Annotated in this window: 45 protein-coding genes and 1 tRNA gene; 28 read left to right on the plus strand and 18 right to left on the minus strand. The window is 45.3% G+C overall.

What is annotated here, in order from left to right; translation table 11 throughout:
• Positions 1-307 precede the first annotated feature (307 nt).
• Positions 308-1,360, plus strand: coding sequence for a glycosyltransferase (locus tag QUA13_RS13530; RefSeq protein WP_333199158.1), 1,053 nt, complete (start codon positions 308-310; stop codon positions 1,358-1,360).
• Between the two features lie 123 nt (positions 1,361-1,483).
• Here the strand turns inward: QUA13_RS13530 and QUA13_RS13535 are convergent, their stop codons facing one another.
• From QUA13_RS13535 to QUA13_RS13545, 3 genes are all read right to left on the minus strand, one after another.
• Complete coding sequence (locus QUA13_RS13535) at positions 1,484-3,409, minus strand: alpha-amylase family glycosyl hydrolase (RefSeq protein WP_333199161.1); 1,926 nt, start codon at positions 3,407-3,409, stop codon at positions 1,484-1,486.
• A 191-nt stretch (positions 3,410-3,600) separates the two neighbouring features.
• The gene (locus QUA13_RS13540) at positions 3,601-3,813 is read right to left on the minus strand and encodes a hypothetical protein (RefSeq protein ID WP_333199164.1); all 213 of its coding nucleotides are present in this window, start codon (positions 3,811-3,813) and stop codon (positions 3,601-3,603) included.
• A gap of 270 nt (positions 3,814-4,083) precedes the next feature.
• A complete protein-coding gene (locus tag QUA13_RS13545) occupies positions 4,084-4,302 on the minus strand; it encodes a hypothetical protein (protein WP_333199167.1) in 219 nt (72 codons plus the stop codon).
• Positions 4,303-4,305: 3 nt separating this feature from the next.
• Between QUA13_RS13545 and QUA13_RS13550 the strand changes: the two genes are divergently transcribed.
• Positions 4,306-4,587 carry a hypothetical protein gene (locus QUA13_RS13550; protein WP_333199169.1) on the plus strand — a complete coding sequence of 94 codons (282 nt, stop codon included), beginning with the start codon at positions 4,306-4,308 and terminating at the stop codon, positions 4,585-4,587.
• Between the two features lie 51 nt (positions 4,588-4,638).
• Here QUA13_RS13550 and QUA13_RS13555 read toward each other — a convergent pair whose 3' ends face one another.
• On the minus strand, positions 4,639-5,502 hold the full coding sequence (locus tag QUA13_RS13555) for an Npun_R2479 family HD domain-containing metalloprotein (protein WP_333199171.1): 864 nt from the start codon (positions 5,500-5,502) through the stop codon (positions 4,639-4,641).
• A 234-nt stretch (positions 5,503-5,736) separates the two neighbouring features.
• Positions 5,737-6,051, minus strand: coding sequence for a Mo-dependent nitrogenase C-terminal domain-containing protein (locus QUA13_RS13560; RefSeq protein WP_172186305.1), 315 nt, complete (start codon positions 6,049-6,051; stop codon positions 5,737-5,739).
• Between the two features lie 323 nt (positions 6,052-6,374).
• Here QUA13_RS13560 and QUA13_RS13565 point away from each other — a divergent pair, with 323 nt between their 5' ends.
• Positions 6,375-7,190, plus strand: a complete 816-nt coding sequence (locus tag QUA13_RS13565; protein WP_333199173.1) for a cobyrinic acid a,c-diamide synthase — start codon at positions 6,375-6,377, stop codon at positions 7,188-7,190.
• Between the two features lie 171 nt (positions 7,191-7,361).
• On the opposite strand, the gene QUA13_RS13570 is transcribed toward QUA13_RS13565, so the two are convergent.
• Positions 7,362-8,405, minus strand: coding sequence for an AI-2E family transporter (locus tag QUA13_RS13570; protein WP_333188826.1), 1,044 nt, complete (start codon positions 8,403-8,405; stop codon positions 7,362-7,364).
• 485 nt (positions 8,406-8,890) lie between these two features.
• On the opposite strand from QUA13_RS13570, the gene gshA reads away from it, so the two are divergent.
• The 8 genes from gshA (at position 8,891) to QUA13_RS13610 (ending at position 20,331) form a co-directional block, all read left to right on the plus strand.
• Entirely contained in the window at positions 8,891-10,042 is a 1,152-nt protein-coding gene (gene gshA, locus QUA13_RS13575) for a glutamate--cysteine ligase (RefSeq protein ID WP_333199176.1), read from the plus strand.
• 237 nt (positions 10,043-10,279) lie between these two features.
• Positions 10,280-10,741 (plus strand): tRNA (cytidine(34)-2'-O)-methyltransferase, encoded by a 462-nt coding sequence (locus tag QUA13_RS13580; RefSeq protein WP_172186301.1) that lies wholly within the window; start codon positions 10,280-10,282, stop codon positions 10,739-10,741.
• Between the two features lie 582 nt (positions 10,742-11,323).
• Positions 11,324-13,795, plus strand: a complete 2,472-nt coding sequence (locus tag QUA13_RS13585) for a peptidoglycan DD-metalloendopeptidase family protein (protein WP_333199179.1) — start codon at positions 11,324-11,326, stop codon at positions 13,793-13,795.
• 138 nt (positions 13,796-13,933) lie between these two features.
• A tRNA-Met gene (locus tag QUA13_RS13590) sits at positions 13,934-14,006 on the plus strand.
• A gap of 126 nt (positions 14,007-14,132) precedes the next feature.
• On the plus strand, positions 14,133-14,732 hold the full coding sequence (locus QUA13_RS13595) for a peroxiredoxin (protein WP_333199181.1): 600 nt from the start codon (positions 14,133-14,135) through the stop codon (positions 14,730-14,732).
• A 112-nt stretch (positions 14,733-14,844) separates the two neighbouring features.
• Positions 14,845-15,384, plus strand: coding sequence for a peroxiredoxin family protein (locus QUA13_RS13600; RefSeq protein WP_172186298.1), 540 nt, complete (start codon positions 14,845-14,847; stop codon positions 15,382-15,384).
• A gap of 214 nt (positions 15,385-15,598) precedes the next feature.
• Entirely contained in the window at positions 15,599-19,648 is a 4,050-nt protein-coding gene (locus QUA13_RS13605) for a hypothetical protein (protein ID WP_333199183.1), read from the plus strand.
• A 122-nt stretch (positions 19,649-19,770) separates the two neighbouring features.
• The gene (locus tag QUA13_RS13610) at positions 19,771-20,331 is read left to right on the plus strand and encodes a Uma2 family endonuclease (RefSeq protein WP_333199244.1); all 561 of its coding nucleotides are present in this window, start codon (positions 19,771-19,773) and stop codon (positions 20,329-20,331) included.
• 194 nt (positions 20,332-20,525) lie between these two features.
• Here QUA13_RS13610 and QUA13_RS13615 read toward each other — a convergent pair whose 3' ends face one another.
• Positions 20,526-22,994: an ATP-dependent Clp protease ATP-binding subunit gene (locus QUA13_RS13615; protein WP_333199185.1), complete on the minus strand. Its 2,469-nt coding sequence runs from the start codon at positions 22,992-22,994 to the stop codon at positions 20,526-20,528.
• A 467-nt stretch (positions 22,995-23,461) separates the two neighbouring features.
• Between QUA13_RS13615 and QUA13_RS13620 the strand changes: the two genes are divergently transcribed.
• Positions 23,462-28,804, plus strand: a complete 5,343-nt coding sequence (locus QUA13_RS13620; RefSeq protein ID WP_333199188.1) for an AAA family ATPase — start codon at positions 23,462-23,464, stop codon at positions 28,802-28,804.
• Positions 28,805-28,808: 4 nt separating this feature from the next.
• Here QUA13_RS13620 and QUA13_RS13625 read toward each other — a convergent pair whose 3' ends face one another.
• Positions 28,809-29,375: a hypothetical protein gene (locus QUA13_RS13625; protein WP_333199191.1), complete on the minus strand. Its 567-nt coding sequence runs from the start codon at positions 29,373-29,375 to the stop codon at positions 28,809-28,811.
• A 122-nt stretch (positions 29,376-29,497) separates the two neighbouring features.
• Here QUA13_RS13625 and QUA13_RS13630 point away from each other — a divergent pair, with 122 nt between their 5' ends.
• From QUA13_RS13630 to QUA13_RS13640, 3 genes are all read left to right on the plus strand, one after another.
• Positions 29,498-30,511, plus strand: a complete 1,014-nt coding sequence (locus QUA13_RS13630; RefSeq protein WP_172186293.1) for a hypothetical protein — start codon at positions 29,498-29,500, stop codon at positions 30,509-30,511.
• Positions 30,512-30,912: 401 nt separating this feature from the next.
• The gene (locus QUA13_RS13635; protein WP_333199195.1) at positions 30,913-32,013 is read left to right on the plus strand and encodes a glycosyl transferase; all 1,101 of its coding nucleotides are present in this window, start codon (positions 30,913-30,915) and stop codon (positions 32,011-32,013) included.
• A 240-nt stretch (positions 32,014-32,253) separates the two neighbouring features.
• Positions 32,254-32,670, plus strand: a complete 417-nt coding sequence (locus QUA13_RS13640) for a secondary thiamine-phosphate synthase enzyme YjbQ (protein WP_172186291.1) — start codon at positions 32,254-32,256, stop codon at positions 32,668-32,670.
• Here QUA13_RS13640 and QUA13_RS13645 read toward each other — a convergent pair.
• Entirely contained in the window at positions 32,657-33,172 is a 516-nt protein-coding gene (locus QUA13_RS13645; protein WP_333199201.1) for a heme-binding protein, read from the minus strand. The genes QUA13_RS13640 and QUA13_RS13645 overlap by 14 nt on opposite strands.
• Before the next feature lie 422 nt (positions 33,173-33,594).
• Here QUA13_RS13645 and QUA13_RS13650 point away from each other — a divergent pair, with 422 nt between their 5' ends.
• Positions 33,595-34,794: an EAL domain-containing response regulator gene (locus QUA13_RS13650; RefSeq protein ID WP_333199204.1), complete on the plus strand. Its 1,200-nt coding sequence runs from the start codon at positions 33,595-33,597 to the stop codon at positions 34,792-34,794.
• A gap of 167 nt (positions 34,795-34,961) precedes the next feature.
• Positions 34,962-35,696: a prohibitin family protein gene (locus QUA13_RS13655; protein WP_333199206.1), complete on the plus strand. Its 735-nt coding sequence runs from the start codon at positions 34,962-34,964 to the stop codon at positions 35,694-35,696.
• Positions 35,697-35,815: 119 nt separating this feature from the next.
• On the opposite strand, the gene QUA13_RS13660 is transcribed toward QUA13_RS13655, so the two are convergent.
• Positions 35,816-36,748: a LysR family transcriptional regulator gene (locus tag QUA13_RS13660; RefSeq protein ID WP_333199209.1), complete on the minus strand. Its 933-nt coding sequence runs from the start codon at positions 36,746-36,748 to the stop codon at positions 35,816-35,818.
• 392 nt (positions 36,749-37,140) lie between these two features.
• Between QUA13_RS13660 and QUA13_RS13665 the strand changes: the two genes are divergently transcribed.
• The 9 genes from QUA13_RS13665 (at position 37,141) to QUA13_RS13705 (ending at position 44,530) form a co-directional block, all read left to right on the plus strand.
• Positions 37,141-38,583, plus strand: coding sequence for an APC family permease (locus tag QUA13_RS13665; RefSeq protein WP_333199211.1), 1,443 nt, complete (start codon positions 37,141-37,143; stop codon positions 38,581-38,583).
• A 287-nt stretch (positions 38,584-38,870) separates the two neighbouring features.
• Positions 38,871-39,575: a cadmium resistance transporter gene (locus QUA13_RS13670; protein ID WP_333199213.1), complete on the plus strand. Its 705-nt coding sequence runs from the start codon at positions 38,871-38,873 to the stop codon at positions 39,573-39,575.
• A 20-nt stretch (positions 39,576-39,595) separates the two neighbouring features.
• Positions 39,596-40,258, plus strand: coding sequence for a cadmium resistance transporter (locus QUA13_RS13675; protein ID WP_333199216.1), 663 nt, complete (start codon positions 39,596-39,598; stop codon positions 40,256-40,258).
• A gap of 539 nt (positions 40,259-40,797) precedes the next feature.
• Positions 40,798-41,469 carry a hypothetical protein gene (locus QUA13_RS13680; RefSeq protein ID WP_333199246.1) on the plus strand — a complete coding sequence of 224 codons (672 nt, stop codon included), beginning with the start codon at positions 40,798-40,800 and terminating at the stop codon, positions 41,467-41,469.
• A 145-nt stretch (positions 41,470-41,614) separates the two neighbouring features.
• Positions 41,615-42,037: a DUF202 domain-containing protein gene (locus QUA13_RS13685; RefSeq protein WP_333199219.1), complete on the plus strand. Its 423-nt coding sequence runs from the start codon at positions 41,615-41,617 to the stop codon at positions 42,035-42,037.
• Between the two features lie 39 nt (positions 42,038-42,076).
• Positions 42,077-42,499: a DUF202 domain-containing protein gene (locus QUA13_RS13690; RefSeq protein WP_333199221.1), complete on the plus strand. Its 423-nt coding sequence runs from the start codon at positions 42,077-42,079 to the stop codon at positions 42,497-42,499.
• A gap of 21 nt (positions 42,500-42,520) precedes the next feature.
• Positions 42,521-42,757, plus strand: a complete 237-nt coding sequence (locus tag QUA13_RS13695) for a hypothetical protein (protein WP_172186281.1) — start codon at positions 42,521-42,523, stop codon at positions 42,755-42,757.
• A 172-nt stretch (positions 42,758-42,929) separates the two neighbouring features.
• Positions 42,930-43,433 carry a hypothetical protein gene (locus QUA13_RS13700; RefSeq protein WP_333199223.1) on the plus strand — a complete coding sequence of 168 codons (504 nt, stop codon included), beginning with the start codon at positions 42,930-42,932 and terminating at the stop codon, positions 43,431-43,433.
• Between the two features lie 302 nt (positions 43,434-43,735).
• Positions 43,736-44,530 carry a TSUP family transporter gene (locus tag QUA13_RS13705; protein ID WP_172186279.1) on the plus strand — a complete coding sequence of 265 codons (795 nt, stop codon included), beginning with the start codon at positions 43,736-43,738 and terminating at the stop codon, positions 44,528-44,530.
• A 228-nt stretch (positions 44,531-44,758) separates the two neighbouring features.
• Here the strand turns inward: QUA13_RS13705 and cysK are convergent, their stop codons facing one another.
• Entirely contained in the window at positions 44,759-45,739 is a 981-nt protein-coding gene (gene cysK / locus QUA13_RS13710; RefSeq protein ID WP_333188864.1) for a cysteine synthase A, read from the minus strand.
• Positions 45,740-45,757: 18 nt separating this feature from the next.
• Complete coding sequence (locus QUA13_RS13715) at positions 45,758-46,195, minus strand: Rrf2 family transcriptional regulator (protein WP_333199225.1); 438 nt, start codon at positions 46,193-46,195, stop codon at positions 45,758-45,760.
• A gap of 110 nt (positions 46,196-46,305) precedes the next feature.
• Between QUA13_RS13715 and QUA13_RS13720 the strand changes: the two genes are divergently transcribed.
• On the plus strand, positions 46,306-46,542 hold the full coding sequence (locus tag QUA13_RS13720) for a hypothetical protein (protein WP_333199227.1): 237 nt from the start codon (positions 46,306-46,308) through the stop codon (positions 46,540-46,542).
• A gap of 345 nt (positions 46,543-46,887) precedes the next feature.
• On the opposite strand, the gene QUA13_RS13725 is transcribed toward QUA13_RS13720, so the two are convergent.
• The 4 genes from QUA13_RS13725 to QUA13_RS13740 form a co-directional block, all read right to left on the minus strand.
• A complete protein-coding gene (locus QUA13_RS13725; RefSeq protein WP_333199229.1) occupies positions 46,888-47,472 on the minus strand; it encodes a Crp/Fnr family transcriptional regulator in 585 nt (194 codons plus the stop codon).
• Positions 47,473-47,558: 86 nt separating this feature from the next.
• Positions 47,559-48,290: a serine O-acetyltransferase gene (cysE, locus tag QUA13_RS13730; RefSeq protein ID WP_445242712.1), complete on the minus strand. Its 732-nt coding sequence runs from the start codon at positions 48,288-48,290 to the stop codon at positions 47,559-47,561.
• A 156-nt stretch (positions 48,291-48,446) separates the two neighbouring features.
• Positions 48,447-50,390 carry an ATP-binding protein gene (locus QUA13_RS13735; RefSeq protein WP_333199233.1) on the minus strand — a complete coding sequence of 648 codons (1,944 nt, stop codon included), beginning with the start codon at positions 50,388-50,390 and terminating at the stop codon, positions 48,447-48,449.
• Between the two features lie 215 nt (positions 50,391-50,605).
• The gene (locus QUA13_RS13740) at positions 50,606-51,637 is read right to left on the minus strand and encodes a sulfate/molybdate ABC transporter ATP-binding protein (RefSeq protein ID WP_333199236.1); all 1,032 of its coding nucleotides are present in this window, start codon (positions 51,635-51,637) and stop codon (positions 50,606-50,608) included.
• A 513-nt stretch (positions 51,638-52,150) separates the two neighbouring features.
• On the opposite strand from QUA13_RS13740, the gene gltD reads away from it, so the two are divergent.
• The gene (gltD, locus tag QUA13_RS13745; protein ID WP_333167206.1) at positions 52,151-53,635 is read left to right on the plus strand and encodes a glutamate synthase small subunit; all 1,485 of its coding nucleotides are present in this window, start codon (positions 52,151-52,153) and stop codon (positions 53,633-53,635) included.
• A gap of 442 nt (positions 53,636-54,077) precedes the next feature.
• Here the strand turns inward: gltD and QUA13_RS13750 are convergent, their stop codons facing one another.
• Together QUA13_RS13750 and QUA13_RS13755 are read right to left on the minus strand one after the other, a co-directional pair.
• Positions 54,078-54,398: a transposase gene (locus tag QUA13_RS13750; protein WP_333199238.1), complete on the minus strand. Its 321-nt coding sequence runs from the start codon at positions 54,396-54,398 to the stop codon at positions 54,078-54,080.
• Positions 54,399-54,482: 84 nt separating this feature from the next.
• Positions 54,483-54,605: a hypothetical protein gene (locus QUA13_RS13755; protein ID WP_333199241.1), complete on the minus strand. Its 123-nt coding sequence runs from the start codon at positions 54,603-54,605 to the stop codon at positions 54,483-54,485.
• Positions 54,606-54,757 lie beyond the last annotated feature (152 nt).

Here is a 54,757-nt window from a genome sequence, read left to right on the forward strand (position 1 = left end):
AATTTAGACATTAGCGACAACCCCCCAGATTCATCTGTAGAGTCAAATCTAAAATCTAAAATCTAAAATCTAAAATCGACCAGCGCCGTTGCGATACAAGCCCCAGAAAGGATTGGTGGAACTCACAAAAATTTAGACATTAGCGACAACCCCCCAGATTCATCTGTAGAGTCAAATCTAAAATCTAAAATCTAAAATCTAAAATCTAAAATTGATCGATCGCACCAGCACTTTCAACAGCAGAGGATAGAATCTTCTGAGGTTAGATAATTTGTGCCAGCACCAGCATAAATATAAGGAGAATAGTTTGAAATACCATTTGGCATTAGGTCGCAAAATAGACCTAGATGGAATTGACCGCGATGCACAACTCGGCAAATGCCCTCGCCACGTCCTGCGGGCCCTCAGAGAGAGCTTAAATGCCACCGTTCACGCCCCGGATGGCGAAGCGATATCGTTGAGTGACAAGCTGCGATCGAAAATTTCTTCTAAACCCGAACATTGGGCCGCCGCGCGCAAATTGTCCGAGCAAGTCAGCAGCGACGACGTGATATTTTGTAACGGCGAGGACATTGGGATTCCAATGGCGGCGGTTTGCGGTCAATTGCCCGATCGCCCGAAAATTGTTGTACATTTCCACAATATCGATCGGCTGCGCGGCCGCGTCGCCCTGAAACTATTTGGTTTGGCTGACAAAATTGACGTGTTCATGGCTTGCGCCAGCCCTCAAACTGACTTCCTCCGCAGTTATTTAGCTTTACCTGAATCCCGGATTTTAGTGCATCTAGACCAGACAGACACCCAGTTTTTCACACCCGGCCCCGTTTCTGGCGAGAAAAAGCGGCAAACGGTTGTTAGTGTCGGATTAGAAAAGCGCGACTACCGACTCTTAGCAGCAGCAACTGCTGACTTAGATGTTGACGTAAAAATTAGCGGTTTTTCTAAAGATGCCAAAGCTTTATCGCAAGCTTTCCCCGATACTATGCCAGAAAATATGTCCCGCAAGTTCTACGAATGGCCGGATTTAGTGCAGCTTTACCGCGATGCAGACGTAATAGCAGTTTGTTTGGTCGACAATAAATATGCTGCTGGAGTGCAGGGTTTGCTGGAAGCAATGGCCTGCAAGCGGCCCGTTGTCATTACTCGGACTCAAGGTATGGTCGATTATTTAGCGGCCCCGGATATTGCCAAAGTTGTAGATGTGGGAGATGCAGCAGGTTTGCGCGAGGCGATGGTCCATTTGCTAAAAAATCCTCAAGAAGCTGAATCTCAAGCGCAGCGGGGCTACGAAATGGTTGTGAACCAGCACAGCAGCGAACCTTATGTCGATGTTTTGGCCCAGAAGCTGCGATCGCTCTAAACTCGTAATATCAGCAACGGGCATCCTGCCCGTTCCACAAAACAGAAACTTGGTTGTGGAACAGGCATCTTGCCTGTTCATTAAAAACTGGTAAAACAGGCCGGAAAGCCTGTTGATTAAAAATCACGACTCGCGTCCACTCGCCCACTTATCCCGCCATTTCACAGTCCCTTCCGAAACTAAAACCCAGCGGCGACAAACCAGATTTTCTCGCAGCGGCGACAGTCCTTCCCGTAGCAGGACGTACTTATAAGAAATCAACTTTCCCGCACTTTCATTAAAAGGAATTTCCCCAAACCAAGTATTAGTATTGATATACTCCAACGGGTAAGCCTTACTAATATCCCAATTCCCCAATTCAGGACAATCTCCAATCACCACAATTCTTTCCCCAGGCTGAGTTTTAACGCTGTTAAGCTGCGCCCGCACAATCGTTGTCGCCTTAACTCGCTCTCCGACGCGGCTAAAAATCATTACTTCCCGCGCACCCAACTCTAAATTGTACAGCATCCCGTCTTTAACTTCAAACTTGCGGCGCGATAAAACCTCCGTATGCTCTCCATCAGGCAGCTCAGTATCAACCTCTTCAAGTGTAACAGCATTGCCGCGATTCATCGCTACAAACACCACAGAATCGCGATAGCGGCGCACGTAACAATAAACATCAGGAGTTAGATATTTTTGCCAGTGGCTCCCCATCGAAATAGCTGGATTCAGCCGCCGCAATCCAGACAGCAACCGCACATCTCGGTAAATCGGCGAATCAATATCCCACTTTTCCATCATCGGGCGGTTGTAAGGGTCATTTCCCCCTTCGGTATCATCGTGCAGATACTGTTCGGTGCCGTAATAAATGCAGGGAATGCCGCGAGTAGTCATAATGAAACCTATGGCTAACCGCAGCATTTCTGGATCGGGATTCAACGACTGAAACCTCGGCATATCGTGGTTGTCAATAAAAGTAATCAACTCCGTCGCCCCGTAGTAGCGGTGATCCAGATCCAGTACATCTTGGACTAAGCTAAATCCCGCTTCAGCACCCTTTCCCAATACTTCTCGAATTGCCACGCACAGACCAAAATCTAAAATAGTCATCCCCGACTCGTTGACAAATTCCACAGAACGATCGTTTCTAGGGTCGCTATAAATCCATTCGCCAAAAATGAAAACATCAGGTCTGTGTGTTAAAATGTCAGCATTAAATTCCTGCCAAAACCAAATAGGCATATGCTTGACTGTATCAACCCGCAAAGCATCAACACCTCTGTCTAGCCATTGTTTAATTGCTGATTTAATGTAATTGCGGTAGGCAATATTGTTTTCGTTGAAAGTTGCTAAACCGGACAGTTCGCAGTTTTGGACTTGCCATTCATCTTCCCAGTTTCTGACTTCGCCGTAGTGGTGATACCAGTTATCTGCATCGTCATTAAAATCAGCTATTTTTACGCCGTCGTCGTAGAGTTCCCCTTTTTTGCCACTAAAATCTGGGTTGCTGTGATTGCAGACAATATCGAGCACGAGTTTCATGTTTCGCTGGTGCAACTCGTATACTAATTTGTCAAATACGGTATCTTTGGTTTCTTGTGTTTGGTTGACAGAAGGATTGTCGCCTTTGGCAATAAAACGGGGATTTAGTCGCTTGAAATCTTTAGTCCAGTAGCCGTGAATCGCAGCTTGTTCGACAAATAATGCTTCTACTTGCTCGAACAGCGGAGTCAGCCAAACTGCGGTAACACCCATATCTTTTAAGTAGTCGAGTTTGTCGATAACTCCCTGCAAGTCGCCGCCCCAATATTTGCCCCAATCTTTGCCTTCTGGATCGTAAAGTTCTGGGTTTGGGCCTTCGTTATTTGTGGGGTCCCCGTCGTAAAAGCGATCGACTACAAGGAAATAAATTGTTTCTTGTCGGAATTCAATGTCTCTGGTGTAGAGGAATTCTAAATCGAGTTCGCTTTCTGGCTTAACTTCTTCTACCAGAGACTCAATTTTTTTGTCTGGTTCGCTAACTTCGTATTGAGAGGAAGTTTGATTGGGACTGACTGGTGTCATGAGATGTATTTTTTTATATTGTAAGATTGGTCAGTTATTCGGAGCTAGAGTCGGAGATTGCTTTCTCCTCTGACTGACTTTTACAGCATCATACGGAATTTACTCGTTTAATGGAATCTTCCTTTAGAGAGAGGGCAGACCCATCCTTAAGCATTAGTTGGATGAGAGTTAATATTTAGCGTAATTCTCAATCAAAGAGCCAGAGCGTCAAAAACCTGCGCTACCAGTCTCAGCCTGTTAAAGAGAAAAGGTAGAGTAATTTTGCGATCGTACTTTTTACCTTCCTTTAATTCCTCTGGCAAATTTGGGATATCTTCAACTATCAAACCGTTAGTTTGACTGATTGTTTGATTGTCGAGTATATGGAGAAGCTGCCTAGGAATTTCCAGAGCCTTTTCTCTCATTCCCCGTTCCTTTCTTGCTGTATTCCTTGCTGTATTCCTTTACCCTTGCTATGCAGTAGTATATAAAATTGGTTTGTAGTGAGGACTTTAGTCTTCATAATCTGAAGGCTAAAGTCCTCACTACAAAGACTGTTTATTACGAGTAATTGAGCGGAATCATATCAGAGGTTGACATGGACATCGCACAGCCTACCGACTACTTATATTCTCTTCTGTCAAATCGACTTGTCGAATCTCTTCTAGCGTCATATCCAAGCATTGCGCGATTTGCTAATCGCTCAATCCTATTGCTTGCAAGCGAGTAATCGCCTCTATTTTAGCCTGCTGCTTTCCCCGCAAAAATTCAGGCGACTCTTGAGGTGACTCACAGATTTCACTGAGCCGAATACCAATGATGCAGATGTGACTTTGGATGGGCGCGTTACCGAACCGGAAAAACTCGTTTACGTTCTCGACAAATGGTCGATCGACTGCCTCAACAAACTTCATCAAATGTTTGACAAGTTTGGTTTAAATTTTGGTGCATTCGATATCATTCGCGACGAGGATGACACCCTCTACTTTATCGAACTCAATCCTAACGGACAGTGGTATTGGAGCGAAATTATCACTAAAATGCCTGTGGTTCGCGCCATGGTCGAACTCATCGAAGATTTAGCACTGCAATATCAACAGGATTTAAGTGAGCAACGGCTAAAAAAACAGGATACGCAGAACCCCGGCTTCTTTAAGAGGTGCAGGGATCTAAAAGAAGAACATTTTACATTTAGCTAGAGCGACCTACGTATCCCAAAAAAGATCGATCGCCCTACATCTGCCCAAACCCTAGCTAACTACAGCCACCGCAGACTCTCGCACATCCGAATGCTCCACCCGGAAAACATTTGCGCTCAGATTAGCAACAATTTGTTTCCCGTGCTGCGTCAGTTCCAAATAGCCGATCGCATCCTTTACATACCGATAAACCACATTCCAATAAAACTTTGGATAACCATCCCGCAACTCCCCCGGATTCTGATAGCCCAAAACCCGATTCTGCCCAGTCTCTTCAAACTCGTAAAACAGCGCAGCAATCTTTTGCAAATATCGCGGATCGCTCAACTGACCAATTAAATCAGCAGCGCGAACTAAACCCGGATAATTCGCAGTATCTTGATAATCTTCATCCGCAGGAACCGGGAAACGAGTCAGCTCAATATTACGCTTAACCAGCTCAGCATCAATCAGTTTGTGACCGCCAAAACGCTCGTCAATAAACATTTTTGCCCGATCGACATGATAACGAGTCAAACTCGCATCCGTCGCACCCGGAGGTAGCTTCACTTGCAAATCCTCTATCCCCGTTGCATACAGTCTCAAATCAGTTCTATCTTGCCGACAAACCCCCTTCACATACCCGATATCGTGACACAGCAAAGCAATGTGGAAATGCAGCCAATGTTCACATAAAACACCTCCCTCGCGGATGTGTTTGCCGCGCAGAATCTCCTGTCCCACCAAGGTCACTAAAATAGTGTGTTCCACATTGTGGTAAAGAGCATCGCTATTAGCAATATTTTCCAAAGCCATACTTGCTACCCAAGCAATAATCTCGGCATAGTCATATTTGAACCCGCCGTAGGTATGGCGGTAGCCTTCAATCAGCCGATTTACAAAAGCCTTAATTAGCAGTTCATTTGCGTTAAACATATTCATTTCCCTGTGCCAAAGTAGCTTGTTAAATTATTTTTATAATAATTGTTTTTTCTGTTACCGTTTGATATTATTTTGGCTTAACCGCGACGATGGATGCCTGCTCCTATTGAGAGGCATCCAGTGCTATTATCAACGATAATGACTTAAATTACCGATCGCACAACTAGCAGTTTCACGCACCCCGTACACAATTCACATCAATGGCGATCGAGGTATGACACCCCTCAATCAGCAGTACGGCGTTACATCTTCCCCGCATACGTCAGCTAAAAAGGAGAGCGACCGAAAACGCAACCCCACTAATTCTTCATACACAGGATTCAGCTTGCACATAGGCGGTATGTGGAAAAGATGATGTCCCAATAGCTGGATATCTCTCTCAAAAGGACACTGTGCTGGTATAAGTTGGCACAACCACCGAGCTACTTGCGGATCTCCCACTGCAATGCGATCGAGCCACTGTCGCACTGGTTGGACGAGGCGATCGCCAAAACTTAAGTGTTGGCATTGATTTTTAGGAAAAATACTTGTAGTCGAGTTCATAATTAACCTCAGTAATCATTACTAACAAAGAGTTATGAATCACCCTTCTTAATCATCAGCGAAACCCGCCGTTGCTCGCGTGACGTGAATTAGTTTTATGCGTGACACTCGTTGACCCAAAATGTGATGCGAAGAATTACCATTTGTGATTTAAAATTTGCCAAAGTGTGAGACAGATCACGCCCCCTGTTCCCTACAGAATGTATATTTAGATAGATGGCAATAAAATATGACAGAATAACTTGTAACCCTCGGTCGCAGCTTCCCCCTCCCATCATCTGCGATATAGTACTCTGTCTACTTACTGATAAAGGTATCAGGCAATGATTCAAGACAAAAATAGATGTGCCGACCTTGCTCAACGCCGACACACAGATATCATGCTGGAAAAACTTCCTCTAGAAGTTAAAGAGTGGGCCCAAAGCTTGCCTTGGAACCAGCGGCGCTATGTCTTGTCCCTCTGCTACATATTGTGCGCCTCTACTCCAGACTTGCAAGCAGAATTTTTAGATGATTACACAGCAGACGGTTTAGTCTCAAAAATGTTTGAAGATGTAGATACTCTACACCGAGTAAAAGAGTATTTAATCAGATTTAGAGTCAAAAAAGAATTAAACGAATCAGATTTAAGAAGCTACATCAAACAATTTTATATTCACTCAGCTCAACAAGCGTGCCGAAAAACTGACCAATATTTAGAATCTGCACTCCGCTTCGTCTTGAGTACAGAAGAACGCAATAATGTTTTTAACTACATTTTGGGCTTTGAATTTATTAAAATTGTGTTTCAAATGACTTGGTTGCAACACGAAAGATTAGCGAGACTGCAAAAAAATCAGTCGCAGTTTATTGAAACCTATATCAAGCCGATTCAACACGCACACAAAATTAATGCCATAATTGTACCTAAAGATGAGAGAATATTTTTTGCCAGACGTGCCTATTACGTTCAACAGCCTAACATTTCTTACAAAAAACTGATTGAGTTGGTCATGGCCACTTTTTCTACAGAAATGGTTACTTACTGCGGATTTTCCATCAGCCTCCACGCTCAATCTCTGCGTTTTGACTGCGATTACATTTACGATCCAGAACCAGAAGAAGAAAGATTTCCTACTGACTTGCAATTTATTCATTGAATTTACGCAGTAAGGTGCGCAGGGAGCTGTGCATCCTACGTTGCTTTTTTCTCTTTACTTTTACTTGGGCGTTACGCAAAGGATAGTTTTTCAAGCATTGGGGTTCTAGCCTGCTGCTTAAAACCTGGCTTTTCAGCCGGATTTGATATAAAAAGGATTGCTATATATCAATTAAGCTTCCGCTTGCATTTCTTCAATTTCAAACCAGCTAACTATCACTCCCGCTAGCGGAATAGCCAGAAATATGCCTAAAAGTCCTGCCGATCTTGCGCCTACTAACAGTGCAAAAAACACCACTACCGGATTGAGGTTAAGCGAATTTTGCATGAGTCTCGGATGAATAAAGTTGTCTTGAATTTGCTGCAAAACAATGCAAGCTGCCAAGACTTTTAAAGCTAGCCACACATTTTGAGACAATACAATAAAACACACTAAGCTAATTCCCAGCGTGGCTCCGATCCCCGGAACTAAATCAAACAATCCGATAATAAATGCTAAAATTAAAGGAAATCTCACATCTAATAGCAGGAAAATTAAAAAGCTTGCTGTTGTCAAAAATAACATTAACAGAATTTGTGCCTGAAAAAATCCTAAAAAGTTTCGCTCTATTGTTAAACTTAAACGCCTGTGCAGGTGTCTGGGTATAAATTTGAGAACCAACAGCCAGAGCCTCTCTCCATCAAGTAACATGAAAGAAGCCACCACCATAATTAATATTAAATTCAATAAATTGGTTAAAAATACTTGTAAAAAAGCAATACTCGATACAACTCCAGCCAAAGCTTGATTTCGCAGTTGTTCCTCAATAACTCGCAGATTAACTTGTAGGTTTCTCGCCCGCAGGAATGCTTCGATGCGCTCGGACAGAGGCGCCAGAGCATTCACAAATTCAGTCATGCTGTCAATTAATTGCTGCCCTTGAGATAAAAGAGTGACGCCTACGGTGACGGTGAGACCGCCAAAAACTAAAATGGTGAGCAAGACAACGAAGGCGACAGCTAAACTTCGCGGTAAAAATCTCTGGAGAGTTCGCACCGGATAGTTGAGTAAAAAAGCCACGAGTGCAGCAATCGTGAAAACCGCGACTGCAGTTTCAAAGTAAGCTAAAAGTTGCAGTCCAGCCCAACCTGTAGCAAATAAAAGCAAAAACCGGACTAAGACTAAATTGCTTAGCATATTCCAAAAATTGGGAGGAGTTCTTTCTGGCTCTTTCACAGGGATTTCTAGGGGTTAATAATAGCTCAAAAATATTGCAGAGTGATCTTTTAGAATCGCACTAAAGATATATATGCGGCTATCCCCCTCAAGGCAGAAAACAGATGTCGAAGGAAGAAGGAAGAGGGCAGAAGGAAGAAGCTAGAAGGAAGGCAGTAGGCAGTGCTTTCTAACTTCTGTCTGAGGCAGGGGTGGCTTCTCTTCACCATACGTGGGATCGTAACGAATGCTGAATGAAACACGCCCGCGATCGCACAAAAACTCTTTCTGACTCTAAAACCGCCTCGTAAACTCTTTGCGGTGGCAGTATTTGTCGCGGCAGCCCGATCGCAACTAACACACAAACGCTCAAATTTGCTGGCGTCGAAAAACCCGGTTTCGGTGTCAGCCGCGAAAAATTTCAACTCTGCCTCGTGGAAGATAGTATGAACAGGTCAATTTTTGGGATACTAGAAACTAGCACTCAACTTAGCTGAGGAACAAACGTGCTGCTATCAAAAGGCTTTGAAGTAGAAATGTATACCGGCACTCCCGAAGGTGAGGTGGTCGGTCTCTCCGATCGCATAGTTGCCGATCTAGAGGGATTTGTGCGGGAGCCTGATAGCCGCAATGTGGAGTACACGACCGCCCCGCTGTGCAGCTACGATCGCCTGCTGTGCGCCTTAGTCAAGCCGCGAGTCCGGCTGCGCGAGTATCTCAAACAATTGGGCGACTATACCTTGCTGCCGGGAAGTACCTTGTCTCTCGGGGGGAGCGATCGATTTTACAGATCCGATCCCAACAACCCCTACCACACCTACATCGAGCAAACCTACGGCACCAAAGTCGTCACCGCAAGCATTCACATTAACATCGGCATCTCCCAACCAGAAATGCTGATGCGCGCCATCCGCCTCGCCCGGGTCGAAGCACCCCTGTACCTTGCCATGAGCGCCTCTTCCCCCTTCCTAGACGGCGAAGTCACGGGCTATCATTCCACTAGGTGGGGTTTGTTTCCCAAAACTCCTGCCATCGTCCCCCTGTTTGAAAGTCACAGACATTACATCCAGTGGACTGAAGAACAGCTAGAACTCGGTACCATGCAAAACGTCCGCCATTTGTGGTCTGCCGTGCGACCCAATGGCGATCGCCGACCCTACTGTCTCAACCGCCTGGAACTGAGAATTTGCGACCTCGAAGTAAATCCTCTGGCTTTGTTGGCCATCACTGCCTTACTAGAAGCTCGCATTTGGCAGATGATGGAAGACCCCAGCTTAGACCCCTTAGAACTCAGCACCTTACCCGCGGCCACCCGCAACCAAGACTTAGTTGCCCTCACAGACGCCAACGAAATTGCTGCATCCCGGCAAAGTTTGGATGCCGAACTCACCCACTGGCAAGACGGCAGAACTATTCTGGCACGAGATTGGATTGAGGAAATTTACCGAGAAGTCTGGCCGATCGCCAAAAAACGAGGCTTTAGCTGCTTTCTCTCGCCGCTCAAAAAGATTCTCCGGGAAGGTAATACCGCCCAGCAGTGGTTGAAGCTGCACGAGGGCGGTTCGGACACCCGCAGTATTATTCTGCAAGGGATTAATGGCATGGCTCACCAAGAATGGGAGCTCGAAGACAACTTGTGCGCCCAGTTAGTTGCCTGAAGTACCCGCCGTTATTATAAGGGGGGCTTTCACTAGCCCCCTGGCTATGCGTACTCAGCCAATAATAGAAATAGCCGGAACCTCGCAAAAAAGTTGCAGATCGTTGCCCAAAAAGCAATCAGAATATTTAATCAATGGAGCTCGACAAAGGTTATAAATAAAAGCTATAGGTAGATCTACCTTTGGATAGTTCTATAAATTTCCCACTTCCTGTATTTACTGCTTTTAATTAGCTTCATGCCCCAACTTGTCTTGATTCACCCGCAAATCCCCCCGAACACTGGCAATATCGCCCGCACTTGCGCTGCCACAGGCACGGAACTGCATTTAGTTGGCCCCCTGGGGTTTGAAATTAGCGATCGCTACCTGAAACGGGCCGGCTTAGATTACTGGCCCTACGTCAATCTCCACTGCCACGAAGACTTAGCGGCTTTTCTGGCCTGTCGGCAGCAGCGCGGGGGGCGATCGATCGGATTCAGCACTGGCGGGCGATACAGTTACGCGCAATTCCAATTTCAGGTCAGCGACTGGCTGATGTTTGGCTCGGAAACTGTAGGCATTCCCCAATTCGTCTTAGATGCCTGTGACGCCACAGTTTTTATTCCTATGAGCCAGCCTGGAGTCAGGAGTTTGAACCTCTCCGTCAGCGCCGCTGTAGGTTTATTTGAGGCTAAACGACAGTTGGGCGAGCTGGGATAAATCATTATCAACACATAAATATATAGATATTTAATAGCTGCCGGAGGCTGCCAAATCTCATTTTTTATATAAGAAATTTGTATCAAAGCAGTGAAAATCTAGATAGCTGAGATTAATATATTTTATTCATTCAAAAACAGATTGTTATCAGCAACACCAAATTACTCGCAAGAGGATTCAGCAACAAAAACAGAGGATTTTAGCGATTTAGGGCGTCAGCGAGCACCAGCTTGGGTCTGAACACTATATCTAGTAAATATACGGTTGTAGCCTGTCCGGAAATTAGCATAAAGTCGGATAATAGGTAAGAGTTCAGAGCCTTACCGGAACGAAGATTTTATGTATTCGTTCCAGCTATTGCAGTGTAAGGGTTTTGGGGTTAATTGCAGCAGGTTTGACCGAGAATTTCAAAATTTCTGACGGTTTGAGCTTGTCTAAATTAAAAAAGCAAGGTAATCTGGCCTAAGCATGATAGCTGTCAACAATCAGAATATTTTTGCTTGTTGATTTAAATTCAGCGTCATGCGATCCCCTTGAGTGTTTCCAAGGACAGTTAGCGCTTCTCAGTAGGAGGTCGTTTTTTTGAAACGAACATATCCCCAAATCAAGCCTGTTCAGGCTAGTGAAATCGACAAAGACGGTTCTGCGGAACCGTCCAAACAGACAACGCTCAGCACAGGCAGAGTTCGCTCTCTCGCCACGATCGGGCTGGCAATATCGGTAGGTGCTTCTGGCATCCTGCTACCGAGAAATGGAGACAGCGCTCGCGCGTCTGAACTCGCACCGACATCTGAATCCACCGCTGAAGTACAGCCAGTCTCGGCCAACGGGCCCGCTACCTCCGCACAAGTTGATGGTTCCAGGGCCGAACAGCCCGGACCGCCTTCTGACCCAGTGACGGTTAATGTGCAGCAGGGGCAAAGCCTTTGGGAGCTGTCTCGGGATTATGAAGTTGAACCGTTGGCACTAGCAACTGCTAACGACATCAAACCCGATACCCTACTCCAAGTTGGTCAAGAACTGACAATTCCTATGGCTCCGGGAGCCGCGCCACAACAGAACGCCGCCGACTCCGCCGTGGCTTCGCTAGAGCGCGCAGCGGCGGTCAATCCCGAAGAAAAGTTAAATCTGGCTGGCTCCGAGCCGTTGGATAGTGCTGCCCTGACAGCGCAGCCATCAACCGCAGCGACCCCGCTGGTCACGGCGGTACCGGAACAAAGTTCGATCGACATCCCGAACGCAGACGGGGCGATCGACAGTTTGAAAAAACAGGAAAACCGCACCACAGAATCTGGTCGGGCGCTGTTAGGGTATGAAGGGGGAGCAAATTTATCTACACCTGCGGCATCTTTGCCGGAGTCAGCACCGACGCTGGCATCCCCCGGCTCTGCAACTCAGACAACTATTCCCGATCTCGGGACGACACCTGTAATTCCCAATGCCGGGGTCGGTCAAGCAACATCGCCCGATCGAGCATTCGAGTCAATTGAACAGTCTCTGGCAACACCGAGTTTGCCTTCGGCTGTGCTCGTCACCCCTGCAGGAAGTACCGCCGCGCCGGCTGGGGTACTCTACAGCGTGCGTCCGGGAGATACGCTAGATGCGATCGCCAAAGGTCACGGCGTATCACCCAAAGAGCTGATCTCTGCCAACAAGCTCGGCAACCCCAACTTGCTGAACGTCAATCAACGGCTGAAAATTCCCCAAGTTGGGTTAAATAATCCAGCGGTGCAGGCGGCAGCCTCTTATTCTGCCTCCAACTCTACATCTGTATGGTCTGCGGCTTCGGTTCCCGCATCTTTGAACCCCAGCTCGTCTACCCCGGAAATAGCCAGTGCTGGCGTTGGATCGCCCGCGTCCACAGTGCCGGTTGTCTCTCCCCTGGCGAACTTGGAAGGTCTGAACAATATTTCAGCGCCGATGGTTCCCCAAATTAATAGCATTCCGCTAACTCAAGTTTCCCAAACCATTAGCGACCCCGGGAAGCTGGATCTTCAAGGCGAACCAACCTTTACAGGTGCAGTTGATACCAGTGCCCTGCCAATGCCAGCCAGTGCAACTGCTACCGCTATCGCTACGGGAGAATACCCGCAGGCGATCGGCTTCGTGCCAAATACTAGCGCTCAGGCTTCAAATGCCTATCCAACTAGCGCTTTACCAGAGTCGAATTCGGAGGCTCTCCCTACCGCAGAAGCTCTCAACCCTTATTCCGAACGCTTGAGGGCAGAAGTTGTCAGGCTGCGAGAGGAATATCGTGCCTCGCGCAATTCGATCGGCGCCAATGCGGTGTCCCTGACTCCAACGGACGGGCCCTCGGTCAACCCGTCTGAGGATATGCCAAGTGTAAATCCATATCTCTACACCCCCGACTATACTGAGGCGGTGCAGAATGAAATCAGCAGACCGCCATCGAGAGCCTGGTCTGAGCAGGTTCAGAAGCAGCAGCAAGAGCGTTTAGACCCCGCTCGCGCAGCTGAACTGCAACCGATCAACCTGACGCCGACCTCTGCTCAGCAGCGGCCTGTGGTAGCAACTGCTCCTATGGGGGCCGACGGTTACGATCCCCTAAGCAACCCGTCTTTGGGACGCATGGTTTCTCCAGAACTGCCTCCGCTTTCGAGCCCTGAGACTTATCTGCCTAACGGCAAACAGTCGGCTAACGGGTTTATTTGGCCGTCTAAGGGCGTTCTGACTTCTGGCTACGGTTGGCGCTGGGGACGGATGCACAAGGGAATTGATATTGCAGGGCCGATCGGCACGCCAATTGTGGCAGCATCTGACGGGGTGGTTACCTATGCTCAGTGGAATGACGGCGGCTACGGGTATCTGGTGGAAATTACCCATGCAGACGGCACTGAGACTGTCTATGCCCACAACAGCCGGATTTTGGTGCAAAAGGGTCAGAAAGTCGCTCAAGGGGAACAGATTTCCGAAATGGGCAGCACGGGCTTTAGTACCGGGCCGCACTTGCACTTTGAAGTCCATCCCGCCGGACAGGGTGCTATCAATCCAATGGCTTTTCTGCCCGACGATGCGTCCAGCGCTTCTCGGTAACGACTGGTCGGAAGTTATGGGTTTTGAATGATTACCAAAACTCATAACTTTTACTAGAAGTTATTAGAAATAGTGTTGTTTTAAAACAAGACATAGCTCGCCTTAGCGTGCTACGATAGTAAATCGTGAACTAGATTTGGCTCAGTGGCGCAGTGGTTAGCGCAGGGGACTCATAAGCCCAAGGTCGCAGGTTCAAATCCCGCCTGAGCCATTCTTTAATCAAAAAAACCGCGCTCTCAATTTTGAGAGCGTGTTTTTTTGATTTCTCTACAACATACTTGTAGTCGTTATGAGTATGATATATTTGTAACAGTTCGTAAAAAAGGAAACAAAATCTATGACCAGTGAATGCCTCCGGGTTGGTCAAGCTGCACCCGATTTCGCAGCAACAGCCGTAGTGGATCAGGAGTTCAAGACAGTTAAGCTGTCAGACTATAAAGGCAAAAAGTATGTAGTCCTCTTCTTCTACCCCTTGGACTTCACCTTTGTGTGCCCGACTGAGATTACAGCATTTAGCGATCGCTTCGAGGACTTCAAGAAAATCGATACCGAAATGCTCGGCGTATCCGTTGACAGCGAATTCTCTCACCTCGCTTGGATACAAACAGACCGCAAATCAGGCGGTGTCGGCGACCTCAACTATCCCTTAGTTGCTGACCTCAAAAAAACAATTAGTTCTGACTACAACGTCCTCGACCCAGAAGCAGGGATTGCCCTCAGAGGTCTGTTCATCATCGACAAAGAAGGCATCATCCAACACTCTACTATCAACAATCTTGCCTTCGGCCGCAACGTGGACGAAACTCTCCGCACTCTGCAAGCTATCCAATACGTCCAGTCTCACCCCGATGAAGTTTGTCCCGCCGGCTGGCAGCCCGGTGACAAGACTATGACTCCCGATCCGGTCAAGTCTAAGGTATTCTTTGCTGCGGTTTAAGCACATTCTATTTGTACGGGCACGGCCCTGCCGTGTCCGTACCTGCAGAGTCATTCATTTAACCGGATTTTTAATTACCAATTAGCAATGAGCAATTACGCAATTAGGAAATATGCTGACTTCTACTAATTTTAGCGGCTTGTTAAATCAGCGGTTTTTCCAAAATTTATTGCCTGTTCCGGCGACTAATGTTCTGAAGCTTGGACATAGGACGCCAGATTTTGAATTGCCGGATATTAATAATGGCAAGTTGGTACGGCTGTCGAATTATCGGGGCGATAAGCCAGTAATTCTGGCTTTTACGCGGATTTTTACTGAAAAGCAATATTGCCCTTTCTGTTTTCCTCACATTAAAGCTTTGAATGAAAACTGGGAAAAATTTGCCGATCGCAATATAGAATTATTGATGATTGCCAGTACCGACGATCGCCAAAGCCAAATAGTTGTTAGAGATTTAGGCTTGAAAATGCCTCTGCTGTCCGATCCCGGCTGTCAAGTGTTTCGGGCTTATCAAGTCGGTCAGGCTTTAGGTGCTCCTTTGCCCGCTCAGTTTGTTTTGGATGCAGAGGGAAAACTCCTCTTCAAACATTTGTTTTCTTTCATAGACCACAATGCTAGTGTGGACACTTTGCTGCAATATGTCGATCGGTAAGAAGATGGGTGCTGTGTCCTAATTGGGAGTTTCTAACCGCTGATGCACGCTGGTGTAGGCGCATCAGCGGGATTTTTTCATGGGTTGACACTGGCTGCTACAGCTTTTTAGTTATAAATACTTATTGTGCCAATTGGGATGGCGGAATGTTGTCATGTTCGCTCGACATTAATCTAGGCTATAGCTTGAAGGTACCTAGTACAAGTTTAAGCCGATGTCGTCTCCCAAAGGTCGATCGAGCAAAATTGAATTGAGCGTCTTAGCGTCGCATCCTGAGTTGTTAACAGGTTTAGAAGCGTGGCTGCGGCTGGGTTTGCTTTCGCCCGCCGAGGTTGAGCAGTTGTGCCGGCAGTATTTAGTCTGCCCGCTCAGAGATCCCGCTGTAGATATTTCTGAAATTGAGGGCCCGATTACTCCTGTGAACGAGCCAAAAGTACCTGCCTTATCAACGCCTCAAGCATTACCTAGCAGCAGAGAAAGCGTTGCTACGCCTACAGAAACTACTCAAACCCCTAATTTGATCGCTCAAATTTTGCACTCGCTAATGGCAGAAATTAGCGTGGTGTGGCTGTTGTTTTTAGGAGTGTTCATGGTAGTTGTCTCCTCAGGAGTCTTAGCTGCCAGTCAGTGGGAAAGATTTCCTGCTGCCGGACAATATGGAGTTTTGTTAGCTTATACTTTAACTTTTTGGGCGATTAGCAGTTGGGCAAACAGACAGCAGAATTTGCACTTGACTGCTCAAACTTTGCAAGAAGTGACGCTGTTGCTAGTGCCGATCAATTTTTGGGCAATGGATACTTTTGGATTGTGGCGGTATCCTTGGGACTGGGCGGTAGCAATCGCAGCGGCACTTATTTTGAGTTGGATAACTGCCCGGATTATAAAAGATCAATACCAAAGCTTTTCAGGAAAAAACATCGCTCGATCGATCGCCCTAAATCACTTGGGATTGAGTTATTTGCACTGGGGGTGGGGAAGTGCTGGCTTTTCCCTAGCTGCGGTCTATTTAGGTACAGTGGGAACTGCTGCTGCTACAGTTTATCAAGTTCAGCAACAACGATTGCAATCTATCCAACGCGCGGGAAATACTGAAACATTCGCTGCTGCTTTCAGTTTGAGCAGAGATTTTCTGACTTACAAAAAAGCTGCTTTAGTAGCTTATTCCTTAGGGATTTTACTGGGTCGGGCGATATTTGTCAAGGATGTAAATATCGCTGAAATGGGTTTAGCTTTGGGAATCTGCGGCGTGCTTTTAGCATGGCTGGATTGGCAGCACCCCCTCGCATCTGGGACTATCAAAAACAATATATCCGACCAGCCCAATCCCAGCAACTTTTTTAACTGGCAATTAGCGGGAATGGGTTTGGTGGGTTTGGGATACCTGGTTTGTTTTCGCGACATTCCGCTAGAGGCGATCGCAGTTAGCGGATTGGCTCTTTGGTTTTTTTATAATCGTTTAGTGCGGTTTTGGCAAGAGTTTGATTTGCTAATGCTTGAGGCGGTGGGACTTCAGAGTATTTGGCTGTTTTGGCGAGTGCTTCCTTTAGGGATTAAAACACAATTTGTTGCATTTTTAACTCAGCTTACAAACTCTCAGCAAACTCCTTGGGCTTTTTGGGGTGTTCTGCTGTTGCCTTATTTAATTTTAATGGTAAGTGCAGCGCAGTGGCTCTACCGCCAGCGAAAGTTCCAACTTGCCCGTTTTGGCGAAAACCTTGCTCTCGGTTTAGGGAGTGTTTTAACTGTTATTAGTTTAGTCAATCCGTTTTGGCGATCGCTCAATTTATTAATCTCTACTTTAATTTTAGGTTGGATAACTTGGAAATACGTAATTCCCGACAATTACCGGCGAGTTTCGACGCCTGCTTCTGCGGCTGAACAACAGGGAAATCCGGCAATTTTGGTTCCCATAACTCACATTATGGGTTTAGGCGCGATCGCTTCGGCAATTGACTTATTTTTCCCAAACCTGACACCCAATATTTGGTCAGCAATATTATTAATATTCATGGCGAGTGAATGGGTATTTTTTGTCTGGATGAAAGCGGCAAATTCCCGAGAAAACTCTGCATTTTTCCGCTGGCACACAGCATGGTTCCAAAGTTCCTGGTATTTGGGCTTAGTATTAGCAGGATTCAGCTTTATCTTGTTGCAAAATTATGTGCTTCCGGGTACTGCAACTCATCGTGCTCAGTGGAGTTTGCTCTGGCTGGCGACTCCTTTGGCTTTGACTGCTGTTGCTAAATATACTGAGGTTCCTCACAAACAAGTTGCCAGTACCTTTAGTACGATCGCCCTAATATTCGCACAAGTTCTAATTTTTATTTTTCCGGGATATCGGTTAATTGGTCTGGGTTTGGCAGCCGGATTAATGTTGGTCAATACTTACTATTTAGTCGAGATACCAGCGGCTGTGATTGGAGTGGGGTTTGGCTTGAGTTTCGTAGCTGCGGCGATCGATCAATTAGGTTTTGTGTCGGGTTGGGATTGGGGAATTGCCGGGGCGATCGCTATTTTGTGTCTGTGGTTGCTTCGCAGCATGATTGTTCGTTTTTCCAGGAGTTTACCTGAGCCTTTTCCATTAGCTGAAATTTACGATCGAGCTTTAGATGGGTGGGCAATCTTACTTGCAGGCTTACTGTTAACAACTATTACTTTTTATTCCTATGAACTATACGCAGACAGTACCTTGAATTTGCCGCCCTCTACTGAAGTTTTGGCTGCTATTTTGGTGATAATGGCTGCGATAATTTTCCGAAGTTTACGCCAACTTTCGCCTCTGGCAATTTATGCTGTGGCTTGGAGTTTGGAGTTGTTGACAGCAGTCGGTTTGAGTTTTGTCGATCGCACTACGATTAATTTGGCAGTTGCTAATATTGCTCTCGGATTGTTTACTCAATTGTTGGGGGATTGGTGGCGGCGGCGCCACCCGGATCGAACAAATTTACCTAGCATTCATTTTATACCTTTGGTTTACGGGGTATTGGGTTTAACTTTCCGATCGCACACTTTTGCGAATTGGACTGGTTTAACTGTGTTGGGTGCGTCTTTAATTGCGATCGGCATTGGTAGGCGGGAGCCAGAATTCAAACCTTTGGTTTATTTGGGGTTAATTGGTGTGTCCGTTGCTGCTTACGAATCGCTACTGTATCAACTTTTTCAAACACCGGGAGGAGCTTTTGGCGACGGTTTAATTGTCCTGGCAACTCTCGGCACAGCTTTAACATATATCTATCGCATTTTATCTCCTTGGCTGAGCAATTATTTACATTTAACTAATGCAGAGTTAAAAATATTTGCTCACCTTCACTGGGTTTTGAGCAGTTTGCTGCTAATTTGGGCTTCTGCCGATGATATTAAGTCCGGCCTAAATTTAGGATTAGTCACTGGTGCTTTATTAGTTCAATATGCTTTCTTGCAAGGGCGAAATAATCTCGATCGCCAATGGGGAGAAATTTGGATTTACTTGGGCTGGCTAGAAGCCTTTGGCATCCGGCTTTATTGGATCAATACGCCTTTAGTTAAGTATATTTCCGGGCCGCTGGGGCCTTGGAAAGTTGCCCTCGCTTCTCTATTAGCTTATTTCATTTACATTTTGCCTTGGGACAACTGGGGTTGGTCAAAAAAACCTTGGCAGGTAATTGCTTCGCTGATTCCAATAGTTACTATTTTGGAAAGTCCGGCTAAGTTTTATCCGATTAGCTTGCTGATAGCTGCTACCTTCTATTTTTTCCTGGCTTGGGAAAGGGAGGAAGTTCGTTTTACCTATGTCAGTGTGGCGATAATTGACTGGATAATGCTGCGGTGGTTCTGGCAAATAGGATTGACTCAGCCAGAGTTTTATGTTACTCCTTTAGGATTTTCTTTACTTTACATTACTCAGTTCGATCGCACTCTCAAATTACCAGCAGAAAAACCGCTGCGCCACACTCTGCGAATGGTTGCAACTGCGCTGATTTGCGGGATACCTCTTTTGACTCAGCAAAGCCACGGTTTAGTTGCAGGAGCTTTTAGTTTGGCTGCTATTGCAGCGGGTTTGGCGCTGCGAGTTCGGGCGTTTTTGTTTGTGGGAACGGCTGTATTTTTAATCAATGTTTTCTATCAGTTGGTGGTTATAATCTTCGATTTTCCGCTGATTAAATGGGCGATTGGTTTGGCTTTTGGGATTGTGTTTATCTGGATTGCTGCTACTTTTGAAACTCGGCGCGATCGCATTTCTGCTTTTGTGCAGCATTGGGTTGTGCAATTACAATCGTGGGATTAGATTCGTCGATTGTAAGGCGGGCAATGCCTGTCCTACAGAACGACTACTGCTCGATGTAGTATAATCACATTATTAAACATGGGTCGCAGACAAAAACTTCAATATTCCTGTAAGAAACAATGATGACAACTCAGTTAATCAAGCGGTTATTTACAGTAAAAGAATATCATCACATGATAGAAGCTGGCATCTTGACCAAAGATGATAAAGTTGAATTAATTCGAGGAGAAATTGTTCAAATGGCCGCCGTCGGTAGAAGGCATACATCTCATGTCAAGCGTCTGACAGAGTTATTCTATATCCGCTTATTATCGAGAGTAACCATTGGAGTTCAAGATCCGGTAGAATTGGACGATCACTCGGAACCTGAACCGGATATTTCTTTACTGCGGCGGCGCGATGATTTTTACGAATCGGGACATCCTCAGTCTGAGGATATTTTACTAATTGTGGAAGTAGCGGATGCAACCGCTGAAACTGACAGAAATATCAAAATTCCTCTTTATGCCGAAGACAATATTTTAGAAGTTTGGCTGGTAGATATTAACGAGCAATGTGTAGTAGTTTATCGCGAACCTTCTCCCTCGGGATACCAAAATATTCAAAGATTTCAGCGGGGTCAGGTTTTATCTATTCTAGCTTTTCCAGATGTAGAAATTGCTGTAGATAATGTGTTGGGATAACAGAGTCATAACTCATACCATTTTAGATTTTAGATTTTAGATTTTAGATTTTAGAATTGGAAATGACTTATTATATAAGGATTTGGAGCTTGGCTAAAATTGCTTTTTTTAAACTGGTTTCATTTAATTAAAAACCCGGTTTCTCGGAGAAACCGGGTTTTTAATTAACAGTATTTATCCGTTTGTAGAGTGCATTAATGGCTCAATGCGAATTCTGGCAATTTCGGCTCAGATGAACCATCGGGCACTACCTTAACCTGACCGTTTTCATCCACATCAACGATCGCCTTTTGGCCTTCTTTCAGCTTCCCAGACAGCATTTCCTCAGCCAGTACATCTTCCAACAACCGCATGATTGCGCGGCGCAAAGGTCGAGCACCGTAGCTGGGATTGTAGCCTTCTGTAACTAACAGATCCTTGAACCGTTCCGTCACCGACAAAGTAATACCCTGTTCGGTTAAGCGGCTGAAGACTTGCTGCAACATAATGTCCGCAATCTGCTTCACTTCTTCCCTGTTCAACTGGCGGAAGACGATAATCTCATCCAAGCGGTTGATAAATTCGGGACGGAAAAACTGTTTCATTTCTTCGTTTACCAAGCTGCGAACGCGGTTGTACTGCGCGTCTGCGGCACTTTCAGTAAACTCGAAACCGAGACCGCCGCCGCCTTTTTCAATCACTCGCGAACCGATGTTTGATGTCATCACCAGCAGCGTATTCTTAAAGTCTACTGTCCGACCTTTCGCATCGGTCAAGCGGCCGTCTTCCAAGATTTGCAGCATCATGTTGAAGACATCCGGGTGAGCTTTTTCGATTTCGTCGAACAAGATGACCGTGTAAGGACGGCGCCGGACTGCTTCTGTTAGTTGGCCGCCTTCATCGTAGCCAACGTAACCCGGAGGCGAACCGATGAGTTTAGAAACCGTGTGGCGTTCCATGAATTCGGACATATCTAACCGAATCATGGCTTCTTCCGAACCGAAGAAATAAGTTGCCAGGGCTTTTGTAAGTTCCGTTTTGCCGACGCCTGTGGGGCCGGAAAAGATGAAACTGGCGATCGGGCGATTGGGATTTTTCAAGCCTACCCGCGCGCGGCGGATAGCCCGAGAAACTGCGGTGACAGCTTCTTCTTGACCGATCAAGCGCTGGTGCAAAGTATCTTCCATGTGCAGCAGCAATTCCGATTCGGATTCTGTCAGCTTGCTGACCGGTACTCCCGTCCAATTAGCCACGATGTGAGCGATGTCTTCTTCGGTGACGATCGGAGAAGTTTTGAGTTGGCTTTTGTTGATCGTAGCTTCGGCGATTTCGGCTTCAATTTCTAATTCGCGATCGCGCAATTTTCCAGCTTTGTCGAAGTCTTGCTCGCGCACTGCTGCATCTTTTTCTTTTGTTACTGCAGGCAGTTGCTTTTTGAGCTCTTTAACTTCGGGCGGGGTTTGTGAATTCATCACGCGGACGCGGGAACCTGCTTCGTCAATTAAGTCGATCGCCTTGTCTGGCAAAAACCGATCGTTAATGTACCGGTCAGACAGTGTGGCCGCTGCTTCTAAAGCTGCGTCGGAAATTGTCAGTCTGTGATGCTGTTCGTAAGCCGATCGCAAGCCGTACAATATTTCTATTGTTTCAGCCACGCTCGGTTCGCCGACTTTGATCGGTTGGAAGCGGCGTTCTAAGGCAGCGTCGCGCTCGATGTGCTTGCGATATTCGTCCAAGGTAGTTGCGCCGACACACTGCAATTCGCCTCTGGCAAGGGCGGGCTTGAGCATATTGGAGGCGTCCATGCTGCCTTGAATTGCGCCTGCACCGACTAAGGTGTGAATTTCATCGATTACCAGAATGATGTTGCCGGCAGCGCGAATTTCGGCCATGATTTTCGTCAGCCGTTCTTCAAATTCGCCTCGGAACTTGGTACCAGCAATCAGCGAACCCATATCGAGGCTGATTACTTGTTTGTCTTCTAAAATTTCCGGGACGTTTCTATTAACAATCCGCTGGGCTAAGCCTTCGGCGAGGGCTGTTTTGCCGACTCCCGGTTCGCCTACTAAGACTGGATTGTTCTTCGTGCGGCGGCCGAGCACTTGGATCACGCGCTCGATTTCATTTTCGCGGCCCACCACGGGATCGAGTTTGCCGGCTGCGGCTAACTTGGTCAGGTTTGTGCCGAATTCTTCTAAAGTCGGGGTTTTGCGATCGCCGCTATCTCCCCTGCCTCCGGGTACCGCCGCCACTTCTCCCACGGCACGAATTACCTGCGTGCGGACTCTCTGGCGATCGATCCCCAAGTTTTGCAGCACCTTCCCCGCCACCCCTTCGTCGTCTTGGATCAGCCCCAGCAGGATGTGCTCGGTGCCGATGTAATTGTGGCCTAACTGCCGCGCTTCGTTCAGCGCCGTCTCAAAAATGCGCTTAACGCGGGGCGTAAAAGGAATTTCCGGCGGGAGGAACCCGGAACCCCTACCGATGATATTTTCGATTTCATTGCGCGCCTCTTTCAAGTTGAGGCCCATATCCAGTAATACTTTTGCAGCGATGCCAGTGCCTTCGCCGACGAGTCCCAGGAGGATTTGCTCGGTGCCTACAAAATTGTGGCCGAGGCGCCGCGCTTCCTCTTGGGCTAGCATGATTGCTTTAATGGCTTGTTCTGTAAAGCGTTCAAACATATTTTTTCTATCCTACTGTCTTGGCGAGGGCTGTATCGCTGCTGGTAAGGAGCGATTTGGAACACTACACAAATTATAGATGTAAATTTTTGTGTATTTCCTTCTCTAACAATGTATCTTGCTAAGGGAGGAGGGACAGTGGGGAGAGCCGAATAGTAGGGGTGTGGTTGCCGTCCGCTGTCGGTGGGATATTAATTGAGAATAATAGTAGCAAAATGGCTTGATTCCATTAATAATATCATTTTATGTATAAATTATATTCTTGTTCGAGTAAATAAAGCTTGATTTTTGTTGGCATAACTACATGGTTGAATTAAGCATATAACAGTTGCCATGTCAAGACTTTTGACGGTTGCCATGTCAACACTTTTGACGGTTGAGGGTGGTCGTGCCGTCAGCCAACAGCCAACACTCAACAGCCAACACCGGCTCGAATCAGATATATTTTCAACTCTGAGGAGAACTCAATGCAATTTCTCTCGCAATACCAAATCCACTGCACTCTCCACGAAGGTAGCGAAACGATTATTTATCGAGGAAAAATCCCCACGCAGCAGGAGACAACCGTACTCAAAATCCTGAAAGCGGAATATCCGACCCTCGATGCAATTACCCGGATCAAGCACGAGTATCGCATTCGCCAACATTTAGACCATCCGGGCCTAGTTAAAGTCATTAGCCTAGAAACCCTTGACAACCGTCTCGGCTTGCTTTTAGAAGACTTTGAGGGCGAATCTATCGATCGCCTGATGTCGAGACAAAAGCTCGAAGTTATCACCTGTTTGAGGTTTGGTATCCAACTCATAAAAGCCTTAGAATATCTGCACCTTCAAAAAATCATTCATAAAGATATTAAGCCTAGCAATATCATCATCAACAGCCAAACAGGAATTATTAAACTGACCGATTTCGGGATTGCTTCGCGATTGTCCAAAGAAAATCCACAAATTAATAATAACTCGATAGTCGGCACTTTTGCTTATATGTCTCCCGAACAAACCGGGAGAATGAACCGCACCCTCGACTACCGCACCGACTTTTATTCCCTCGGAATTACTTTGTATGAAATGCTGACAGGTCAATTGCCATTTCCGAGTAACGACCCCTTAGAGATAGTTTACAGTCACATAGCCTCTCAAGCAATTATACCCCATCAAATTAATTCAGAGATTCCACCAGCTATCTCACAAATTGTAATAAAATTGATGGCAAAAAATGCCGAAGATAGATATCAAAGCGCAGGTGGATTGTTGGCAGATTTAGAAATTTGTTTGAATCAGTTAGAATCTACAGGCAAGATAGTCGATTTTACTCCCGGAAACTTAGATATATTGAGTCAGTTGTTGATTCCTCAAAAATTGTACGGTCGGGAAACACAAGTCAGGGAACTATTGGCTGCATTTGAACGTGTAGCTAATCCCTGCGTGGAAATTTCTTCCCCTTCCCAAATTGAACTGATCCTAGTTTCGGGTTATGCAGGTATAGGCAAATCGGCCGTAGTCAGCGAAATTCAAAAACCCATCACCAGACAGCGGGGTTATTTTATTTCAGGTAAATTTGACCAATTCAAGCGGAATATACCTTACGCATCTTTAATTCAAGCTTTTCAATCTTTGATCCAGCAGTTACTTGCCGAAAATAGCAAAAAATTACAAGATTGGCAACATCAACTTTTAGACGCGCTAGGCGATTCCGGACAAGTAATTATTGACGTGATTCCCGAACTAGAATTGGTAATTGGCAAACAGCCTGCCGTTCCCGAACTTGCCCCTACTGAAGCACAAAACCGCTTTAACAGGCTATTCAAAGAATTTATCCACGTATTCGCGCAGAAAGAGCATCCCTTAGTGATATTTCTCGATGACTTGCAGTGGTCAGATTCAGCGACATTGAAATTAATGGAATTGCTGGCCACTGACCGAGACAGCAAATATTTACTATTGATTGGAGCCTATCGAGACCATGAAGTTAGCTCTACACATCCTTTAATGCAAACAGTAGAGTACCTTCAACAAACGGGGATTATTCTCAACAATTTAGTGCTGGAACCTCTTTCTTTAGCCCAGGTGAATGAGTTAATTTCTGATACATTAAATGACTCAGAAAGAATTCACCCCTTAGCAGAGTTAATTTGGAATAAAACTGGTGGTAATCCTTTTTTCGTGACGCAATTGCTCAACACTCTTTATCAAGAACAACTTTTAAAATTTGACTTTACCAGGCTCCTGTATCCCGGAATAAAAGGGCAGTGGGAGTGGAACATTGAGGAGATTCAAGCTATTGGTATTACAGATAAGAGTGTAGTTGAACTGGTAGCCAGTCGGATTCAACAACTGCCAGAGATTACACAAGAAGTTTTGAAATTAGCCGCTTGTGTTGGGGACAATTTCACTCTCGATGTTCTCTCTACTGTCAACGCAAAATCTCCATCGGTCACTGCGACCGAACTGTGGGATGCTTTGCAAGCGGGGTTAATACTTCCATTGAATGAGAGTTACCTTATTCCTTTATTTTTAGATCGAGAATCAGCCGTTAATTTAACTTTCAATTCTTCGGGAGTCGGGTATAAATTTTTGCACGATCGCGTCCAGCAAGCTGCATATTCGCTGATTCCTGACGATGAAAAGAAAGCCACTCATCTTAGCATCGGTAAATTGCTCCTTGAAAATACGCCATCTGATAAAGTAGAAGAGAAAATTTTTGATATTATCAACCAGTTAAATGTAGGAATTGATTGTCTGAGCCTGCAATCAGAAAAAGATGAATTAGCACAATTAAATTTAATGGCTGGGCATAAGGCAAAAGCAGCTAACGCTTATGAACCCGCTGTTAAGTATTTGAATGTAGGAATTTCGTTATTAGCACCTGATAGCTGGGATCGCAACTATAGCATGACGCTGCAGTTGTATGTAGAGACGCTGGAAGCGGAATATTTAAACACCAACTTCGAGCAAGCAGAAAATTTGGCGGAAGTGGTTTTGCGATCGGCTAAAAACCAGCTTGACAGAGTGAAAGTGTATCAGCTAAAAATCCTATTTTATCAGGCTCAAAGCCAGATGCTAAAAGCTGTTGAAACAGGTCTAGAAGTGCTGAAAATGCTGGGAGTAAACCTCTTAGATAACGAAACCATTGCAGTGCCCAAATTGCCGCGAATTGAGGAATTAGAAAACCTGCCAGTTATGACAGATCCTTATCAACTGGCAGCTATGGAAATCATGACAGCCCTCTATCCTCCTGCTTATATTGCCAAACCAGAAATTGTGTCGTCCCTCGTCTTGACTATGGTTAATCTTTGTATCGATCACGGTCATTCAGCATTAGCCCCTTTTCCCTATACTCTTTATGGAATGATCCTGTGCGGGACAGAAGGCGACATCGAAGCTGGCTACTACGCTGGACTAATCGCTTTAAAGCTGCTAGAACAATTTAATGCTAGCCAACAAAAAGCTAAGGTTTATGTAATGTTTAATGGCCATATAAAAATCTGGAAAGAGTCTACTAAAAATACACTTGTTTCCTTTATAGAAGGAATGAATTCTGGTGTCGAAACTGGCGATCTAGAATGGGCAATTTATAATTGTAAGCACTATATTACAAATTTATTTTTGGTGGGAGAACCGCTAGAATATGTCAAAGAGAAACAAACTCTTTCGATGGAGTTTTTGCTGAAAAATAAACACGAATTTGCCATAGGTTATGCTCAAATTTGGCAAGGAATTGCTTCAAGCTTAAGAAGCCAAACAGCAGAGCAAGTACGGTTAGTTAGTGGCAGGTTGGATGAACCTGCTGTGATGTCGCGTTGGCAGAAAGAAAATAATCGAATGTCGCTGTTTGCAGCTTATGTGGGTAAATTGATGCTGCTTTATTTATTGAAAGATTATGCTTCGGCTGTTGCCAGCGGTAAATTAGCGGCAGAATATGCAGATGGGGCGATCGGCTTAATCACTGTTGGGGTACACAATTTCTACTATTCGCTGGCTCTCCTCGCTCACTATCCTGACAGTGACAATCAAGAAGCATACCTAGCTATTGTTAATTCTAATCAGCAAATTATGAAAAAGTGGGCCTACCATGCACCCATGAATTATCAGCACAAGTACGATTTAGTCGAAGCAGAAAAAGCGCGAGTTCTCAGCGATAAACTTGCAGCAATGGATTATTATGACTTAGCTATTAAAGGAGCTGCAGCTAACGGTTACACCCACGAAGAAGCATTAGCTTATGAATTAGCGGGAGAGTTTTATCACTTTTGGGATAAAGATCTCAGTGCTAGATCATATCTGACAAAAGCTTATTATGCTTACATTCGCTGGGGAGCTATAGCAAAAGTTAAATACTTAGAATCCCGTTATCATTATTTAGTCGATCGCCATCAAAAACCAATATCTAAAAATCTTGTCACGACTGCCAAAACTACTATCAACAATAGTTTGGTGCTGGATTTGTCAACAGTTGTCAAAGCATCACAAGCTGTTTCGAGCGAAATTATTCTCAGCCGCTTGCTAGAGAAACTCGTACAGCTTGTGAAGGAAAACGCAGGCGCTCAAAAAGTATTATTTCTTGCCAAGACAGGTAATCAATTATTCATAGAAGCTGGACTTACAGATCAGTTTAATGATGTAACCGTGTTACAATCTCTCCCGATTGCCGAATCCGAGAGCCTCCCAATTTCATTAATTAACTATGTAGAAAGAACCCAAAAATACTTGGTTTTAGATGATGCTACCCGAGCCGAGCAATTCCAATTCGATCCTTATATTGCGACCAATCAACCCCTATCTATCCTGGTATTGCCAATTATCCATCAAGGCAACCTTACGGGAATTTTTTATTTAGAAAACAATTTAACAAAAGGTGCTTTTACTAGGGATAGGCTAGAAATTTTGGGAATCCTGTCTGCACAAGCAGCTATTTCTCTAGAAAATGCCCGTTTTTATACTATTCTGGAAACGCGAGTAGCCCAAAGAACTGAGAAATTGCAAACTGCACTGGAAGAACTTCGCCGCACTCAATTGCAGCTAATTCAAAGTGAAAAAATGTCTAGTTTAGGAGAAGTGGTAGGGGGGATTGCTCACGAAATTAATAACCCGATTAACTTTATTTATGGAAATTTACATTACACCAACGAATACTCTAAAAATTTACTAGATTTACTACAGTTATACCAAAATAATTACCCAAATCCTGTGCAAGAAATAATAAATAAAAGTGAGCAAATTGATTTAACTTTTTTGATGAATGATTTCACTCAAATGATTGATTCCATGAGAGTTGGTGCTGCGAGGGTTCGCGATATTGTGCTCTCGCTGCGAAACTTTGCTCGACTAGATGAATCAGATAAAAAATGGGTTAATCTCCACGAAGGGATCGACAGCACATTGATGATTTTGGCTCAAAAATTAAGTGATATTCAAGTAATCGAGGAGTACGGCAATTTGCCTTTAGTTAACTGCTATCCGGGAGAAATTAATCAGGTATTTATGAATTTACTTACCAATGCAATTGATGCTTTTTCTTGCGAAAGAGTGAGTGAAGCTGACTCGACAAAGACTCCAACAATTCAGATTTGCACTCAAGTCGCGGAAGGAAATCAAGTAGCGATTCGCATTGTTGATAATGGTGTGGGGATGAGTTCGGAGGTGCTGGGTAAAATATTCGATCCGTTTTTTACTACTAAAGAGGTAGGTAAGGGGACTGGTTTGGGATTGTCTATCAGTTATCAAATTGTGGTAGAACAACATGGAGGAAAGCTAATTTGCAAGTCGGAACCTGGAGAGGGCAGCGAGTTTACTATACTGCTTCCGTATTGATTAATTAAAGCCATCGTGAAAACAACTGTTCAATTACTTTCACGAAGCCGATCGCAATTTGAATCAACGGCCAACCCACAAAACAAATTAACACCGCCCAGCGAGTTTGAATATCCAAACCTTGGCGAACCGCAACAATTACAGCTAGCAAACTCCACACAGCTAATATGCGCTCTATTCCTTCTCCCAGCAAGGGAATCAGCGTTAAAAAATTCAGCACTTGCGGGGCGTAGGCAAAGCCGATCGGAACCAACAACTCCCTATAAGTTACGTGACCCGGTTTCAGCCACTGCCCGATTTTAAAGATAGTGAAAGTCCAAAAATAATAACCCCCCGCGACTGCCAAACCATCTATCAAAAGTCCTAGAAATAATACGGATGGCTCAGTTCGGTTGATTAACAAGATGACAGCACTGCCCAACACGCGGGACACCGCAGCTAAAATTACAATTGTTAAAGCTATCCGCTTAGTTCTGCCAGTGTATGGAGTTTTTTCGTAAAAATTGCCGTTCAAAGAAAGTGCGTTCCAAAGGGTAGCCCCCAAACCTGCAATTGAATCTTCTCCCTTCACGTTGAACTCCTGCTCCTCAAGATAGTTGACAACTTTTACAAAATAAGCTCTAATACAGCAGAATCACCGAACTATTTCTACGTAATTAGCTAATTAATTGGCATTCTACCAGATTTTATTAAATGCTAAGATTGATTTTAAGGATACTTGCATGGCTGCGCGGGGGAAGTTTAAATTTGCTGATCGTCGCAGGTGTAATTCTGATAATTTGGGGCATTCTTTCCCCGGTGGGAACTGTTATATGGTGGCTGAATCAAAGTGCCGAAACTTTGGGTTTCAAGAAAAATCCGCCGGAGATATTGCCTTCCAACAAGGGCAATCTAGAAGCGCGGAAGTCTTCGCCGCTCAATTGTTATATCATCTTTTTACCGGGAGTTGGCGATTTTTCGGGGGACGAATTAACCCCTGGCGAAGAGTTCTTTCTCAAGCGTTTAGTTAAAAGTCACCCGCAGTGCGTAGCAGTGGGCGATGTTTTTCCTTATTCAGCGTCTAACAAAAGTTTAGGAGGAGAGCGGTGGCTAGCTCCTTTTTGGCGGTTTGCAGAACAGGCAAAAAGCGGGCCGATTGCGGGGGATATATTCATCAAAATTCGCAATCTCTGGAGGTTTGCAATTTCTTTAGATTATCGCTACGGCTTTGCATACAATCAGGGAATGGCTAATGCAATTATCGAGCGCATGAATGCTCAATCTCCCATTTCAGTTAATCCTCAACAACCTTTGAAAGTTATTTTAATTGGCACTAGCGGCGGCGCACAAGTTGCTTTGGGTGCTACTCGCTATCTTAAAGAATGGCTGAAGGCAGAAATTACGGTTGTTTCGGTTGGGGGCGTGTTTTCGGGAGAAAATGGTTTTGCAGAGGCCGATCGCATTTTCCACTTTCGCGGCACTCGCGATTCAATTGAGGATATTGGCGGCATAGTTTTTCCGAGTCGCTGGTACTGGTACGCGACTTCTCCTTTCAACCAAGCTCGTTTGCAAGGCCGCTATGCAGAAGCTTTGAGCGGCCCTCACAAGCACGACGGCGATGAGGGATATTTTGGGGAAAATCAAGCGGCGGACGGTAAAAAGTATGTAGATATAACCCTGGACAAGATTAATCAATTGCCTGTTTGGTCTAAAAGCACCTCCAATTGATGAGTGCTTGCATATTCGATGCCTGTACAATTATAATTAAGTTAGGAGGAAAAAATTTAGTTTTAATTTATTCATAAAGAGAGGAGTCGCGTTCATCATTAAAAACTAATTTTATTATACTCAATCGACCGGAGATAATATCAATCGGTAACATAAGCTAGTCAGCATTGAAATTGCATCTAAAATAATAATAAAACTCTTCTGGGCTGTTGCTCAGAGCAAGGTTAGGAATATACAAGTTAAATACACAACCGCTTAGTCATTAGTTATTAAATTTGTCATTGTTCCTTCTGCGTCGCTTGAAGCTTGGTCTTGTTGGCTTCCAGTGTCTACCTCCAATTCGCAATTCCCCATGCCCGATGCCCAATTCCCTATTCCCCATTCCCCATTCCCTATTATCAATGTCTCGACCAACATTATATATTGCCATCACGAATCACGGATTCGGCCACGCTGTCCGAGTCTCCTCCGTAGCTGCAAAAATTCAAGAATTAAATCCAGATATTTTATTAATTATGGCAACAACTGCCCCTCGGTGGCTGCTAGAATCTTACATTAGCGGCGACTTTATCCACCGTCCCCGGGCTTTTGATGTGGGTGTCGTGCAAGCTGACAGTTTGCATATGGATAAAGACGCGACGCTGGAAAAATTGCTGGAAATTCGGAAAAAGCAAAATTCGCTAATTGCCAGCGAAGTTAATTTTATTAAGCAAAATCGCGTGGGGTTGATCCTGGCAGACATTCCTCCTTTGGCAACGCGAATGGCGGCATCGGCTGGGGTTCCTTGCTGGATGATGAGCAATTTCGGGTGGGATTTTATCTATCGCGATTGGGGCGGGGAATTCGTAGAAATAGCAGATTGGATTGGTGAGTGTTTCGGAATGTGCGATCGGCTTTTTCGTCTTCCTTTGCACGAACCGATGCCAGCTTTCCCCAATATTCAAGATGTGGGCTTGACTGGCGGCAATCCTCGCTACAGTCACGATAAAGTTCGGGAAGTATTCGGCATTGAAACACCGCTGGAAAAAACTGTATTGTTGACTTTCGGCGGACTGGGTTTAGAGGAAATTCCTTATCAAAATTTACAGCAATTTAGCGACTGGCAATTTATTACTTTTGATGCGGAATCTCCCGATTTGCCAAATTTGATTAATGTCAAAAATCAGAAGTTTGCACAATCTTTCCCGATTTTACCGCGTCCGGTTGATATTATGCCTGTCTGCGGGCGCTTAGTTTCTAAACCGGGATACAGCACTTTTGCGGAAGCTTTGCGGTTGCAAATACCTGTTGTTTCTATAATGAGAGAAGGTTTTGCAGAAGCTGCGGTGTTGCTGGAAGGGATTCAAAATTATGCGGAACATCAAATTGTGACGGCGACGGAGTTTTTTGAGGGGGATTGGGAGTTTTTGCGACAACCGCTGCATCCGCCGCGTTTGTCGGGTAAATTGGATAAAAATGGTACGGAGGCGATCGCCCAAGCTGTTGTAGACTATTTTAGATAAGGCGATGGAAATCGATCCAACACAAACAAAGCTGGAGGACGGCGATGGAAATCGATCCAACACAAACAAAGTGGGCATCCGCCGAATGAAGAGTTTTGCAACAGTCTCATCGAAAGTTTAAAATAGAAGACGGCGATTTGAAATCCATCCTAAACAAACAAAGGAAGCGAAAGCCGACTGAAGAGTTTTGCATCCGTCTCATCCAAAATCTAAAATTTAAAATCTAAAATCTAACATCGAATGACTCACTATCAACAGATACTCAAGATTCAAACTACAGGGAAGTCTCTGTGTAACATCAGTCCTAAGATAGAAGATGCGGTGGCGAATTCAGGTATTAAAACGGGACTTTGTAGCTTATTTTTGCGCCACACTTCTGCTAGTTTGGTGATTCAAGAAAATGCTGACCCGGATGTACTTAAGGATTTGGCTAACTTTTTGGCTAAACTGGTACCGGAGGGCGATCGCTACATTCACGATGCCGAAGGCCCAGACGATATGCCGGCGCACATTCGCACTGCGCTGACTCATACTTCTGAACAAATCCCGATCGATCGCGGCAGGTTGCTGTTAGGAACTTGGCAGGGAATTTACCTGTGGGAACACCGCCAGCGGGGTCACATTCGCGAATTAGTTGTTCACGTCAGCGGCACTTGATCGGAATTTGTACTTCGCTGATTTTAGTTGCTTCCGGCGTCATTGGGGAATTGTAAAAAAAGCGGCGCGGCGGCCCGACTATTTCGTATTCGGGATGTTCTTGAAGCCAATCTTTGAGTTTCTGGAGGTTCTTTTCATAGCTTTCCCAAGTGTAGGCCCCGCCCACACCGATGCTGACAACCGTCATCGGCGAAGTATCTGTGACTTCTACAGCGGAATTAACGCTGCTGGGGGCGATATTTGGTGCGGGATAGAGGAACGAAACTTCTGCTTGGGGAACCGCATCGATTTGCCCGGAAGTTGCAGTGTAGCGCGCTTCTACTGGCGTTGTCATCGCAATTTTGTTGTTGCTGATATGTTGAAATAAGGGATTGAAGGCGATTCCAGTTGCTTGTCGCAAATCGCCCGCGTGGGTGTAGGTGACAGCGCGGTACTGAGGATATTGCTTAACTTCTATGACCCCAATCTGTGCGGGTTCAGGGAATCCAGTAGGTAATACCATTTGAGATTTGAAAGTTGAGATTTTACATTGAAGAATGGGAAAAGACTGACTCCGCAAGGCTTTGGAACTTGCTTGCAGTTGCATTATTTTTGGCAACTGTTATAAATAGGCTGAGATTGTTTGCATACCCTCGTTCAGGTGGCACAATTAGTTTAGCATTTATTCAGGGCGATGCTAACTGCCGATCGCCTAGAATTAGTTTAGACATTATTAATTAAACTTGTAATAATACGGACGGCGCTGAGTAAACAGAGAAACATTAATCTAGTTATCTTTGAAAAATTACCGTTTTTCAGGGGAGTCTGCTATTTTGGTCGGAAAAGCTTCGGCTGTTTAGCCGATCGAGCTGTGCGTTCTCAGTTATTGCCACGCTTATCGCTTTCAGCTAGAGGGTCAATTATATCGCTTTCAGGGAATGACGTATGAAAAAGATTTTAGTGATTGAGGACGAGCAAATAATCCGGGAGAATATTCTCAAACTCCTCAAAGCTGAAGGTTTCGACGTGACGGGTGCAGAAAATGGAGCGCAAGGTTTAAATGCGGCGGTGTCAAATCTTCCCGACGTGATTCTTTGCGATGTGACGATGCCGGAACTTGACGGGTACGGGGTGCTGGTGGCCTTGCGATCTAATCCTGTTACTGCTACACTGCCTTTTGTTTTTCTCACCGGTAAAGCCGATCGCTCTGAAATGCGGCAAGGTATGGAATTGGGAGCAGATGATTATCTGACTAAACCTTTTACTAAAGCTGAACTTGTGGGGGCGATATCGAGCCGCTTGAAAAAACAAGAAGCTGTCGCAGAAAAGTACAATACTTTGCGGCCAAGCAGCGAATTGATCCAAGATGCAGCCGACAAATTAGACCAGATAAAAACAAGTTTGCGCGACGCATTGGAACGAGAAGAATTCCAAGTTTATTATCAGCCGCAGGTCAATGTCGAGACTGGTAAAATTATGAGCGCAGAAGCTTTAGTACGCTGGCTGCATCCAGAAAAAGGGCTGATTTCGCCCGCAGAATTTATTCCGTCTGCGGAAGCAACTGGCTTCATTGTACAGTTAGGCGAGTGGGTTTTGCAAACAGCTTGCAGGCAAATGCAAGTTTGGCAAAATGCAGGTTTTTCGCTGCGGATAGCGGTGAATCTGTCGCCGCGCCAATTTCACCAACCGGAGCTCAGCAGCAGAGTTGCCGAAATTTTAGCAGAAACTGGTTTGGAACCGAGCAGTTTGGAATTAGAGCTGACTGAAAGTTTGATGGTGGAGGATGCCGAAAGTGCGATCGCTACTTTGCAACAATTGAAAAATTTAGGAGTTTGTATATCTATTGACGATTTTGGAACTGGGTATTCTTCTTTAAGCTATCTGGCGCAATACCCATTCGATACTTTAAAAATTGACCGCTGTTTTATCAGCAATATCACCGAGGGTTGCACAAATGCAGCGATTGTAAAAGCTATTATTGAAATGGCGCACAGTCTCTGTCTTGAGGTAATTGCCGAAGGAGTTGAGACGGAAGCCGAAAAAGATTTTCTCTGGCGCTACAATTGCGATACAATGCAAGGATATTTGTTCAGTCCTCCTGTGTCGGTCGCAGATTTTGAACAGTTGCTGGTGGAAGGCAAATAGAATATCGGTTAAGTCAATATTTGTCCTATAATTAAGTGCTATCGTCGGGGTGGAATATGGTGGGAGAATCCAGCATTAACGTTGACTCACTCAAATCAAGCAATAAAAAAAATAAGGAATTTTACAGAGCTGTTCTACTAGCTCTAGTGATAGTGTTTTTAGCTATTATGTCCAGATTTTTTGTCATTGTCAACGCTGGAGAACGGGGCGTGATGATGCAGTTTGGTAAAGTGGAAGAACAGGTACTCGGAGAAGGAATTCACGTAATAGTCCCCATAGTTTATACTGTAAAAAAGTTGAGCGTCAGGGTGCAGAAACAGGAAAGTTCCGCTGAAGCTTCCTCAAAAGATTTGCAAGATGTTTTCACGGATGTAGCGCTGAACTGGCACATTATCCCAGAAGAAGCTAATGCTATCTTTCAACAAATAGGTGACGAAAAAGAAGTAGTTACTCGCATTATCGATCCGGCAGTTGAAGAAGTATTAAAAGCAGTTATGGCAAAATACACGGCTGAAGAAATTATTACTAAACGCGGAGAAGTTAAAGCCGCAGTTGATGATTATTTGACCTTGAGACTGGTTACATATCATATTGCCGTTGACGATATTTCTTTAGTACACGTTCATTTTTCTGAGCGGTTTAGCGATGCAGTGGAGGCGAAACAAATTGCCGAACAGGAGGCAAAAAGAGGGGAGTTTTTAGCGCTGAAGGCAGTAAAAGAGGCTGAGGCTAAGGTGAATTTAGCCAAGGGAGAAGCCGAAGTGCAAAGGTTGCTGCGGGACAATTTGACTCCGGAATTTTTGCAAAGGCAGGCTATAGAAAAATGGAATGGGAAATTGCCGATGATTGTTGGTGATGGAGGTAAAAATTTATTGGACTTGAGGAAATTGGTTGAGAGATAATTATCATCCTGGACGCGCTGGTGGCCAGAAATCGGGTTTCTTTACGAAAATACACGGCGTTTAGCTTTTTCTGTCGCTAAAAAACCAGCTTTTTTGAGTATTCCTGCGTAATTTATGAATTACAAATTATCAGAATCTTGACTTAAGATCTGTTCAAAAGCTTTAGTAATTCCAGTTTGAAAACGCTGTTTGTGCTTCAGTTTCAAAACTGGTTTAATTATTTCAAAAAATACATTAGAACTTGGTTGGCTATCTATAATTTTAATCGATCGCAGTGTGGATAGCTGCAATTCTTTTTTTACCATCAATTCAGGAATCGCCGCTGCACCTGTGCCGCTTTCCACCACTGCTTTGACCATTTCACTGCTGTTCAAAACTAAAGTGACATTCAATTCATGGGGATTAATGCCCCAACTTTGCAAAGCTTGTTCCAACATTTGCTGAACTCCAGAACCAGCTTCTCGCATTACCCAATCCGTTTGCGCAATTTCCGTTAAACTCACCTCTGCCCGTTCAAACCAAGGGTGAGATTTGCCAACAACAATCAGCAAGCGTTCGCTGCCTATAACTTCTTCCTCCAGAGTGTTCTTAAGCGAAGCTTTGATGTCTCCGGTCACTAAACCCAAATCAAATGTTCCCGTCGCCGTACCCGCACAAATTTCTTCGGCATTTGCCAGAGTACAATTCACGCAAATACCGGGATATTTCTGTTTGAACGTGCTAATTTTATCAGGCAGCCAATAATTGCCAATGGTCAGACTGCAACCCAATTTTAAATCGCCTCGCTGCAAGTCGTTCAACTCCCGCAAACCTCTCTCAGTCAAAGCAACTTGGTCGAGAATTTTCTGCGTTTCAACTTGCAGCAACTTCCCGGCTTCAGTGATTTCGATGTGGCGGCCGATGCGGTGAAATAGTTTTACTCCATATTGCGCCTCTAAGCTTTGGATTGCCGCACTGACAGCGGGTTGAGTGATGTAAAGTTCCTCCGCCGCGCGGCTGAAGTGCAGGTGTTCCGCGACAGCTATAAAAACTCGCAGTTGGTCCAGCGTCATTCCGGCCATTCTGAGTGCCCCTTTACTAAATACAGTTATTTTTTGAGATTAAAATCTCTGGCGGCTAAGCTGTGACCTGAACTTTTAGATCGACTCTATTGTACAGGTTGGAATTCCCCATAAAACACGGTTAGCAGCCGCTATTTCAATTTTCCTCTTAACGTCAACGGTTTGAGCTTGTGGCGACAGATATGTACCGTCTTCCAACAGTTCTTTTGCCGCGGCACTGCATCACTTGCATTTATGAATTCGATAAAAAACAACATTTGATTTTACGGCTGAAGGGTCTTACAGTTAAACTCAAGCTTCAGAACACTCGGCCCGAGGCTGAAGCAGAACCGACAATTTGAAGCCGATCGCCAAAAGTCGATCGACAAAAATACAGAAGATAAATGACCAAGAAAACGCCAAAAAATCACAGTGCACACGGCTTAAAGCCGGACTGCCTCTCCTTCGGGGAGGTTTTAGCTCAATCCTTTGCCGTCATTGCACCTACAACTATACCAGCATCTAATATAGGTTTAATCGTCGCTCTTTCAGGAAACGGGGCTTGGCTGAGTTTTGCGATCGGCTTGATCGGCCTAGTATTTGTCAGCATCAATATCAACCAATTTGCGAGTCGATCGGCTTCTGCCGGTTCTCTTTATTCTTATATTGTTAAAGGACTTGGCCCTACTGCCGGCGTAATTTGCGGCTGGAGTTTGGTACTCGCTTATCTATTTACTGCGATGTCCGTTTTGTGTGGTTTTGCCAACTTTACGGGTAGTTTCATCGGTCATTTAGGCATCCATCCGTCACCGATTACACTGTTATCGATCGGGGCGGGCGTTGCTTGGTATGCAGGTTATAAAGATATCCAGCTTTCAGCTATGGCGATGCTGTGGCTAGAGGGGGCATCAGTGGCGGCGATCGCACTTTTAGGAATTATCATCTGGGCGCACAAAGGTTTTGCCCTGGATATGTCCCAATTAACTTTAGAAGGCGTAACTCCCGGCAACATAGCGACGGGACTTGTATTAGTAATGTTTGGTTTCTCTGGTTTTGAAAGTGCTACATCTCTGGGCGACGAAGCGAAAAAACCCTTAAAAAATATCCCCAAGGCTGTTATGGGCAGTGCTGTCATGGCAGGCTTATTCTTCATTTTGATGACCTATATTGAGGTTTTGGGTTTTAGCGGTACTGGAGTTTCTATTACTAATACTGAAGAACCTCTGAGTTTTCTGGCGCAACAAGTGGGCATGGGGTGGCTGGGAGAGTTAGTGGCTTTCGGCGCTTTATTTAGCTTTTTTGCTTGCGTGCTCGGCAGCATCAATCCAGCGGCGAGAGTGTTTTTTATGATGGCGCGCCACGGTTTGTTTCACTCTTCATTAGGTGTAGCGCATTCATCTAATAGAACTCCCCACGTTGCAGTAACGATGTGTACATTTATGACATTTTTGGTGCCTGCTGTCATGTCTATGTTTAACATCAAACTGTTCGATTGTATGGGTTATTTGGGGGCAATTTGCAGCTACGGATTTTTAACGGTATACATCTTGATTTCGATCGCAGCTCCGGTTTACCTGCACAAAATTGGTAAATTGCGCGTGCGAGATGTGCTATTCTCGGTGGCGGCGATCGCATTTATGATGATTCCGATTGCGGGCAGCGTGGGCATTCCCGGCAGCACTATGTTCCCAGTTCCCGAAGCTCCTTACGATGCGTTTCCTTACTTGTTCTTGATGTACTTGGTGGCTACTTGTGGATGGTTTTTCTTGCAGCGGCGGCGCTATCCTGAACTTGTTGGTTCGATGGAGCAGGGTATTGACGCAATTCACGCCAAATTCGAGGTATAAAATGCAATTTACGGCGGTGTTCGATTGAATACAGTATCGATCGACAACAACGGCTTTGATTAGTAATTGTAGGGTGGGCACGGCCCACCAAAACATTTGCAACTCACGCTCTAACAAGCCTTTGATTAGTAATTGTAGGGTGGGAACGGCCCACCAAAACATTTGCAACTCACGCTGTTACAGGCTTTGATGGGCAGTGCCTACCCTACATTGATTTGATTCAAAGATTTGACGCGGTAAAAAAAGCAGGCGTAAAAACCCAGCAAAAAAATTAAGGAGATACAGAAATGAATGAATTACTAACAGCAATTTCTACGGGTATGACAGCTTTTACAGCTACGAATATTGACGATATTCTGATTTTGCTGCTGTTTTTCTCGCAGGTGAATGCAGTATTTCGGCACAGGCATATCGTCTTCGGTCAGTTTCTGGGCTTTACTGCACTGGTTTTGATTAGCATTCCGGGTTTTTTTGGCCGCTTAATCTTTCCGCCAGATTGGATCGGAATGCTCGGTTTGCTGCCAATTGCGATCGGGCTTAGCCGCTTGCTGAATCCAGAAAATGACGATTCGGAAGCTGAGGCTGAATTAGAGCAATCTGAGAAATCTTTTTTTAGCAATTTTCTGTCTCCTCAAACTTACAGCGTAGCAGGGGTGACGGTGGCAAATGGGGGCGACAATATCGGGATATATGTACCGCTTTTTGCTAGCAATACTTTAGAAAGTTTGGCGGTGATTCTCGCTGTATTCTTCGCGATGGTGGGCGTTTGGTGCTACGCTGCTTATCGGTTAATTCAGATGCGGGCGATCGCAGATACTCTGACTCGCTACGGCAATCAGCTTGTGCCTTTTGTTTTGATCGGATTGGGAATGGCGATTCTGGTGGAAAGCGGCACTCTGGCAAGCCCAACTTTAAGTATAATATCTTTAGTTGGTTGCTGTTTCTGTTTGATAACTATGAGCAGAGGTAACGCCAGGGAAACTGAAGTTTAGAAAAATTGCAGGGACAGCACATGAATTGGATTGCAGCAGCGATTATTGCCGGGATTACATCTTTCGCCGCAACCAATATCGACGATATGGTGCTTTCCATGCTGTTCTTCGCCCAGGTAAACGATACTTTCCGCCCCCGGCATATCTTTGTCGGTAAGTACCTCGGATTTGCAGCACTCATCGCTGCTAGTTTGCCGGGTTTTTTTGGCGGTTTAATTGTGCCGACAGCTTGGATTGGCTTGCTGGGTTTGCTTCCGATCGCGATCGGCATCAGTCACTTAGTCAAGAGAGATAATGAGGAAAATGACGTACAAGCCGTATCGGGCGAATTTAACCGGAAATCTAATTCACTTGTGTCAAAAATAGCAAATCTTTTCAACCCCCAAACTTTGAATGTGGCTGCTGTTACTATAGCCAACGGGGGTGACAACATCGGTATTTATTTACCGCTGTTTGCTAGCAGCGATTTGCCGAGCTTGGTGGTGATTTTGGCGGTTTTCTCGGTGATGGTAGGTGTTTGGTCTTATCTCGCTTACCGATTAACTCGCCAAAGAGCGATCGCCCGTATTTTGACTCGCTATACCAAGGTTGTTGTTCCTTTTGTTTTGATTGGTTTGGGAATATTTATTCTGATTGAAAGCGGTACTTATCGCCTGCTCCCGCCGCAATTTCAATCTAACTAATAATTAGCCCTTCGCTATTTGCATCCCTCTATAGGTAGATAAATTGCCAGACCATAAGTCCTAACTCATCATTTTCACCTTAACAATTATTTGCTTAAAAATAGCGCTAAATCGATTGAAATATATCAAGAAATATGCTAAGTTAATGATGAAGTGAGTAATCAAGCTAAAAGCAGCTTCAAAGTAATTTAGCTTCAAGTATTCACGAAAGTTGAAACCATCTTTTGAGCTAGACAATTGCCAGACTTAGGCAACAAGATACCTGTGGTTTCAATAAATCATGTAGTGGTGAATCAAACCGAGCTAAAAACTTGAGGATGAATCCCTAAAAGAGCGCCCGAACACTTCGCCACTACCCCACGCAGCTCGGCTTTGACAATAGGTAGAACGCTAAAAAACCAGATTTTTCGATTCTGCAAAATTTGGTCGATCGGGCAAACAAGTTAAGGACAACTGGTTTTTGCCTAAGTCCGAAAATAGCAAGCAAACAGAAAGTTGGAAAAAACCTGACAATCTAGAAAAGGAGAAAAATTGTGAAAATGTTCAAATTTGTTTTAGTGCTCTTGGTAATGGTCGCCAATTTAGTATTCGTTCCTCCCTCCTGGGCCGACGCTCCAAAAACGCCGAGATATGCGAGCAATCCCGACTACATAGAGGTGAGTGAAGCTCTGACTGAAGCTCTGAACACTCTCAAGGCTGCGAAAGACTCACCCGATAGCGCCCAGAATTATACCCCTAAAGAACTCCACAAAAAAATCTCTCAATTGGAGTTTCAAAAATACACTTTAGAAACGGGAAAACCTTGGGGTCAGTGCCGCAACGAGACAGGGAAAACCCTGGCTGTCTACGGCCCGAAAGGCAAAAAAGCAGCGGACTCTTCTTACGATAATGCCCTGTATTTTCTAGCTGACGGCCAAACAACTGAACATAAATGGGATTGCGATGGGATTTTTCTACCCAGCGATGTCAATGCAACCGATTTAAGAACGACCGATCAAGCTTCAGAAGAATTGACGGGCGGTCTAGCTGTTAAGATAGTTGACGGAACTCAATTTGTAGCGAGAGCTAATCCCGATACGGGGGCTGTAGAATTCAACGTTCCTACTGCTAAAGTTTTCCAGCCAGGGGATGCGAATTGGTTTGTTCCTGACGTGACTCAGGCGTACATAGATTCGCAACTTCCCAACGCACCTACTGAGGAAAATGATTAGTTTTGGTGAACTTGTAATGCGATCGGCTGTGTAAAGCCCGTTGCAACGCAAGAACCGCCGGGGATCGATCCCCGGCAGATCATCGTCCCAGCGAAAATATATCGGTTTACCTTCATATTTGCAGTTAATATTAAAAGGTCGATCTATGCTATTAAATTGGAAATCCACGAAAGTAAATACAGAAAAGATTAAGCGACCAAATCCGTCGCGGGTGCGGGATCACTTGGCAAACGAGCGCACTTATTTAGCATGGATGCGGACAGCAATATCGCTGATGGGTTTTGGCGTAGTTATCGTGCGCCTTCGCGCCTTCCATCCCCCTATGCTACCAAGTCCCGGCAATGGTTGGAAGTTGGGTTTGCTTTTTTCAATAGTGGGTTTGCTGACGGTGCTCTTATCAACTAAGCACTACTTCGGCGTCCGCCACGATATCGATTACGATACTTATGAACCTACCGATCGCTGGGTAATTCTTTTCAGCCTCGCGATCGCCATCCTAGGGACTGGGGTAATTTATTATATTTTCACCATTCCTTCTAGCTTAGAAGGTTTGATGGCACCAGAATAATGGCGCTGGTTTTATATTAATCTTAAAGAGTTGGAGCGCGTGCAATTATCGTTCAAACCGATGCAAGTAGATGATGAGAAACAAACGCAGCAAAATCTGTCGCGGGCGATCGATCGATCGGCAAATGAGCGCACCTTCTTAGCATGGATGCGGGCTGCGGTCGCCCTCATGGCTTTTGGCGTCATCATCGTCCGACTTCGCGTCGTGCAAATGCCCGTACAGTACCGCCTGGGGATGGGGTGGAAGTTGGGTTTAATCTTCTCTCTCATAGGTTTGGCGACAGTCTTAATCTCAACTCAGCGCTACTTCACCGTTCGCCGCCAAATTTACGAGGATACCTACGAACCGTCAGATTGGTGGATATTCCTCTTCAGTTCGGCTGTCGGCTTATTGGGGATTGGAGTAATTTATTTTATCTTTGCAGCCGCCGTCAGCCCAAGTAGTTCTGTAATACCCGATTGATTGTCAACAGGAGTTAACACCATGAACAGCGATATAGTTGCCACGATCGCTTCCATTATCATCTTAGCTGCTGCTATCTGGGCAGCATTCGCAGTGCTGGAGAGTGTCGCGAAAATATTCCCTAAATTGCTGGGCGTGACAGTCGCGATCGGGCTTTTGCTCGTTTACCTGCAATTTTACTGGGGCATCGACACTGCCTATCTTTGGCAAACTGTCAAGCATTTGCCTGAAGCTTTCAATTTCTCGATGGGCGCCTAAACTCGCACCAGGCAGCATTTTCAACAACATCTCCCGGATAGATATTTTTGTATCGGAAAGAAAGTAGATTGAGTCGATCGCCCCTAAAATACGGTAACTCGATCGACTTACTAGACATAGATCTGTTGGGATGTTAAAATACGGTAAGTCGATCGAGTTATGAGCTGTTAACGTGGAAAACGCTAAAAAAGTCACTCAAGAGTACCAGCTTGCAAAACAACTGACCCAACAGTTGCCACAAGCTAAGGGCTTTAAAGAAGTCTGGTTTAAAAAAATCAGAGGCGGGCTACTTCTGGCAATTGGATATTTGCTCTCACCGCTGTGTTGGTGGAACGACATATTTTTCAATCTGCCAATTGCCTACGCCTTTGGGTATATCTGTAGTGGGCTTTCCCCAGATTTACTGTTTCCTTGCACAATTGTCGGCTACTGGCTTTCCAATATTGCGGGAATTCTGTTGATGCAATTCGGGGCTGTAGATGTTTTTGCAGACAAACCCAAGGAAAAAAACCTCAAAAAAGAGTTATTGACGGGTTTAGTTTCCTCAACCGCTTTCACTATTGTCGTTGTGACATTGATTCATTTTAATGTTCTCGATACTCCCGATTTGTTTTCCAGCCAGCAGTCGGTTAACCTCAGCTCTGCTTTACCTGTGACGCTCGTCACTTCAAGGTAGAAAGCAGAATCTCAACCATCAATGAATCGAAGATTTTTAATCAGTTACACAGGGAAATTTAAGAAAATCAGGGAGCTTTTACACTACAATTTTTGTAGCTTTGTTTATTTGCATTTACTGACTTTTACCAACAATATTGTATCTGAAAACGCGGCAACTCTAAAGCGTTAAATAGCCAACTTTCTGGTAACAAATATTGAAATGCAATTGATATTTAGCCTGTGTAGCTGTGTTTCAGGAGCCGCCCAAGTTATCTATTTGTTGGTTGGCAGCGCTTAAATACACAGTTTTTGGGCATAACCGTGAACTACTTATTACTATCGTTTCTCAGTTTTTTCGTTGGCATTATCGTTGGTTTGACCGGAGTTGGCGGAGCGTCACTCATCACCCCAATGTTAATTTTTGTCTTCCAGGTTCCAGCATCAATTGCTATTAGTTCGGATGTCGTAGCGGCCACACTTATGAAAGTTGTTGGCGGCTTCAAACACTGGCAGCAAAAGACCCTAGACTTGCAAGTAGTTAAGTGGCTGGCTTTAGGCAGCGTGCCCGGTTCGCTGACTGGCGTGTGGATTTTACACTGCATCAAATCCAGCGGAAGTCAAGACTTAGACAGCATATTGCTGCGCTTTCTCGGAGTAGCGATCGCCCTAATTGTCGCTTTATCGCTGACCCAATTAGTGGTCAAAACATTTTTCCCTAATTTTAAATTGCCTCCGCAGCCTAAATGGGACTTGAATACTAATTATGGCCGTATTTGTACTGTGAGTGCGGCAGCAGTTTTAGGCTGCATAGTGGGAATCACTAGCGTGTCTTCCGGTTCGATGTTTGCACTGTTGCTGATTGCTTTTTTCCGCTTGGATACTTCTAAATTGGTGGGTACAGATATTTCGCAAGCGGCAATTTTGTTGATGTTTACATCTCTGGGACACCTCAGCCTCGGAACAGTAAACTGGAGTTTAGTTTTGCCAATTTGGTTGGGTTCGGTGCCGGGAGTTTTGGTAGGGGCTAAATTCTGCCAAATTATGCCTCAACGCCCGCTAAAGTTTGTTATTTACGGGATGTTGGCGATGGCTAGTTGGAAGTTGTATCAAGTCTGAAAAGTAGGGTAAGGTCAGGAGTATTGCTGTCAACAAATATGCGCTTTCGCTGCAGTCCGGCAGGGGTTTAAACCCCTGCCTCAAAGCTGAAGTCCTCTGAAGAGGACTATTAACTCATTAGTCCTCTTCAGAGGACTTTCGCTTTGAGCCAGGGAATTAATTCCCTGGCGGTCTTTCGGGTTAAGCTGATAGCAATGTCGCAGTAATGACGATCGCCCCTACTAAAATTTAATAATTGCTGACTAATGCTTCGAGTTCGCTGACTGTCGGCAATTCTAAGTCTTTGAACAAGACTGTACTGAGGTAGCGTTCGCCATAAGAAGGCTGCACAAAAACTATCAATTTCCCAGCATTTTCGGGACGCTTGCCGACTTGAATAGCGGCAAACAAAGCCGCGCCTGCTGAGATTCCTGACAACAATCCTTCTTCTCTGGCTAGGCGGCGACTGTAGGCGATCGCATCTGCGTCGCTAACTGCGATCACCTCATCAATTAACTCTGGTTTCAACACTTCCGGGATGAATCCTGCACCAATCCCTTGAATTTTGTGAGCACCAGATTTACCTCCAGAAAGCACGGCGCTGGTGGCTGGTTCAACTGCGATCGCCTTAAAACTCGGTTTCCGCTGTTTAATTACCTCAGCAACTCCAGTAATCGTACCGCCGGTGCCAACTCCAGCAACTAAAAAATCTACTTTACCCTCTGTATCTTCCCAAATTTCCTCGGCCGTGGTTTCCCGGTGAACTTTTGGATTAGCGGGGTTGCGAAACTGTTGCAGCATGAAAGCATCGGGAGTTTCTTCTACAATTTCTTCCGCACGGGCGATCGCGCTTAACATCCCTTCATGTCCCGGAGTCAATTCCAACTGAGCTCCGTAAGCTTTCAGCATCGATCGGCGCTCTAAACTCATCGTATCCGGCATAGTTAAAATCAGACTGTAGCCTTTCGCCGCCGCGATCATTGCCAAAGCAATTCCAGTATTGCCTGAAGTCGGTTCAACTAAAATAGTTTTCCCCGGTTGAATTAACCCCGCATCTTCTGCCGCCTGAATCATGCTGCCCGCAATCCGATCTTTCACCGAAGCAGCCGGATTCATCCCTTCCAATTTGGCCACAATTTGAGCAACTACTCCTTCGGCTTGGGGAATTTTATTGAGCTGAACTAAAGGAGTTCTGCCAATTATTCCTGTAACATCCTTAGCAATTCTCATGGTTTAATTTCTCTCCCCTTAAATGTAGTACATGGGATGTGCTTGTTTGCGAAGATCCCGCTGTTCGCGCAAATCTTGTAATGTGTATTTGCCCAAAACAGCCCAAGATGCCTGTTGAGCTTCCTGCCAGATTTCTAGCACCGCAGTTTTTTCTATTGTTACAGATTCCGAAACTTTTTGAGTCTGGCTGCTGCCGTCGCCTTCGAGTGTCGAAAACACCTCTAGCAAAGTAATCTGCCAAGGCTCTTTTGCCAGCAAATAACCGCCTTTAGCGCCCCGCAAACTCTGGACGATACTTGCACGCCGCAGCACGGCAAGAATTTGGTCGAGATAGCGTTCTGGTATCTCTTGAGAAGCAGTAAGTTCGTTCACTGTTAGGGGCGAATCATTCGGGTGGTGGCTCGCCAGTTCCAAGAGCGCTAACAGGGCATATTCTACTCTAGAAGATAGTTCCACATTCCCCACTGGCGATCGAGTTTAAATTGTAGATTATATCATAGTACACAATTCCGGTAGATGTACAGGTGTTAGTATTTTTTTATTACAAAAACGGTTGGAGAAATCCCGTGAGCAACGTAAATGTAGGTTTAAGCTGTCGGCACTGTCGATATTACGAGCAGCACGGGCACAGGGGCGGAAACTGCCAGATGCTCGGCGTGGCGGTACATGGTGGCTGGAAAGCTTGCCCCTTATTGGTTCCGCCCTTTGCACCCTCTTGGGAATACCCAGCAGAAGCGGGTAGATCCCCAAAGTCTCAAATGTTGCAGGGAGCAACTATTTTACAGGCAATACCCCCACCTTGAAGTAACTGCTAAGTAGGTAGGCGGATATATGCTGTGTCATCGTTAAGTTTATTCATACTCACCTACTTGGTGGCAGTCAACAGGTGCGAGATATCGCATCTGTTGGCAGTGAGAAGAAAGAAATCAGGAGAAACAGAAAAGCAAGGGCGACGATCGCACTTGCTTGTGAACCTATTGACGAGTCGATGAGAACATTTAATTAACGCACATTCGATCCAAATTATTTATTGTCTAGAAAACTGTGAATTTGCTCAAATATCGCACTGCCAGCAAAGATTTTTTTTGCACCGCATTCCTACCATCTAAATAAGCAACCGTAAACCATTAACAGTTAATATCCTTTTTTTATATTTCGTAGTGCCACACCTCAGAAGGTTGCAGAATAATCCGGTGGAGCGGCAGACGATTAATCAAGCCTTGCTGCTCAAAATTACCGAGGGTGCGAGTGACAGTTACGCGACTTGTACCGAGGATTTCTGCAATGTCCTGATGCGTTAAAATCATATCGATCAGAAGTCCTCGCTCTACCTCGGAACCAAACCTCTTAGCCAGCCAAGTTAAGAGTTGATAGAGCATAAAATCAACTCTTTTGTAACCTCGCATTACCATAAAATCTTCAGCCTGCTGAATGTGACTGAGCAAAATATCTCTATTTAGCCAGCGATCGCCACATAGTAAAATTGCTTCGACTTTAGTGAGGCATTCAATTTGAAAAGGATCGCATTTTGATATCGGTTTGCCGATCGTATCACCAGGCCCCCACAATCCCAAGGTGATAATTGTGCCATCTTCAAGCCACGTTACAGTTCGCACTACTCCTGTTTCAATTCGCCACAGAGCATTGCTTCTGTTGGGCAAGTGCGAACGGCGAGAAAATATATGTCGGCTCGTTTCATCAAAAGTTTTAGTGGAAAGAGAAGCAATAGTCATAGCCAGTTACTGAAAGAATAAAAGTTAGTTTGTCCAATGACAACAGGATAGTGTGGCTGGCAAAATCTATATAAATTAAAGCTTTACTAGATTCCTGCACCGTCTAAAAAGTCTGTAATGAATAAATTAGAAGACATAAATAATTTATGTTTCTCGGCTTCTTTTTGCTCGGATTCAGTTGCTTTGAGCGGAGAGAGTTGAGATTTTAAAAAATCAACCTGGTCTTCTAAATCCTTAATCCGATCGAACAAAGCTCGAATCGCTTGAGCTTCCAAATCCGGTATGTCTTGAGAATTTTGAGCATCTTCCACCTGCTTTTTCCGAGGGATGATGCGACCGGGAATTCCTACAACTGTGCAATCGCTAGGGACATCCCGCAGCACTACCGAACCCGCACCAATCCGAACATTATTGCCAATTTGAATATTGCCTAAAACTTTAGCGCCGGCTCCCACGACTACATTTTCTCCCAGCGTTGGATGCCGTTTTCCTATTTCTTTACCCGTGCCGCCAATGGTCGCTCCTTGATAAATTACAGCATAATCTCCAACGATCGCAGTTTCGCCAATTACCACCCCCATGCCGTGGTCGATAAACACCCCACTACCAATTTTTGCTCCTGGGTGGATCTCAATACCTGTTAAAAAGCGGCTCAGTTGGGAAATCAAGCGCGGTACAAACGGCAAGCCAGCGGAATAAAGCCAGTTTGCTATCCGGTGCAAAAAAAGTGCTTGCAGTCCGGGATAGCAAAATAATACTTCCAGCCAGTTGCGCGCCGCGGGGTCGCGTTCGTAAATAATTTGCAAGTCACTGAACATATTTAGTCTCGCCGTGTTTGGGTTATACAGTATCGGCAGTGCCAAGGGTTTAAGCTGCATAAAGCAGTATTGGTTTTGGCATTATTACACATAATACTATAATCCGACCGAATTACAGTAGTTAATGGGAAAAAATTTTTTCTTCCCCAGCCCTTTCTAAGCTGCCTCCGATATTTTCCGCGAAACAAACTGTACAGCTTGTCTGACTTCTTGCCGCAGCGGAATCTCGATCGAGAATTCCGTCCCCAATCCCGGTGTCGAATCGCAGCGCAGCGCACCCTTGTGCTTTTCTACGACAATTTTATAGCTGATTGACAGTCCCAATCCCGTCCCTTTTCCGGCAGGTTTAGTCGTAAAGAACGGGTCGAACAGCAGTTTTTTGACATTTTCTGCCATACCGGGGCCGTTGTCAGATATCCGCACAATTATTTTATCGGGGCTCGAATATTCTGTGGTTATGGCGATCGCGATCGGATTGGCTTTGGCTGCTTTGGGCCCGCGATCGAGGTTGTAACTCTCAAGGGCGTCGATCGCATTAGCCAGAATATTCATAAACACCTGATTTAATTGTCCGGCATAGCACTCTACTAAAGGTAAATTGCTGTAGTTTTTAACAATCTCGATCGCGGGGCGGTGGGCTGTAGCTTTCAGGCGACTTTGCAGAATTAGCAGAGTGCTGTCAATGCCTTCATGGATGTTGACAGGTTTCATTTCGCTTTCATCTAAGCGAGAGAAATTACGCAAAGATTTGACAATTTGAACAATGCGATCTGCTCCTATTTTCATCGATGACAGCAGTTGCGGCAAATCTTTGCTGAGAAAGTCAAAGTCAATATTTTCTAAATACTTTGAAATTTCCGCTGGAGGGTATGAATAGTGTTTTTGGTAGAGTTTTACCAACTCCAACAAATCCCTACTATATGCGCTGGCGTGTTGAATATTGCCGTAAATAAAACTAATAGGATTGTTAACTTCGTGGGCGACACCAGCAACTAATAAACCCAAACTAGACATTTTTTCCTGCTGAATCAGTTGAGTTTGAGTTTGCTGCAATTCTTGCAACGTTTGCTCTAGCTGTTGAGATTTAGCCGTGCGTTCTGCTGCTACCTTTTCAAGTTTATCGGTATAAGTCAACAAGCTAATTAGATAAAGTGTCACAGCCAAGCTTAAGATAATCCCTAATATTAAAACAGTCAAAGAACGCCAAAATCTTAGAGGATTAATGTACTCTGGCGTCAGCCGCAGTTGCAGCAGCCACCTGCGATTTTCAATATTGAGAATGCGGGTGCAACTGCTGCCGTCCGGGCAGTAAGCTCTTTCCCCAATATAGAGTTGATTTTTAATGTTTTCGTCAGTAACTATTCTTTTAGTCTTCGCTTCGTAAAAAGCGAGAAATCTTTCGGCTTCAGGAGCCATAGGATCTTGAAGATACACGTTAACAAAGTTAAGTTGAGTTTCCTGTAAAGCCGATTTAACAATAGCATCAATGAGCAAAATTCCCATAGTAAAACCTTTCAAATTTTCTGGTTTGCTCGCAGGTAAATTTTGCGGTAAGGCTGCGGTATCGCCAGGAGACGTTTGACTAAAAATTGGCAGAAAGACGAAGAAGCTTGGGGAATTTTGTGAGGGCAATTTTTGGCGGTCAGTCGCGATAATTTCTTGTCTTTTTGTGGCGTTTTCTAACGCTACCCGATTGGCAGTTAAATCTAAACTTAAATCTATTTCCTCTGTCAGGAATTGCGGAGAGTCAGAAACACGGGGCAGCCAAGCGATCGCCTTCAGGCTCGGATGGCGGTAGAGGGCAGGACCAACAAATGTCTTCATTTCTGGTTGTTTAACGCCGTCAAATACGCTGTAAAAGGCTCCAGCAGCACGAATTATTTCTAAATTGCCGCTAACATCTCTCTGAATGTCTGTAGCTATTTTGTCCAGCCGGTCTTGCAGTTCGGCTTGCATGGATTTGTATTCCCAATTGTACGCAACTGAAGAGGCGATCGCAGAAAGTCCCAATCCTGCAAAAAGTGTTAATCCTGCCTGGATGTAACGGCGATAAGTAAGTAAAGTGCTAGTTGCTAAATTGAACAATTTGTTAGCATTCATATTCTTCGCTGACCTTTTTTTATGGTTCCAACTCAAAATTTCAGGAGGAAGCTTTTTCCCCTTCCCAGGCAGAGCCTGGGAATGAATTTCAGGAGGATCTGCCTCCGATTTAGAGCCACGAGACAGCATTACCAGGCACGTGCCTGGTAACGATGTGGGAGCAGTGTTTTGTAAAAGCTCCCCGATAGTATTTTGAGTAAGATGCAGCCGCTGATTTAAATTGAATAAGCAGGAAAAGTCATCGCGTGTTTGGGCTTGACGTAAACCTGCTGATCTGGCGTTAACTGTAGAGAATCGAAGCGCTCGCGACTCACGTAAGCTGTTACTACCTGCTCCGATTCTAATAGTAATTCGGTTTGAATTTCCCGCCCTAAATGAATGATGCGGCTGACTGTTGCTAATGCAAAACCAGACTGTGGCTTAGTTTGAATTTCCACATCGTGGGGGCGCAAAAACACTAAATCAGAATGGGCGGCTCCATTATTGTGAGCCGTTGAACCGTTGCTGGCGAACAAACCCGCAGCATTCGGCAGCACATTGACAGGCCCAATAAAACTCATCACAAAAGCTGATGCCGGTTTGTCGTAAATTTCAGCAGGAGTGCCAACTTGTTCGACTTTACCTTTGTTCATCACCACAATTTCATCGGCTACTTCCATAGCTTCTTCTTGGTCGTGAGTCACAAAAACTGTGGTGATGTTAACTTCTTTGTGAAGGTTGTGCAGCCACGATCGCAATTCTTTGCGGACTTTAGCATCTAATGCTCCAAAAGGTTCGTCTAGCAGCAGCACTTTGGGTTGAACTGCTAGAGCTCTCGCCAAAGCCACCCGCTGCCGCTGGCCCCCGGAAAGTTGCGAAGGATAGCGATCGCCCAAACCTGTCAACTGCACTAAATTCAAAAGTTCCTCAACCCGCCTGCTAATCGCGCCTTTAGGAACTTTGCGAATTTCCATCGCAAAAGCAATATTTTTCCGAATACTCATGTGTTTGAATAAAGCGTAGTGCTGAAACACAAAACCGATATGGCGTTCCTGCACCGACTGATGAGTAGCATTTTCACCGGTCAGGTAAATCTGACCGCTGTCCGGCGGTTCTAGCCCCGCGATCATCCTCAGCAGAGTCGATTTCCCGGAACCGGAAGGCCCCAACAGCGCCACTAAAGAACCCTTTTTAATTTCCAAATTCACGTTGTCAATGGCGTGAAAGGAGCCAAAGTGTTTAGATACGTTCTGAATTGTAATGCTCATGAGTCTATTTACTTATTTTAGGAGTTAAAAAAGCAAACTCCACTTATCTGACAGATTTACAGTAGTATATCCTGAAAATAAATAATATTCTGCAAGGTCTGTAACTTTTTGTATTTTATTTCGAGGCTCTCCTGATGGGGACTGCGTTTCAAAGTTGAGGCTGGCGGGCCGGAAGAGTTAACCCGCGAGCGTTTCCAGATGTGGCTGTAGCGGTAAATGCGATAAATGCGATCGTCAGTCAATTGGGGAAAAATTAAATGTCCTCGCCCGCAGTATGCAGGTTAAATGCCCAACAGCTTAGCAGCAATGGCTGTTTTGCGGTAGTCTGCTGGCCTGACGATTCCCCGACTACCGACAATTCGCCAGTCCCGGCAATATTGAAGATTTCACGTAGGAATTGCTCAATCTGAGGTGCGATCGCACACAATTTAGATCACAATAGTTAATTCAGAAGCCAGCCAGCTTCACCTTTGAGAAACTGACAGAATAGTAAATTCTAACCAGAACACCACTATGGGAAAACCAACAGGCTTTATCGAATTCTTGCGCGAATTGCCCTCCGAACTCTCACCAGTCGAGAGAGTCCACAACTGGGACGAATTTCACCTGCCGATGGATGAGGACAAACTCCGCACCCAAGGCGCGCGCTGCATGGATTGCGGCATTCCGTTTTGCCACACGGGCACAATTATCAGCGGCATGGCAAGCGGCTGCCCGATTAACAACCTCATCCCCGAATGGAACGACCTAGTATATCGCGGACTCTGGAAAGAAGCCCTTGACAGACTCCACAAAACCAACAACTTCCCCGAATTCACCGGCCGCGTCTGTCCCGCACCCTGCGAAGGCGCTTGCGTGCTCGGCATCAACAACCCGCCTGTCACGATTAAAAACATCGAAGCCGCAATTATCGACAAAGGCTGGGATGAAGGCTGGATTACTGCGGAACCGCCAGCCAAACGCACCGGCAAAAAAATCGCCGTTATCGGTTCCGGGCCCGCCGGTTTGTCCGCTGCCGCGCAACTAAATAAAGCCGGTCATTGGGTAACTGTATACGAAAGAGCCGATCGACCAGGCGGCCTGCTAATGTATGGCATCCCCAACATGAAGCTAGACAAAGAACAAGTCGTGATGCGCCGCCTGAAAGTCCTCGAAGACGAAGGCGTGACATTCGTCTGCAACACCGAAGTCGGCAAAGACTTACCAGCCGAACAACTGCTAAAAGAATACGACTCCGTTGTCCTCTGTACCGGCGCCACCAAACCCCGCGACTTGGGCATCCCCGGCCGGGAATTAAAAGGCATCCACTTCGCAATGGACTTCCTGACAGCCAACACCAAAGCAGTTTTAGACAAGAGCACCAACGATAACTTCATTTCCGCCGAAGGCAAAGATATCGCGATCATCGGCGGCGGCGACACCGGCACCGACTGCGTGGGCACCTCCATCCGCCACGGCTGCAAAAGTCTGGTACAGCTAGAAATCCTGCCCAAACCGCCCTCGGAACGGGCGGCCAACAATCCCTGGCCCGAATGGCCGAAAGTCTACCGCCTCGACTACGGCCAAGAAGAAGCCGCAGCCAAATTCGGCGACGACCCCCGCGGCTATCTCACCACGGCGACAAAGTTCGAGGGCGACGAAAACGGCAATGTCAAAGCTGTGCACACCGTCGAGGTGGAGTGGGCGAAAAACGAGAAAGGGCAGTTTATTCCGAACCACATCCCGGGCACCGAAAAAGTGTTGCCCGCACAGCTTGTCTTGCTAGCGATGGGCTTCCTCGGCCCGGAACAGCCTTTGCTGGATGCGCTGGGATTGGAACGCGACGCCCGCAGCAACGTGAAAGCCGAGCACGAAAAATATACAACCAGCATTCCGGGAGTTTTCGCGGCTGGGGACTGTCGCCGGGGACAAAGTTTGGTTGTTTGGGCGATTAATGAAGGGCGCGGCGTGGCCCGGGAGTGCGACCTTTATCTGATGGGGAGCACTGATTTGCCTTAGTCCTTGGGTAGGGGCGGGTTTATTAGATTGTTGGTTTCTCACCTAAATGGTTGGTGAAACCCGCCCCTACGATGGGCTGTAGGGGCGGGTTTTACCAACAATATTTGATGCTCACAAACCATCTAGATAAACCCGCCCCCACCCAACCAATAACCCAGATTAACCTGATGTTCGATCGCATAAAAAAAATGTAGATTCGGATTTACCGTTGGGCGGGGCGGGTTTATTATATTGTTTTTTTTAGGCATAGATGGTTGGTGAAACCCGCCCCTACAAATCGATCGACATAATATTACACGACGATCGACTGCATATAAAATTTGCCATTCCATTCGATCGCCAGCGGACTAGATTCATTAATTTTGACTGAATTATGAGGATACAATTCATCTTTTCCCCACAACACAGGATTATTAACAATATATTCACGAATGGCAACTAATTATTCTTCATTGCGGATGATATGTTCGTAATAACCCCGCTGCCACACCGATATGCCTGTCAAATATCGCATTTGGTTAATTCGCCGCGCCGAAGATGTTTTTAAACCCCGCACAATTTCCGACAAAGGATGGATTGTTGATTTTCTGTGCCCAAATTTATCGGATTCTGTATAATTTATTTCTGGGCTGCCTTTCAAAACAATAATTCCATGAACGTGATTTGGCATCACAATAAAATCGTCTAATGCTACGTTTTTGTAACGTTTGGGAAGAAGGCTCCAATTGAATAAAACAGTTTTACCATAGGGACTCAATTGCATTTTATCATTAATAACTTCCCCGAATAGACATTCGCGCTGCCAACTGCAAATAGTGATAAAATACGAGCCTGGAGTCCTATAATCCTATCCTGGCAGGCGAATTGAGCGGCGGTGGTGTTTGTTAGGATCGTATTTCATAATTTTGTCCCCATAAAACAGTTGTTCGTTGGGCGGCGGCGGGTTTATTAGATTGTTGATTTCTGACATAAATGGTTGGTGAAACCCGCCCCTACGATGGCCTGTAGGGGCGGGTTTTACCAACAATATTTGATGCTCACAAACAATAGACCTCTTGCGAAAGTGCGATCGTTCTAGGTAAAATAAAAGAAAAAATGAGCTTAATAATATGAATTACGAAC

This window comes from Microcoleus sp. S28C3, assembly GCF_036700785.1.
GTDB lineage: Bacteria > Cyanobacteriota > Cyanobacteriia > Cyanobacteriales > Microcoleaceae > Microcoleus > Microcoleus asticus.

Bases quoted from the DNA above. Each gene is read 5' to 3' on its own strand.
- QUA13_RS13680 (WP_333199246.1), top strand. From the start codon at position 40,798: ATGTTCAAATTTGTTTTAGTGCTCTTGGTAATGGTCGCCAATTTAGTA.
- QUA13_RS13605 (WP_333199183.1), top strand. From the start codon at position 15,599: ATGTCGTCTCCCAAAGGTCGATCGAGCAAAATTGAATTGAGCGTCTTA.
- QUA13_RS13665 (WP_333199211.1), top strand. From the start codon at position 37,141: ATGACCAAGAAAACGCCAAAAAATCACAGTGCACACGGCTTAAAGCCG.
- QUA13_RS13560 (WP_172186305.1), bottom strand. From the start codon at position 6,051: ATGAACTCGACTACAAGTATTTTTCCTAAAAATCAATGCCAACACTTA.
- QUA13_RS13565 (WP_333199173.1), top strand. From the start codon at position 6,375: ATGATTCAAGACAAAAATAGATGTGCCGACCTTGCTCAACGCCGACAC.
- QUA13_RS13695 (WP_172186281.1), top strand. From the start codon at position 42,521: ATGAACAGCGATATAGTTGCCACGATCGCTTCCATTATCATCTTAGCT.
- QUA13_RS13550 (WP_333199169.1), top strand. From the start codon at position 4,306: ATGTTTGACAAGTTTGGTTTAAATTTTGGTGCATTCGATATCATTCGC.
- QUA13_RS13740 (WP_333199236.1), bottom strand. From the start codon at position 51,637: ATGAGCATTACAATTCAGAACGTATCTAAACACTTTGGCTCCTTTCAC.
- QUA13_RS13675 (WP_333199216.1), top strand. From the start codon at position 39,596: ATGAATTGGATTGCAGCAGCGATTATTGCCGGGATTACATCTTTCGCC.
- QUA13_RS13735 (WP_333199233.1), bottom strand. From the start codon at position 50,390: ATGAATGCTAACAAATTGTTCAATTTAGCAACTAGCACTTTACTTACT.
- QUA13_RS13580 (WP_172186301.1), top strand. From the start codon at position 10,280: ATGCCCCAACTTGTCTTGATTCACCCGCAAATCCCCCCGAACACTGGC.
- cysE (WP_445242712.1), bottom strand. From the start codon at position 48,290: ATGTTCAGTGACTTGCAAATTATTTACGAACGCGACCCCGCGGCGCGC.
- QUA13_RS13630 (WP_172186293.1), top strand. From the start codon at position 29,498: ATGCTAAGATTGATTTTAAGGATACTTGCATGGCTGCGCGGGGGAAGT.
- QUA13_RS13595 (WP_333199181.1), top strand. From the start codon at position 14,133: ATGACCAGTGAATGCCTCCGGGTTGGTCAAGCTGCACCCGATTTCGCA.
- QUA13_RS13545 (WP_333199167.1), bottom strand. From the start codon at position 4,302: ATGAAGTTTGTTGAGGCAGTCGATCGACCATTTGTCGAGAACGTAAAC.
- QUA13_RS13535 (WP_333199161.1), bottom strand. From the start codon at position 3,409: ATGACACCAGTCAGTCCCAATCAAACTTCCTCTCAATACGAAGTTAGC.
- gltD (WP_333167206.1), top strand. From the start codon at position 52,151: ATGGGAAAACCAACAGGCTTTATCGAATTCTTGCGCGAATTGCCCTCC.
- QUA13_RS13755 (WP_333199241.1), bottom strand. From the start codon at position 54,605: ATGTCAGAAATCAACAATCTAATAAACCCGCCGCCGCCCAACGAACAA.
- QUA13_RS13725 (WP_333199229.1), bottom strand. From the start codon at position 47,472: ATGACTATTGCTTCTCTTTCCACTAAAACTTTTGATGAAACGAGCCGA.
- QUA13_RS13540 (WP_333199164.1), bottom strand. From the start codon at position 3,813: ATGAGAGAAAAGGCTCTGGAAATTCCTAGGCAGCTTCTCCATATACTC.
- cysK (WP_333188864.1), bottom strand. From the start codon at position 45,739: ATGAGAATTGCTAAGGATGTTACAGGAATAATTGGCAGAACTCCTTTA.
- QUA13_RS13660 (WP_333199209.1), bottom strand. From the start codon at position 36,748: ATGACGCTGGACCAACTGCGAGTTTTTATAGCTGTCGCGGAACACCTG.
- QUA13_RS13750 (WP_333199238.1), bottom strand. From the start codon at position 54,398: ATGCAATTGAGTCCCTATGGTAAAACTGTTTTATTCAATTGGAGCCTT.
- QUA13_RS13650 (WP_333199204.1), top strand. From the start codon at position 33,595: ATGAAAAAGATTTTAGTGATTGAGGACGAGCAAATAATCCGGGAGAAT.
- QUA13_RS13555 (WP_333199171.1), bottom strand. From the start codon at position 5,502: ATGTTTAACGCAAATGAACTGCTAATTAAGGCTTTTGTAAATCGGCTG.
- QUA13_RS13645 (WP_333199201.1), bottom strand. From the start codon at position 33,172: ATGGTATTACCTACTGGATTCCCTGAACCCGCACAGATTGGGGTCATA.
- QUA13_RS13600 (WP_172186298.1), top strand. From the start codon at position 14,845: ATGCTGACTTCTACTAATTTTAGCGGCTTGTTAAATCAGCGGTTTTTC.
- QUA13_RS13670 (WP_333199213.1), top strand. From the start codon at position 38,871: ATGAATGAATTACTAACAGCAATTTCTACGGGTATGACAGCTTTTACA.
- QUA13_RS13635 (WP_333199195.1), top strand. From the start codon at position 30,913: ATGTCTCGACCAACATTATATATTGCCATCACGAATCACGGATTCGGC.
- QUA13_RS13640 (WP_172186291.1), top strand. From the start codon at position 32,254: ATGACTCACTATCAACAGATACTCAAGATTCAAACTACAGGGAAGTCT.
- QUA13_RS13615 (WP_333199185.1), bottom strand. From the start codon at position 22,994: ATGTTTGAACGCTTTACAGAACAAGCCATTAAAGCAATCATGCTAGCC.
- QUA13_RS13610 (WP_333199244.1), top strand. From the start codon at position 19,771: ATGACAACTCAGTTAATCAAGCGGTTATTTACAGTAAAAGAATATCAT.
- QUA13_RS13685 (WP_333199219.1), top strand. From the start codon at position 41,615: ATGCTATTAAATTGGAAATCCACGAAAGTAAATACAGAAAAGATTAAG.
- QUA13_RS13620 (WP_333199188.1), top strand. From the start codon at position 23,462: ATGCAATTTCTCTCGCAATACCAAATCCACTGCACTCTCCACGAAGGT.
- QUA13_RS13655 (WP_333199206.1), top strand. From the start codon at position 34,962: ATGTCCAGATTTTTTGTCATTGTCAACGCTGGAGAACGGGGCGTGATG.